Source organism: Flavobacterium longum, assembly GCF_965137575.1.
In the GTDB taxonomy this organism is placed as follows: domain Bacteria; phylum Bacteroidota; class Bacteroidia; order Flavobacteriales; family Flavobacteriaceae; genus Flavobacterium; species Flavobacterium longum.
Genome location: NZ_CBCRZJ010000002.1, coordinates 425,282 through 482,952, shown reverse-complemented (window position 1 = coordinate 482,952; position 57,671 = coordinate 425,282). Strand labels below are relative to the sequence as shown.

The 57,671-nt window shown below is 49.5% G+C and carries 45 protein-coding genes and 1 tRNA gene (2 of these 46 running past the window's edge); 29 read left to right on the top strand and 17 right to left on the bottom strand.

Going from position 1 to position 57,671, the window contains the following annotated elements; genetic code table 11:
* The 5 genes from ACM9J1_RS05110 to ACM9J1_RS05090 form a co-directional block, all read left to right on the top strand.
* On the top strand, window positions 1–1,575 hold the 3' portion of the coding sequence (locus tag ACM9J1_RS05110; protein WP_415580874.1) for a DUF6029 family protein. Its footprint begins 117 nt before the window's first position; 1,575 of the gene's 1,692 nt are visible here — the last part of the coding sequence; the start codon falls outside the window, past its left edge; its stop codon occupies window positions 1,573–1,575.
* 118 nt (window positions 1,576–1,693) lie between these two features.
* Window positions 1,694–3,136, top strand: a complete 1,443-nt coding sequence (locus ACM9J1_RS05105) for a T9SS type A sorting domain-containing protein (RefSeq protein ID WP_415580873.1) — start codon at window positions 1,694–1,696, stop codon at window positions 3,134–3,136.
* A gap of 61 nt (window positions 3,137–3,197) precedes the next feature.
* Entirely contained in the window at window positions 3,198–3,920 is a 723-nt protein-coding gene (locus tag ACM9J1_RS05100; protein WP_415580872.1) for a T9SS type A sorting domain-containing protein, read from the top strand.
* 3 nt (window positions 3,921–3,923) lie between these two features.
* Window positions 3,924–4,994, top strand: a complete 1,071-nt coding sequence (locus tag ACM9J1_RS05095) for an Omp28-related outer membrane protein (protein WP_415580871.1) — start codon at window positions 3,924–3,926, stop codon at window positions 4,992–4,994.
* A gap of 133 nt (window positions 4,995–5,127) precedes the next feature.
* Window positions 5,128–6,687: an AsmA family protein gene (locus ACM9J1_RS05090; RefSeq protein WP_415580870.1), complete on the top strand. Its 1,560-nt coding sequence runs from the start codon at window positions 5,128–5,130 to the stop codon at window positions 6,685–6,687.
* Here the strand turns inward: ACM9J1_RS05090 and ACM9J1_RS05085 are convergent.
* From ACM9J1_RS05085 to ACM9J1_RS05065, 5 genes are all read right to left on the bottom strand, one after another.
* Window positions 6,679–9,522 carry an AsmA family protein gene (locus ACM9J1_RS05085; RefSeq protein WP_415580869.1) on the bottom strand — a complete coding sequence of 948 codons (2,844 nt, stop codon included), beginning with the start codon at window positions 9,520–9,522 and terminating at the stop codon, window positions 6,679–6,681. The genes ACM9J1_RS05090 and ACM9J1_RS05085 overlap by 9 nt on opposite strands.
* 105 nt (window positions 9,523–9,627) lie before the next feature.
* Window positions 9,628–12,468, bottom strand: a complete 2,841-nt coding sequence (locus tag ACM9J1_RS05080) for an alpha-amylase family glycosyl hydrolase (protein ID WP_415580868.1) — start codon at window positions 12,466–12,468, stop codon at window positions 9,628–9,630.
* 62 nt (window positions 12,469–12,530) lie between these two features.
* Window positions 12,531–13,607: a SusE domain-containing protein gene (locus ACM9J1_RS05075; RefSeq protein WP_415580867.1), complete on the bottom strand. Its 1,077-nt coding sequence runs from the start codon at window positions 13,605–13,607 to the stop codon at window positions 12,531–12,533.
* Window positions 13,608–13,634: 27 nt separating this feature from the next.
* Entirely contained in the window at window positions 13,635–15,233 is a 1,599-nt protein-coding gene (locus tag ACM9J1_RS05070; protein ID WP_415580865.1) for a RagB/SusD family nutrient uptake outer membrane protein, read from the bottom strand.
* Between the two features lie 11 nt (window positions 15,234–15,244).
* Window positions 15,245–18,193 (bottom strand): SusC/RagA family TonB-linked outer membrane protein, encoded by a 2,949-nt coding sequence (locus tag ACM9J1_RS05065; RefSeq protein ID WP_415580864.1) that lies wholly within the window; start codon window positions 18,191–18,193, stop codon window positions 15,245–15,247.
* Between the two features lie 214 nt (window positions 18,194–18,407).
* Here ACM9J1_RS05065 and ACM9J1_RS05060 point away from each other — a divergent pair, with 214 nt between their 5' ends.
* The 11 genes from ACM9J1_RS05060 (at window position 18,408) to ACM9J1_RS05010 (ending at window position 33,587) form a co-directional block, all read left to right on the top strand.
* Window positions 18,408–19,442 carry a LacI family DNA-binding transcriptional regulator gene (locus ACM9J1_RS05060; RefSeq protein ID WP_415580863.1) on the top strand — a complete coding sequence of 345 codons (1,035 nt, stop codon included), beginning with the start codon at window positions 18,408–18,410 and terminating at the stop codon, window positions 19,440–19,442.
* 319 nt (window positions 19,443–19,761) lie between these two features.
* Complete coding sequence (locus ACM9J1_RS05055) at window positions 19,762–21,315, top strand: MFS transporter (protein ID WP_415580862.1); 1,554 nt, start codon at window positions 19,762–19,764, stop codon at window positions 21,313–21,315.
* Entirely contained in the window at window positions 21,308–21,964 is a 657-nt protein-coding gene (pgmB, locus tag ACM9J1_RS05050; protein ID WP_415580861.1) for a beta-phosphoglucomutase, read from the top strand. The genes ACM9J1_RS05055 and pgmB overlap by 8 nt, the downstream gene beginning before the upstream one ends.
* Before the next feature lie 155 nt (window positions 21,965–22,119).
* Entirely contained in the window at window positions 22,120–24,423 is a 2,304-nt protein-coding gene (locus ACM9J1_RS05045) for a glycoside hydrolase family 65 protein (RefSeq protein ID WP_415580860.1), read from the top strand.
* 55 nt (window positions 24,424–24,478) lie between these two features.
* Window positions 24,479–24,826 carry a hypothetical protein gene (locus ACM9J1_RS05040; RefSeq protein WP_415580859.1) on the top strand — a complete coding sequence of 116 codons (348 nt, stop codon included), beginning with the start codon at window positions 24,479–24,481 and terminating at the stop codon, window positions 24,824–24,826.
* Between the two features lie 22 nt (window positions 24,827–24,848).
* Window positions 24,849–26,735 carry a glycoside hydrolase family 13 protein gene (locus tag ACM9J1_RS05035; protein WP_415580858.1) on the top strand — a complete coding sequence of 629 codons (1,887 nt, stop codon included), beginning with the start codon at window positions 24,849–24,851 and terminating at the stop codon, window positions 26,733–26,735.
* A gap of 104 nt (window positions 26,736–26,839) precedes the next feature.
* The gene (locus ACM9J1_RS05030) at window positions 26,840–29,218 is read left to right on the top strand and encodes a glycoside hydrolase family 31 protein (RefSeq protein ID WP_415580857.1); all 2,379 of its coding nucleotides are present in this window, start codon (window positions 26,840–26,842) and stop codon (window positions 29,216–29,218) included.
* A complete protein-coding gene (locus ACM9J1_RS05025) occupies window positions 29,215–30,861 on the top strand; it encodes an alpha-amylase family glycosyl hydrolase (protein ID WP_415580856.1) in 1,647 nt (548 codons plus the stop codon). Before ACM9J1_RS05030 ends, ACM9J1_RS05025 begins: the two co-directional genes overlap by 4 nt.
* Window positions 30,862–31,545, top strand: coding sequence for a glycerophosphodiester phosphodiesterase (locus ACM9J1_RS05020; protein WP_415580855.1), 684 nt, complete (start codon window positions 30,862–30,864; stop codon window positions 31,543–31,545).
* The gene (locus tag ACM9J1_RS05015; RefSeq protein ID WP_415580854.1) at window positions 31,542–32,747 is read left to right on the top strand and encodes a BaiN/RdsA family NAD(P)/FAD-dependent oxidoreductase; all 1,206 of its coding nucleotides are present in this window, start codon (window positions 31,542–31,544) and stop codon (window positions 32,745–32,747) included. Before ACM9J1_RS05020 ends, ACM9J1_RS05015 begins: the two co-directional genes overlap by 4 nt.
* 39 nt (window positions 32,748–32,786) lie before the next feature.
* Complete coding sequence (locus tag ACM9J1_RS05010) at window positions 32,787–33,587, top strand: alpha/beta hydrolase (protein ID WP_415580853.1); 801 nt, start codon at window positions 32,787–32,789, stop codon at window positions 33,585–33,587.
* On the opposite strand, the gene ACM9J1_RS05005 is transcribed toward ACM9J1_RS05010, so the two are convergent.
* On the bottom strand, window positions 33,588–34,064 hold the full coding sequence (locus ACM9J1_RS05005; protein WP_415580851.1) for a TspO/MBR family protein: 477 nt from the start codon (window positions 34,062–34,064) through the stop codon (window positions 33,588–33,590).
* A gap of 84 nt (window positions 34,065–34,148) precedes the next feature.
* On the opposite strand from ACM9J1_RS05005, the gene ACM9J1_RS05000 reads away from it, so the two are divergent.
* The 3 genes from ACM9J1_RS05000 to ACM9J1_RS04990 all read left to right on the top strand — a co-directional run bounded on the left by ACM9J1_RS05000 (window position 34,149) and on the right by ACM9J1_RS04990 (window position 37,289).
* Window positions 34,149–35,228: a diphosphomevalonate decarboxylase gene (locus ACM9J1_RS05000; RefSeq protein ID WP_415580850.1), complete on the top strand. Its 1,080-nt coding sequence runs from the start codon at window positions 34,149–34,151 to the stop codon at window positions 35,226–35,228.
* Between the two features lie 59 nt (window positions 35,229–35,287).
* Window positions 35,288–36,226, top strand: a complete 939-nt coding sequence (locus ACM9J1_RS04995) for a mevalonate kinase family protein (protein WP_415580849.1) — start codon at window positions 35,288–35,290, stop codon at window positions 36,224–36,226.
* Window positions 36,227–36,356: 130 nt separating this feature from the next.
* Window positions 36,357–37,289, top strand: coding sequence for a geranylgeranylglycerol-phosphate geranylgeranyltransferase (locus ACM9J1_RS04990; RefSeq protein ID WP_415580848.1), 933 nt, complete (start codon window positions 36,357–36,359; stop codon window positions 37,287–37,289).
* A gap of 20 nt (window positions 37,290–37,309) precedes the next feature.
* Here the strand turns inward: ACM9J1_RS04990 and chrA are convergent, their stop codons facing one another.
* Together chrA and ACM9J1_RS04980 are read right to left on the bottom strand one after the other, a co-directional pair.
* On the bottom strand, window positions 37,310–38,428 hold the full coding sequence (gene chrA, locus ACM9J1_RS04985; RefSeq protein WP_415580846.1) for a chromate efflux transporter: 1,119 nt from the start codon (window positions 38,426–38,428) through the stop codon (window positions 37,310–37,312).
* Window positions 38,429–38,449: 21 nt separating this feature from the next.
* Window positions 38,450–39,778, bottom strand: coding sequence for a T9SS type A sorting domain-containing protein (locus ACM9J1_RS04980; RefSeq protein ID WP_415580845.1), 1,329 nt, complete (start codon window positions 39,776–39,778; stop codon window positions 38,450–38,452).
* A gap of 107 nt (window positions 39,779–39,885) precedes the next feature.
* Between ACM9J1_RS04980 and ACM9J1_RS04975 the strand changes: the two genes are divergently transcribed.
* The 3 genes from ACM9J1_RS04975 (at window position 39,886) to ACM9J1_RS04965 (ending at window position 43,129) form a co-directional block, all read left to right on the top strand.
* Window positions 39,886–40,722: a pseudouridine synthase gene (locus ACM9J1_RS04975; RefSeq protein ID WP_415580844.1), complete on the top strand. Its 837-nt coding sequence runs from the start codon at window positions 39,886–39,888 to the stop codon at window positions 40,720–40,722.
* Complete coding sequence (locus ACM9J1_RS04970) at window positions 40,722–41,078, top strand: nuclear transport factor 2 family protein (RefSeq protein ID WP_415580843.1); 357 nt, start codon at window positions 40,722–40,724, stop codon at window positions 41,076–41,078. Before ACM9J1_RS04975 ends, ACM9J1_RS04970 begins: the two co-directional genes overlap by 1 nt.
* Before the next feature lie 164 nt (window positions 41,079–41,242).
* Window positions 41,243–43,129, top strand: coding sequence for a T9SS type A sorting domain-containing protein (locus ACM9J1_RS04965; RefSeq protein ID WP_415580842.1), 1,887 nt, complete (start codon window positions 41,243–41,245; stop codon window positions 43,127–43,129).
* A gap of 108 nt (window positions 43,130–43,237) precedes the next feature.
* Here the strand turns inward: ACM9J1_RS04965 and ACM9J1_RS04960 are convergent.
* Window positions 43,238–43,319, bottom strand: a tRNA-Leu gene (locus ACM9J1_RS04960).
* A gap of 167 nt (window positions 43,320–43,486) precedes the next feature.
* Between ACM9J1_RS04960 and ACM9J1_RS04955 the strand changes: the two genes are divergently transcribed.
* From ACM9J1_RS04955 to ACM9J1_RS04940, 4 genes are all read left to right on the top strand, one after another.
* Entirely contained in the window at window positions 43,487–44,875 is a 1,389-nt protein-coding gene (locus ACM9J1_RS04955) for a dipeptidase (protein ID WP_415580841.1), read from the top strand.
* A gap of 29 nt (window positions 44,876–44,904) precedes the next feature.
* Complete coding sequence (locus tag ACM9J1_RS04950) at window positions 44,905–45,339, top strand: energy transducer TonB (RefSeq protein ID WP_415580840.1); 435 nt, start codon at window positions 44,905–44,907, stop codon at window positions 45,337–45,339.
* On the top strand, window positions 45,336–45,752 hold the full coding sequence (locus ACM9J1_RS04945; protein WP_415580839.1) for a hypothetical protein: 417 nt from the start codon (window positions 45,336–45,338) through the stop codon (window positions 45,750–45,752). Before ACM9J1_RS04950 ends, ACM9J1_RS04945 begins: the two co-directional genes overlap by 4 nt.
* Window positions 45,753–45,980: 228 nt before the next feature.
* Window positions 45,981–47,081 (top strand): DUF4407 domain-containing protein, encoded by a 1,101-nt coding sequence (locus tag ACM9J1_RS04940; RefSeq protein WP_415580838.1) that lies wholly within the window; start codon window positions 45,981–45,983, stop codon window positions 47,079–47,081.
* Window positions 47,082–47,274: 193 nt separating this feature from the next.
* Here ACM9J1_RS04940 and ACM9J1_RS04935 read toward each other — a convergent pair whose 3' ends face one another.
* The 6 genes from ACM9J1_RS04935 to ruvC all read right to left on the bottom strand — a co-directional run bounded on the left by ACM9J1_RS04935 (window position 47,275) and on the right by ruvC (window position 51,494).
* Window positions 47,275–47,994 carry a PH domain-containing protein gene (locus ACM9J1_RS04935; protein WP_415580837.1) on the bottom strand — a complete coding sequence of 240 codons (720 nt, stop codon included), beginning with the start codon at window positions 47,992–47,994 and terminating at the stop codon, window positions 47,275–47,277.
* A 35-nt stretch (window positions 47,995–48,029) separates the two neighbouring features.
* Window positions 48,030–48,398, bottom strand: a complete 369-nt coding sequence (locus ACM9J1_RS04930) for an MmcQ/YjbR family DNA-binding protein (protein WP_415581000.1) — start codon at window positions 48,396–48,398, stop codon at window positions 48,030–48,032.
* Window positions 48,399–48,455: 57 nt separating this feature from the next.
* The gene (locus tag ACM9J1_RS04925) at window positions 48,456–48,863 is read right to left on the bottom strand and encodes a GNAT family N-acetyltransferase (RefSeq protein ID WP_415580836.1); all 408 of its coding nucleotides are present in this window, start codon (window positions 48,861–48,863) and stop codon (window positions 48,456–48,458) included.
* A 3-nt stretch (window positions 48,864–48,866) separates the two neighbouring features.
* Window positions 48,867–49,634, bottom strand: coding sequence for a cyclase family protein (locus ACM9J1_RS04920; protein ID WP_415580834.1), 768 nt, complete (start codon window positions 49,632–49,634; stop codon window positions 48,867–48,869).
* A gap of 18 nt (window positions 49,635–49,652) precedes the next feature.
* Window positions 49,653–50,786, bottom strand: coding sequence for a radical SAM family heme chaperone HemW (gene hemW, locus ACM9J1_RS04915; RefSeq protein WP_415580833.1), 1,134 nt, complete (start codon window positions 50,784–50,786; stop codon window positions 49,653–49,655).
* Between the two features lie 138 nt (window positions 50,787–50,924).
* A complete protein-coding gene (gene ruvC, locus ACM9J1_RS04910) occupies window positions 50,925–51,494 on the bottom strand; it encodes a crossover junction endodeoxyribonuclease RuvC (protein ID WP_415580832.1) in 570 nt (189 codons plus the stop codon).
* A 59-nt stretch (window positions 51,495–51,553) separates the two neighbouring features.
* Here ruvC and ACM9J1_RS04905 point away from each other — a divergent pair, with 59 nt between their 5' ends.
* Window positions 51,554–52,489, top strand: a complete 936-nt coding sequence (locus ACM9J1_RS04905) for a hypothetical protein (protein WP_415580831.1) — start codon at window positions 51,554–51,556, stop codon at window positions 52,487–52,489.
* The gene (locus ACM9J1_RS04900; protein WP_415580830.1) at window positions 52,477–53,607 is read left to right on the top strand and encodes a glycosyltransferase family 2 protein; all 1,131 of its coding nucleotides are present in this window, start codon (window positions 52,477–52,479) and stop codon (window positions 53,605–53,607) included. The genes ACM9J1_RS04905 and ACM9J1_RS04900 overlap by 13 nt, the downstream gene beginning before the upstream one ends.
* Here ACM9J1_RS04900 and ACM9J1_RS04895 read toward each other — a convergent pair whose 3' ends face one another.
* Window positions 53,608–54,075, bottom strand: a complete 468-nt coding sequence (locus ACM9J1_RS04895; protein WP_415580829.1) for a hypothetical protein — start codon at window positions 54,073–54,075, stop codon at window positions 53,608–53,610.
* Between the two features lie 52 nt (window positions 54,076–54,127).
* Between ACM9J1_RS04895 and ACM9J1_RS04890 the strand changes: the two genes are divergently transcribed.
* Window positions 54,128–54,628, top strand: coding sequence for a DUF456 domain-containing protein (locus tag ACM9J1_RS04890; RefSeq protein WP_415580828.1), 501 nt, complete (start codon window positions 54,128–54,130; stop codon window positions 54,626–54,628).
* Window positions 54,629–54,683: 55 nt separating this feature from the next.
* Here the strand turns inward: ACM9J1_RS04890 and ACM9J1_RS04885 are convergent, their stop codons facing one another.
* A protein-coding gene (locus ACM9J1_RS04885) for a T9SS type A sorting domain-containing protein (RefSeq protein ID WP_415580827.1) crosses the window boundary here: on the bottom strand, window positions 54,684–57,671 show its 3' portion. The gene runs 345 nt beyond the window's last position; the window shows 2,988 of its 3,333 coding nt (coding positions 346–3,333); the start codon falls outside the window, past its right edge — the gene reads right to left on this strand; its stop codon occupies window positions 54,684–54,686.

The following is a 57,671-nucleotide window of genomic DNA, read 5'->3' as shown; positions in this document are numbered from 1 at the left end:
TGGTATCTCAACGACAGCGAGCGCAACATCGCACATCCGGAAGATCCGCTGCGGTCCAACAGCTATTTGCTGGTCAACTACAACTACAAACAATTTACGGCGGGTATTCAAGTGGAAGCCTACGAACAACAAGCCTTGCTGAACTACAATCCTGGTTTCGACGGCGTTGACGTGGGCACTTGGTTCCTCGATTACAAAAACGACAAAGTCCAACTGACCGCGGGCTATTTCTATGAGCAGTTTGGCAGCGGCATCATCCTGCGCGCTTGGGAAGACCGCGCGCTGGGCATCAACACGGCGCTTCGTGGCGGACGCATCATCTGGACGCCGTCCGACGCGTTGAAATTCACCGCACTTTACGGCCGCCAACGCAGCGGTTTCAACGTCGCTCGCGGAGACATCGCAGGTTTCAACGCAGAAGTGTCGCTCAAGAAAGCACTTGGTCTTGCCGATGCAGACCTGTCTATCGGCGGCAGTTTCGTGGCGCGGAACGAGAAACTGGATTTGCCCGATCCGGTCTATGACGAACTGACCAGCGCCTATTCTGGGCGCATCAATTATTCCTTCAAATCGTTTTATGCGTCGGCAGAGTTTGACTACAAATCCAAGGACGGCGTTCTGGACCAGCAAAACCACGTGAGCGCAGACTATGCGAAACCGGGCAACGCACTCCTGTTGAATTTTGGATATTCCGGCAACGGATTGGGCGTGGACGCGAGTTTACGCCGTATCGAAAACATGCTGTTCCTTTCTGAGCGCGAACCGACTCCGGCCGGCGATGGCGTATCGACGAGCTTGAACTTCAATGACAAAGTCATCGGATATATTCCTGCGCTCACCAAGCAACATCACGGGACTTTGGCCAATATCTACGTATTCCAGGCGCAAGCCCGCGTGGACTACATCGACCCAACAAGGATGAAAGCAGGCGAAACCGGCGGCCAAATTGATTTCTATTACAATTTCGCGAAAGGCACGCCTATCGGTGGAAAATATGGTACAGACGTAGCCGTGAATCTTTCATCCTGGTACAATTTGCCGGGCGACTATCGTTATGTTCCGGCAGATTACAAAGCCAATTTCTTTGGCGTAGGCGAAACCTATTTTACCGACTACAACATCGAAATCAAGAAACAGCTGGCCGAAAAATGGCATTCCACGTTTTACTACATTACGCAGTATTACAACAAAGAATGGCTGGAAGGCGGCGACAAAGTACGAACACACATCATCGACGCCGAAGCGACTTACAATTTCTCGGCTTCGCGCGCCATCCGCGTGGAAGGTGAGCACATGTGGGCCGACGCCGACATGCGAAACTGGGCCAGCGCCACGGTCGAATTTAATTTCAACGACCGGTGGTCTGCGTACGTTTGGGATATGTACAATTATGGCAACAAGGTCGAGTCAAAACAAACACATTATTACAATCTGGGCGGTACGTTCAGGACCGGCGCAACCAGAATTGCACTGAACTATGGGCGTCAGCGCGGCGGCTTGGTTTGCGTGGGCGGCGTGTGTCGTTTCGTACCAGAAAGTACTGGCATTAGCCTGTCGGTGAGTACGGCATTTTAGAAATTTTACACCTATCTGAAAATAAGTTGCGTTAACTTTTTATTAAGTTGAAACTATTTCCTATTTTCGCCACTTTCATATTAACAACCAACACTTTACAACCCTTTAAACTAAGACAATGAAAAAAACTTTACTCTCGCTTGTTTTGCTTTTTTCAGGTGCTGCGGCCTTCGCACAACTCCCTAACGGAAGTGTCGCACCTGACTTTACAGCCACAGACATCAACGGCCAGACACATACGCTGTCTGAATACCTTGCCGCTGGTAAAACGGTTATCATCGACATTTCGGCGACTTGGTGCGGCCCATGCTGGAACTACCACAATTCACATTACCTCGACGACGTGGCTACCGCCTATGGCCCTGAAGGATCTGACGAAGTCGTGGTGCTTTTTGTGGAAGGCGACGGCGCTACAACGTTGGCTGACCTTTACGGAACAGGCACCAACACCCGTGGCAACTGGGTGGAAGGGTCAAATTACCCAATCATCAACAGCGCCACCATCGCAAACCTTTACGAGATTTCTTATTTCCCAACCGTTTATCGGATCTGCCCTGACGGTATCGTCACTGAAATCGGTGCGGCTAGCGCCTCGACCATCAGGACCGGGATCAACAGCAACTGCGGGCCGTTGACAGGTGTCCAAAACCTGGTGAAAGCCGATGCGGCTGAGCAGCGTTTCTGCACTGTAACCAGCAACGTCGTCAAAGCCAAAGTACGCAATTTCGGAAGCGCTAACATCACCAGCGGAACGTTGCTATTGAAAGAAAATGGCCAAGTGGTCGCGACCAAGAATTTCTCAGGCAACGTGGCCGTGTTCGGTACCAGCACACAAAGTTTTTCGGCCATTAACATCGATCCCACTGCTGTTTACACTGCGGAAATCACCACAGTAAACGGTGCAACTCCTTACGATGCCGACTTGGCAGTGAAAGATGTTCCAATCTTAATCGCTTCAGAATCAAGCACGTCTGTTGACCTGCATATCAATACCGATAACTATCCTGGAGAAATGTCTTGGGAAGTTCGCAACGGCGCCAACGTAGTAGTTGCCAGCGGCGGACCATACCAAGAAGGCCCAGCGGCCGATGGCGCCGGCGGACCTGATGCCAACACCACGATCATCGAAAGCATTACCGTTGACACCAACGACTGCTATTCGCTCGTGATGAAAGATTCTTACGGCGATGGCTGGACTTTGGGTTCAACGCCACACGGTGTCGATATTTACAGCGACGGCAATATGATATTCACCGTAGGTGGCGATTTCACCACGTCTTTGACGAGTGCAGCTGTGATGAGAACTTTCGCTCTGGGAGTCGACGACCAAGAAAGAGCTGTTTTCAGCATCTCGCCAAACCCGTCAACAGGTTTGTTTAACGTGCGTACCACAGAAACGGCATCGGTAGCGGTTTTCGATTTGACCGGTAAAAAAGTGTTCGCTGCGGAAGCTATTGAAGATAACGGTGTCATCAACTTAACCGGATTGCAACGCGGGATGTACTTCGCAAAAGTCAACACGGCTTCAGGTGAACAAGTCGTAAAATTGATGCTCCAATAAATAAAAATTAAATGGCTGTCGGGAAACCGGCAGCCGTCTTTATAACCCTAAAATGCACCCAATGAAAAAGATGATGCTCGCGGCTTGCCTTGCTTTTGGCTTCGCACAGGCGCAAATTACCGTTACAACCAACGGCGGTGAAATCACCAACAATCAAGTATTCGAATACAACACCTTGACTATTGCCTCTGAGTTGCCGTTTATTGTGACGAACAATTCTGAAGATGACCCAATCAACATCAAGATCCGCGTGGACCAAGTGCAGTTTTCGGACGGCACGAACTTACAGTTATGCTTCGGCGGATTGTGTTTTTTTGCCATTAACCAAGGCATGATTTACCCAACGAATTTTGCGGTAACGCTTGAGCCGGGACAATCTACCATGGCGGGCGACCACTTCTGGAATTCCAATTCTGGCGACGGCGTAAATTATCCGATGACGTATCGCTTTACATTCGTCCAAGTGAATGACGCTGGCGCTTATATGGGCGACCTTTTGACCTTTACGTACCGCTACGGCCCGAACCTCGGCACTTCAGATTTGTCGATGGCCGCCGTCGGGATGGCGAAAATCAACACCCAGATTTCACAAGATATCCAAGTTGAGACTACCGAAAACGGCAGGCTTGACATCATGGATCTTTCAGGAAAAACAGTCGTGAGCCGTCATTTACAAGCGGCCACACAAACCATTGAATTCGCCAGCATGCCTTCGGGCGTTTACGTGGCGCGTTTCACGAACGGCCAAAACCAATCGGCGCAGGTAAAAATCGTAAAACAGTAATCCATGTTGGTTCTTTCGCGTATCGCTAACATCAAGGTAGGAATTCTCGCGGTGATTGCCCTGTTCATGGTATCGTGTCATCAAGACTACGACATACAGCGTTCTACCGAGAACATCATCCTGACCGCCGACGGTTCCACGAAACTTATCGGGGAAACCATCACTTTTTCGGTGACCAGCAATAATGGCGACGACCTGACGCAAGATTCACAGATTTTTGTGGACGGCGAGGCCATCGATGGAAACACGTATACCAACAATCAAATAGGTTCGCATACCATCACTGCGAAATATTTCACGGTGACTTCTGATCCGGTTACGGTGAACTTCCATGACGGTTCAGAAATCAACTTCGTGAAGCGTTTGCTGATTGAAGATTACACGGGCACTTGGTGTGGCTATTGCCCGCGGGTGGCGCGTGCCATTGAATTGGTGCACAACCTGACCGACGCCTACGTGCCGGTTGCCATCCACCGTGCAAGTTCAAGCCCGGAGAATGCTACATACGATCCGTATAATTTTGATACGACCGTTCTCGAAAACCAAATCAATGTTCCTGGTTATCCGAAAGGCATGCTCAACCGCACGACGCAGTGGAGTTATCCTGAACCGAACAACGTCAACCAAGCCATCGGTTTTACCCAAGGCGACAACCCGAAAATGGGGTTGGCCATGCAAGCCAGCATTTCCGGCGGGCAAATTTCCCTCACGGTAAAAGCCAAATGCGCCAAAGATTTCACTGGAACGAAACTGGTGGTTTATGTGCTCGAAAACGGACTGATCCACGACCAATACAACTATACTACGTATTACGGCGCGCAGAACCCAATCCCGAATTACGAACACAACCACGTGCTGCGCGGCTGCCTGACGTCACTGTTGGGCGATGCCGTGAGCGACAGCGAAGTGGAAGTAGGAGAAACCTATTCCCGCTCGTTCAATGTACCACTTCCGGCGAATGTCGCGAATGCGGCCAATGTAGAGTTCGTGGCGTTCATGCTCGATGCCAACAACGCGGCGATCAACGTGAGGAAAGCAGCGCCCGGAGACAATCAGGATTTCGAAGAATTGTAACAAAACAATACTCATAAAACAACGCCTTAGCCTTCGGTTAGGGCGTTTTTTGTTTCCGGGGAAGCGCTAAATTAATCTTAACGTGCTCGGGCGTCGGTTCATAAATGGGTAAATTTAATAGAAACCGTTGCTCATGAAATGGATTAAAAGAATCGCGATTGTCGTATTGTCATGCCTCGCATTGGCCTTCGTTGTCGACTTCGCGTTGAACTGGTGGATTGCCGCCAAGCTGCCCCGGATCATCAACCGCGAAAACGACACGCCCTATCAAATTACCTATAAAGACCTCGACATTTCCCTGCTGGGCCGGAACTTGACCGCAACGGAGGTTGTCGTTGTCCCGAAGGCATCGCTCCACAGCACCAAAACCAAAGCAGGTTTGTACGCCAACATCGGTCGGCTCGAAATCAACGGTTTCGGGATGTGGTCTATCTTGTTCGGCGACCGTATCAAAGCCCGAAATCTTATCGTCGAAAAACCGGAAGTCACGCTCTTTAAAAAGAATGACCGTGCGCTGGACAACGCCAAAAGTATTTCCTCTGAAGTCGTAAAACCCTTCAGCAAAATCATTACGGTGAGTGACGTGTTCCTCAACCACGGCAGCATCCAGATTATCGGGTTGGACAACCGCCGGATCTTGGCCGTGGCGAACATAAATATCAAACTCGAAGGCATCGCCGTAACCGAGGAAACACTATCGCAGAAAATCCCGTTCACGTTCCGGACCTACGCGGTAGATTGTGACAGCCTGTTTTATCAAAGCAACAGTTTCTACCACATGGTCACGCGAAAAATAGCGACTACGGAAAGCGGTCTGTCGGTGAAGGATTTCAAGATGATCCCCGAATTTCCACGGCGCGAATTCGTCAACCGTCTAAAGCAGGAACGCGACATCTATGCGATAGCCGCCGCGAACATCAACCTCAATAACATGGATTGGCGGTTCAATGGGAACGATTTTGCTTTCCATGCCCAGTCGCTCGTGTTGGACGACGTCAACGCCGATATCTTCCGGAGCAAGATTCCGAAAGACGACCCAAAGAAGAAAAAACTGTACAGCGAAATGCTCCGCAACGTACCGTTCGCGCTCAAGATCGATACGGTATTGCTGCGCCGATCGAAAATTGTCTATGAAGAAGAACTCGACGCGGGCCGAGGACCGGGCGCACTCACGTTCAGTCAATTCAATATGCGCGTGACCGGTTTGCAAAGCGGCTTTCGCCAGACCAAAATGGAAGATGTCAACATCAAGATTGATTGTCGCTTTATGGAAACCTCCTTACTCGAAGTCGATTGGACGTTCAACGTGCTCGACAAGGCCGATAGTTTCAACATCCGCGGACGGTTCTTCGATTTCCCGGCGGAAAGGATTTCCCCGTTCACCAAGCCGTACCTCAACGCTACATTCAAGGGAAGCCTCGATGAAGTCTATTTTAATTTCAGCGGAAACGACAACGGCTCGAAAGGTGATTTCGCTATCAATTATGATGACTTGAAAGTGTCCATCTACAAAAAGAAGCAGCCAAAGAAAAAGAACAAGATTGTGTCGGCGATTGCAAACTTGTTCGTAAAAGACGATACGAAAGACAAAGTGACCACGGCCAAAGTCTCGGTGCCGCGCGCGCAGGACCGGTCGTTTTTCAACCTGCTCTGGAAAAGCATGGAAGAAGGCCTGAAAAAAGTCTTATTGTGATGGTGTTCCAGCAGGCGCGGTTTCTGGCGTGGCCGGAGCCAGCTCTTGCGGTGCTACTTCCGGCGTTGTGGTTTTGACCTGAGGCGCAGGCGCGTTCGGGTCGTAAATGGTTTCTTCCAAATCTTCGGTCTTGCGGCCCAGTTTTACTTTCGGGTCATCTTTGGTACCGGTAATGGTGAGCGGAATGCCGATGATGCCGAGTGGCGGCAAGCCCAATCGCATTTTAAGGTTGAGTTGCCCATCTAGACTGGTCGTGCCTTCAATACGCGGGCGAAAACCGGCCACTTTGAATTTGAACCGCTCAATGGTCATGATGTTGTTCTTGATCTTGGTCTTGATGTCAACCTTGGAAACATCCGGGTCGCGCACCGATTCCTTTCCGGTTTCGCGGCTCACGACATTCATCATCTTAAAGCCTTTCATCTTCACCTTTTTCACCGACAACACACCGCCGCCTTCGAGCGAAGGATAAATTGGGGCCATGCTGCCGTCGAGTTTTCCGCCGACCTGATAATCGAGTGACACGATGCCTTCCGCGCTTTCTGCCGCCGAGGCCATTTCACGGAACATCGGGATTTCATTGTAGGCGCGCTTGATGTCGAAATCCTTCGCGTTCACCTTGAAATCAAAAAACGCCCGCGTCGGGGTTTCGCTACCATACGCCGCGTCCATGTTGACGTTGCAACCAATCAGGTCAAAGCCGGTATTGTTGAGTTGCAGTTTCCCGCCATTAATCACCAGATTGCCTTTCGCATTCTCAAGGTTCAATCCGTTGAAAGCGATTTTCCCCGCATTGGCCGTCAGGTTTAAGTCAAGGTTGGATGGCACGACAATCACACCTGTGGCCGGCGCATCTGTTTTTGGCTTGGCGATGGAGTCGTTTGCGGCTGCCGGTTCTGATAGGCCCGACATGAATTCGTCTGCGTTGATGAACCTCGAATCAAAACTGAACTTGCCCTTCAGGACTTCGCGGTCGGACAGCGCAAAGTTGATGACATTGGCCATCTGGCCGTTCATCGTAAAATCTGACTGGCCGTAGTTGGCAATGAAATTCGAGAAATCCATCTTATCTTGATGGAACTTAAACAAGCCTTCGCGGATGATGAATTGCTGCGGAAAGTATTCGGACCGCATGCCGATGTCACGCAATTGCAAGGTACCGCTGTTCTGCAATTTGTTGTAGTTGCCATTCGTGGCGTCGGACTGTTTGCCCTTGAACGCCACATCGGCCTTGATGTAGCCGTTCAAATCGAGCCCTTTCTGCGAGAACACTTTATAGACTTTGGCCACATCGATTTCGCCTTTCGCCTTAATGTCGTAGGCCACATCCTCGAAATTCATGAAACTGGCGTTGAGCGAAAAGGGCTTGCCCTCAAAGACAAACGACGCGGGCGTGATGGAAAACTTCGTGTCGCTGAACGCACCGTTACCATTGGTAAGCTGCGCCGCCACATTGATGTTTTGGATCGGGTTCGGGTAATATATTGTCTTGACGTAACCGTTCTTGAGGCTGACGTTGCCCTTGGTGACCGGGAAGATATTTTTGTCTTTATCGTACACGCCTTTGGAGACGATGTCCATGTTCAAGATACCGCTCAAATCTGCATTCCCGATGCCGAAAGCCTGGTCCATTTTCTTGAGATCCATCGATGCCTTAATCTTCGCTTCCACGATGGGTTTCTTGAGCCCGGTGGATTTGACGATGGCTTTCAGATAATCTTTGCCGACGTTGAAATACAGCGAATCTAGATTGACTTTCAGATTGTCAGGGTTCAGGCCAGGAACCTGTGTGTCGAAATTCAGGAAAATGTCGGTCACCGGAAACGGCGCGCCTTTGTATTCGATTTCGCCATCGCGGATTTTCATGTTGAACGCCAGGTTCGGCGCCTTGTTCTCAGAGGCGATGTATTGGCCTTTCAACGTGAGCGACAACGAGGTTTCGCCCTTCACTTTGGTCTTGTCAAGCCACGTGACATAAGCCGGCGGCAACGCGGTAAAGAAATCGTTGAGTTTGGATTCTTCAGACTTGATCGCAAAATCCATGTCGTAGCCGTTCTTCAAAAAGTCAAACTTTCCGATGAAATTCACCGGAAGCTTGTTGATCTTCAAATCGTTTTTCTGGAAGACGAACGCAAGTGAATTTGTGTTGATCTGCGTGATGAGTTTGGCGTGGACTTTCTTGTTCTTGAGATACGGTTCGCCCTCGAAAGCGAAGTCAAGCGACTCGATGTCGGCCTCGGTTTTTAGATCGAAAATGGCTTGGTCCAGGTCGCCTTTACCCAAGTAATTGAAGCCTTTCGCATCGAGAAACACGCCGACCGATTTGTCGTCGTACACCAAATGACAATCTTCTATCGCGATGCGGTCCAGCTTGAGCGCGGTACCTGCTTCGTCCTCGGTGGTTTCTTCGGCGTCGGAAATGTAAACGTTGTAATTGGCCTCGCCTTTTTGATTGACTTTGACGTTCACCAAGGCGTCGGACACATAAATCTCATCGATTTTTACCGCGCTGTCAAACACGAGACTTTTCAGGTTGATGCCGAAGGCGACTTCCTTGGCCGAGACCAACGTTTCCTTCTGGTACGGCGCAGAACCTTTCAACGAAAAATCTTCGAGGGTCAAGGTCAGCGAAGGGAAATGGTTGAAGAAAGACAGTTTGGCTTCGGTGAAATTGAGTTCGCCATTGAGTTTGCGGTTGGCGAATGCCTTGACTTCTTCGGCGATTTTCCCAGGGAATAAAATCGGGAGCAGGAACATCAGCAGTAGCAATACGGCAAATGTAATCCCGGTAATCTTCAACACCTTGAAAATCTTCGCTTTGATGGTTTTCTTCATGCCGCAAAATTAGCATTTACACCCAATACAACAATGTTTTTCCTACAAAAAGAAAAGCCCTTCTCTTCAGAAAGGCTTTCCTACTCAACTATAACTAACCCGAAATTATTCTTTGATGAGTTTCAAGGTCTTTTCGCGACGGTTTTCGTCGGTGATCTTGACCAAGTAAAGGCCGCTTTTGAGGTCGGACACATTGTATTGTCCGCCATCGATCTGGCCTTGGAAACGCTTTACCATTTGCCCCGTGATGGAATAAACCGCCACTTCTGCTGTCGTGATGTTCACGGTAAAGAATCCGTTGGACGGGTTTGGCGACAAGTTCACATTTTCCATGACGTCAAACTGGTCGTTGCTCAGCGAAGGCAGTGCGTTTCCGTAGATACGGTACGTGCCCGGCGCCAATGAAATCGTAGATTGCGTATTGGTCACGTTGATGGAGGTGTTGTCCATGAGGTTGTACCAAGTTCCCGTATACGGGAAACTCGGATTCACCGACTGTGTGCCCACGGAGAAGTTCGAGATCACCACGACGTTTTTCAGCGTGTTGGCCGGAAGCGCGTCGTCCCACACATAAATACGTTGCTTGACGTCGTTGCCATCTGTGCTGATGGCGTAGTTGCCTTCAAAAACCGGTTCATTTACCTTCAGGGCAATCATCTTGGCCATGTCGTTATAGATTTGCGCGCGTTGCGGCACGCCCAACCAGTTTTGTGTCCATTGCGGCTGTGGCTTGGTAGCGAGTTTACAGTCGCCGGCCAACGTGCCCGATTCATCGTTTACAGTGCCGTTTTCGCAGGTGTAAATCGAGAGTTGCATGCCCAGATCGGCAAAGTGCCAAAGCATTTTCGGACCCGGGACGAGCAATGAAGTAGCCTGGATGGCCGGCATCCTGGCCAGCGCGTTGTTCAGGTTGCCCAAAGGCGATGTCCCGGCACCGTTGCCATAAGTCATGGCGCTGTACATCAGTCGCTCTTTGTCATGGCTTTCCGGATAGCCCATGACACGTTTTGCGGTAAACCCGTGTGCCGTGTGCCCGATGCGTGAAATGTTTCCGCCCGTGAAGCCCATGATGAGTTGGCCATAGGCGTACGTCATTTCGCTCCACATCATCACCCCTTTTGAAGGCGTTTCACCAATGCGGTAGTTGGCCCATTGTTGTTCTTCGTTGTCGGCACCGAGGTGTTCAAAGATCACATAATGCGTCGGGTCAAGACTCCAAGAATAATCGGCATATTCCTTCAGGACATCAACGCGATCTTGCTGGTATGAATTCGTACAGGCATCGCTACCGGTACAATTTTGCGTGAATCCTTTGGTCAAATCCCAACGGAAACCGTCTATCTTAAATTCCTCAATCCAATGCTTGACAACGCGTTTCACATACGCCCTGGTCAGCGGCTGAGCATGGTTGAAATCGCTGCCCACGCTGTAGCTGTGCGTTGCAGTTTCATTGAAATACGGGCTGTCAGACGCCGGGCCATTGTCCCAACCGTCGCCGTTGGTGTCTTTCATCCACATGCGTACCATCGGGTTGCGTCCGAAAGCGTGGTTGAGTGCTACGTCGAGAATCACTGCAATGCCATTTTGGTGGCACAGGTCAACGAATTCCTTCATTTTGTTGGACGTTCCGTAATATTTGTCGAGCGCCATATGGAACGCCGTGTTGTAACCCCAGCTTTCGTTGCCTTCGAACTCCATAACCGGCATAAGTTGGATGGCATTCACTTTAAGGTTCTTAAAGTAATCGATCCGGTTGATCAAGTCCTGAAAATTGCGGTTGGCGTCAAAATCGCGGATGAGCACCTCGTACACGACCAAGTCTTCTTTCTTCGGTTTGTTGAAATTGGTGACTTGCCAGTTGTAAGGTGTTTGTCCGGTTTGCAACACGGTGACTTCGCGCTCTTGTCCTTCCGGATACGCCGACAAATTCGGATAGCTGGCCGCAGGAATGTACGGATCATCGAACGGCGATAGCACCAATGTAGAATATGGATCTGCCGTTTTCACGAGCGCAGGCGAATTCGCGATTGGCGTGGTATCGACGACCCAATATTGATAGGTGTAATTTTGCCCCGGCGTAAGCCCTGTGAGCTCCAGCCAGAATTTTCCGGTGCTGCCGTCTTTGCGCATCGCGTAGCTTGCATCGGGTTGCCAGTTGTTGAAACTTCCGGCTACATAAACGAAATCCTTGCCCGGCGCACTCAGCACCAATGTGGCGCGTGTGGCATCTGACGGGTTGTAATTAATGCCGTCGTCTACACCTGAAGGTAAAGTCTGGGTTACCGTTCCCGGATTGATCATTACCGCAAATTTCTTGGTGAAAGACGTTGCGCCCTGAACCACTTGCAATTCGTAGTTCTTGTTGGTGGTGATGTTGGTATCGGTAAAACTGTAGGACGCCGCGGTCTGGGTGTTGATGTTCACGCCGTTGGCGAACAAGTTGTACGTGGCCGAACCATTGGTATTATTGGCTGAAATCGAAAGGTTTTGACCCGAATTCAGGATAGTGGTTGTATTCTCGTTCGGTGTAACCAACGTGGACTGGAATGCGCCGACATTGAGAAAAATGTCTGACGACTGTGCGTTACCGGCTGCATTGCGGAATACGATGCATATTTTGGTAACGGCACCACTCGATACCCCGTAAAATTGTAAAATGCTTGGCGTAATATCAAGCTTGTAAATGTTGCCCGACACCAATGTCAGTGCAGGCTGTGTGGTATTGTTGCCCCAACTTCCAATGACGTTCTGCCAGTTGTTTCCGTTGAGGGTAACGCCTGTGTGGGCGTAAATTGTCCCGCTGTAGCTGGCCAGTGGCGTCGTACTCTTATCAAAAAGAATCGTCGCCGTCTGATTGGCCTCAGGGTTGGTACCGCCTTGCCATGACGCTTGCGAAATCGCTTGCATGGAAACCATTGCGGTGATTAATAATAGTAGCTTTTTCATAGTTTAATTATGGGAAAAAAAGGGCTTCCCTAAAGAAGCCCTTTGGTAAAACATGAAATGAATTAATTCAATTGCAGTGAGAAAGTGTACGCTCTTGGTGTGCTCAGATCCAAAGTAACGGTGTAGTTACCTGAAGCGGGTACATCGATATCGGCACCACCTTCTTCTAGCGAACCGTCAGCACCATTGTCACCATAGTTCAAATCCCAAGTGTCGTTGGCCCTGAACTTAATTTTCTGACCACCCACCAAATTCATGGTAATGGTCCATTTCTTAGACGTGGCGTCGTAGGTCATGTTGGTATCGGAATCCCAGCCGGTTGGCGTGGCAGAACCGATGATGCCCCACGCTGCTGGTTGTGCAGAATAAGTACCACCGCCAGAGCCGTTGGTGGTTGCTTTGATCCTGAAATAGCCCGGGCCACTCATGGTGATGTTTGATTCGCCTTCTTGAATCAGCGTGCCAGTAAACGAACCGTCATCGCCGTAATCGCCGTCCCAACCTTCATTTGTAGGCAAGATTTTGTACTCGATAGAAGACATGTTCATGTAGACATAGCCTTCGAAATCTGTTTGACCAAAACCAGAAGCCGAAATTGGCACTGCGTTGCTTGGCGTCCAATCATTACCGTAACCTGAAGCATTAAGGAAGTTGCCTACCACATACATTTTAGGCGTTTCGGTAGTATATGGCGTCACCACGTAGGTAACCACATCTGAATACACCGCTTCTGCGCCGTTACCAATAGTTGCTTTAACCCTCAAGTCAAGATTACCTGCTTCAAAAGGAACCAATTCCGAGGCCAGCGCGATGCCGTTCAAGTCAGAAGAGTTTACGGAAGCAAACGTGTTTGTTGTTTGAGCTACAACTTGCGGCGTATCGAAATTGTCTCCAGAACGGTCTGCCTCAACGGTGTACGTGATTTCAGTTTGAACGCCGAAATCCATGGTTTCCCAACTGAGGGAAACGCCTGGGTTATTGGGTGTCTCCGGCGCCAAAACCACAGTTTCTCCCGAGGTTGGCGTCAACAACCTAAACTCTCCTTGTGGAGATGCAATGATAAGATCTTTCTCTTCCTCGCATGATGCAAGTCCTGCCAGGATTGATAGAACCAAAACTGATTTAAATATTTTTTTCATTTCTATTATGCTTATTATGTTATGTAATTAATAGCCTTCGTTTTGAACAAGGTTGCCATTGGCGGCCAATGAAGCAGCCGGAATCGGATATACTTTCATGAATGCCGGAATTGCTATACCGTTTGCGCTATTGCCTTTCCAAGCCCAGTTGTATGATCCACCGGTATATTTCCCGAAGCGGATCAAATCTTGCCTACGGTGACCTTCCCAATGGAGTTCACGGGAACGTTCGTTAAGGATAAAGTCCAGCGTCAAATCTCCCGAATCAATATTTGCAACCGTTGAACCTCCATTTGCCCTTTCACGCAGTGCGTTGACATAGTTTACAGCTTGAGCCGTAGTTGCGCCAGAAGCTCCACGAACAGCGCACTCCGCATACATGAGGTACGCATCCGCCAAGCGGAACAATGGAAAATCTGTGTTGACAAAGGTGGTGTTTGGACCGGCAATTCCGTCAGAACCAATGTTAGAGTACTTTTGGAGGATAAACCCTTGGCCTTGCGCCGTTGGACTGGCAATATCGATTGGCCTGCCGTTCTCGATAATCGTGTTGCGTTGGTCGGTTGCGAATTCCGCGCTTTGGAACTTTTGCACAAACTGCTTACGAAGGCGAAGCGCACCACCCCAACCGCCGGAGCCTACGCCAATAGCAGCGCCGTTCTGTTCAAGAGAGCCAACTTGACCATTGACCATTACCGTGGTCGGACCATAATTTTGGGTTGCGTTACCGTCAGATTCCAAAGTGAAAATCATCTCTGGTGACGTGTGGTTATCGGCTTTGAAGTTGTTCAGATAATTGGTATTGAGGGAATAACCGCCCGCAATTACCTGATTTAATTCCGCGACACAATCAGTATACATCGGCGTACCAATATAGACTTCTGCATTGAGATACATTTTAGCCAAAATCATATGCGCAACTGCCTGATCAACACGCCCATACTCATTCGTCCTCGCTGGTTTTAAACTTGGCAAGACGGCCGTCAACTCTGTTTTAATGTGCTCAAACAGTTCTGGGCGGTCCATTTGCGGTCCTTGTGAGTTCAACGGACTGTTTTCATCATACAATGGCGCTTTTCCGAAGAGGTCGAGCATATTGTAATAATACATCGCTCGGATGACGCGTGTTTCATTTCTGAAATCGGCGATATCGGCGAGCAATGCAGCGTCGGTGACACCACGGGCCGAAAGTTTCTCATCCGTGGTCTGCCGCAGGAATTCATTACAAATCGCGACACCCACCATTGCACGGGAAAACATCCCTAGGATGATTGGATTACTGGAGTTCCAGGTGTTACGCTGCAAGTCCCTCGAGCCCGGGTCATTTTCGTAGCTCCAAATCACTTCGTCTGTGGTAAGGTTTTGCAAATACCATAGGCAACGGCCATATTGGCTGGTACCGGCATCGACACCGCTTAACGATGATGACGTCGCGCCGTTTACGCCTGGCATGGATAAGTTTCCATATACGCCAGCGACTGCCATTCGATAGGCGTTCGGTTGTGCATAAAATTCCTCAGCGGTAAACGTATTGTCGTCTTCAGGAGTGATATCGAGATCGCTCGTACAAGCACTAAATACGCCAATAGAGAGGAAAATCATGGAATAAAACTTAAGTTTTTTCATAGTTTTTCTTTTTAAAATTTAACATTTGCTCCAAAAAGGAACGTGCGTTGTCTTGGATAGATCGTATTATCGATTCCGCTGTTATTGATTTCAGGATCAAGACCAGAATACTTCGTAAACAAGAACGCGTTCTGCACGCCAAAAGAAAGGCGCAATGAACTGCCCTCGCTTACAAACTTCTTGAAAGTATACCCTAACGTGATGTTATCTACGCGAAGGAATGAACCGTCTTCAATATAGTTGTCTGAGAAAATCGTTTCCGTTTGGTTGTATTCAGAGAAGTTGGTATCTACAACTGATGTCGGGATGTTAGACGGGAAACCGTTGAAATTCAAGTAGCCGTATACAGAGCGCGTGGCGTTAACAGCATTGAAAACGTGGTTGCCCAAGCTTGCCCTGAGGTTGAACGAGAAATCAAAGTTCCAGACATTCAAACTAGATGCAAAACCAAAAACCGCATCCGGGTCTGGGTTGTATGCGATGTAACGGTCTTTGTCTGTGATGATGCCGTCACCGTTCAAGTCAGCGAACGCGCTTTCGATTGGGTCGCCAGCTGTATCATACAATTGTTTGTAAACATAGAATGAATTGGGTGTGTAGCCTTCTCTGTGGATGCCCAAGGTAGCGCCGGTTCCGCCAAACTCACTGGCAATAAAAATGTCGTTGTCCAATGCTAGTTCTTCAATCCTGCGTTCGAACTTGGTGAAAGTGAAGTTGACGTTCCAATTAAGATTTTCTTTCTTGATTATGTCAGCATTGATGCCAACTTCGACGCCTTTTGTAGACATATCGCCAATATTCTGGTAGCCGGCGTTCGAGAAGTTCGATCCGTCCGGAATGGCCGCCGGGATCAACATATCCTGTGTCAACTTGTAAAATACGTCAACCGAACCATTGATCCTGTTGAAGAATCCGAAGTCGATACCGGCATTATAGGTGGTTGTTTCCTCCCACTTAATGTCAGGGTTGTAATATTGTGAAACAGCCAATGGATATGGCGTTGGCCCGAAGTAATATTGTGACTCCGCAGTACCTGTCTGTATAACTTGCAACCAGTCATCTGCGTTATTCTCACCAATATCCTGTACACCTGTGACACCCCAACCAAGACGAAGCTTTAAGTCGGAAAGAGTTTTAGAATCCTTAAAGAATTGATTGTTCATTTTCCACGCGAAGGCTGCGGCCGGGAAGTTACCCCAACGATTGTCTTCGCTGAAACGGGACGTACCGTCTCGCCTGTAACTCAAGGTCAAGAGATATTTGTCGTCATAGTTAAAATTGGCACGGCCAAAAAGACCTAGCAAAACGATTGGCGTTTTAATGTCCACCACCGGCCCACCATAGGTTGGGTTGTTGACGTTGTTGGTCTTGTACTCTTTTGACTCAAACTTTTGGTAAGAATAACCTGCCTGGAATTCTGTAGATAGTTTGCTAAACGTTTTGTTGTATACCAAGTATCCGTCAAAAAGGCGGTTAATCAGCAAGCGCTCACTCGTTTCGTCTGTTCCATAAAAAAGATCACCATTACTTGGTGAAGACGCAACAGTATTGCCTCCATTGACGTAGCGGGTACGCTTACCGCGTTGTTGGTCATATCCAAGGTTAACTACTGCGCGAAGCTCCGGGAGGAAGTGAAACTTATAATCGGTTTCCACATTGCCGTAGATACGATCGTTAAAGCCACTGTCATTAGTCTGCATCAATTGCGCTACCGGGTTACGTGGGGCAAGTGCGGTAGGAACCGGCAAATTGCCAACTAGTCCGTAATACTCAAAGAACCCTCCGAAAGGAGATTGCGCGTCATATACCGGCTGAGTTGGGTCAAACAACAAAGCCGTGCCTTCTACCGCATCAGCAAAACGGCTTTGCTCATTGGTAAAAGTCGCATTGACCCTGAACTTCAAATGATCGTTCAAGAAACTTGGATTCAATGACGTCGAGACCGTGTTTCGCGTATAGTCGTTGGTCAAGCGAAGACCTTCCTGATAGGTATTACCGATTGTCAAACGACCGGGAATCACGCCGAAGAGGTTGCCACGAAGTGATACGTTATTGTCTACGAAGTCTGTCCTGCGGTAAATTTCATCCTGCCAGTTTGTATCGTGTGTGCCCAGTCGCGGCAAAAAGCCTGGCTGATACGTTTGGATGAGTTCGCGGAAATCGTTAGCACCGAATACATTGACATTGGAAATCTTATGGCCCGAACCATATTGGAAGTTATAGTCCACCGAGAGTTTCTTGGAACCACGCTTGGTTGTAATTAAGATTACGCCGTTGGCTGCGCGCGACCCGTAGATAGCAGTAGCCGAGGCATCTTTCAGGACACTGAAACTCTCAATATCAGCAGGGTTAATGCCGCCCAAGTAAGACGTTGACCCGGTATTGGTCCGGTCATCGAGTGGAAGACCGTCAATTACGATCAGTGGATTATTGTTGGCATACAGCGAAGAACCCCCGCGAACCCGGATGGTCGTGCCGGTTCCCGGCGCACCGCCGCCCGCGTTGATGGTAACGCCTGCAATACGTCCGCTAAGCAAATTCTCCACGGTCACATTGTTGCCTTGGTTAAAATCTTTGGTCCCGATAACTGCTACGGCACCTGTCGCATCTTTCTTTTTGACCGTACCGTAACCCACTTGAACCACCACTTCCTGCAATTGGTTTGCATCTTCCTGAAGCGATACGTTTTCGGTGGCCTGACCGGTGAATTTTACCGACACAGAACTATAGCCGACGTAGGAAAAAACCACTGTTTCGCCCACTTTGAGGTTGGCCAGCTGGTACTTCCCGTCGAAATCGGTGGAAACACCATTGTTGCTGCCTTCAACCACAACGTTGACGCCCGGAAGCGGCTGCCCGGATGCTTTATCGGTGACCGTTCCACTCAACGTGCTCTGTGACAGTGCGCTAAGCGGTAAAATCAGCAATAAAAATAACAACTTTTTGTAAATTGCTTTCATACATTTTGTTTAGGTTAAAAATTGAATTTGTTGTGCTTATACTTTACTTCGAAAGTTAAATTTATGTAAAAATTTGAGGTTTAAAGGTGAACACTCGTTAAATGTCCGCCGAAAACGTTTTCGTGTTGAAAACTTTTGCAAAATCCCAGATTTTAACGGTAAAATTGGGATAAACCAAAAATAGATTTACCTTTATTTCGAAAATCACAATTTGATGAAAAGAAAGGTTACCCTTAAGCAAATCGCCAAGGAGTTGGATGTGTCTATCTCGACGGTATCAAAGTCATTGCGAAACAGCCCCGAAATCAGCGAAGACACGCGCCAGAAAGTGCAGGCGTTCGCCAAGCTTTACAACTACAAGCCCAACAACATCGCACTCAGCCTTAAGAACCGGAAAACCAAGACAATAGGCATCATCATCCCCGAAATCGTGCACCACTTTTTCGCGACGGTCATCAGCGGGATCGAACAAGTCGCGAACGAGCAAGGTTACAACGTCATCGTATGTTTGTCCAACGAATCTTTTGACCGCGAAGTCATCAATATGGAAATGCTCGCCAACGGGTCAACGGACGGCTTCATCATGTCGCTTTCGAAAGAAACTCAATTCAAGGCCGATTATCACCACATCACCGAAATCATCAACCAAGGCATGCCGGTCGTGATGTTTGACCGCGTCACCAGCGACATTCTCTGCGACAAAGTCATCATAGACGACAAAGCCGCCGCTTATGATGCCGTGCAAAGCCTCATCCAATCGGGCCACAAACGCATTGCGCTGGTCACCACCGTAGATTATGTGAGCGTCGGGAAATTGCGCACAGACGGTTATACCAAAGCCTTGTTGGACAACGATTTACCGTTCGATGAAAACCTGATCCTTAAAGTAGAAGACATTGAAAACTGCGAACCCAAAATCAGCAAATTCATCGAAAAATTCAAGCCCGACGCCGTGTTTGCCGTGAACGAATTGTTCGCCGTGATTTCCATCAAAGCCGCCAACAAACTGGGCTTCCGCGTGCCCGAAGACATCTCGGTCATCGCCTTTACGGACGGCATCATTTCCATGTATTCCACGCCAACCATTACCACCGTGAGCCAAGACGGCATCAAAATGGGCCGCAAAGCCGCCATGATGCTCATCGACAGGCTCGAATCTGACGACGAAGACGACGAACATTACCGCACAGAAGTCATTGAAACCCATTTGATTGAGCGCGAATCGACGAAGGCAATTGGCAATGCATAATTGACCATGTACAATTTGGGCGTTACCTGCGGCCCGCGCTTTACGCACTCGCTTTGCGCTCGTAACCTCGCACAAGAGCTCAGACAATGCTTCAATCGCTAACGCGGGCTACACCAAACATCGACGCGTCGCCAATTCTTTTCAACACGCAAACGTTGTAAACGCCTTTTAACACACCGTTTCCCTCAATTGTCAATGATCGTTTGTCAATTATCAATTAAAAAATTTATCTTTACCCGCAATTATCAAAGCTTATACTTTACTTCGACCCTTTAAGTTTTGATAAGCCACGCGCTTATCGTCAATTTTAACGTACGATATGGAAAAGCGTAAATTAGGTTTCTGGGAGATTTGGAACATGAGTTTCGGGTTTCTCGGCATACAGTTCGGTTTTGCCCTGCAGAACGCAAACACTTCACGGATTTTTGACACTTTAGGCGCCGATGTAGACAAAATTGGCCTTTACTGGCTTGCCGCACCGTTAACCGGATTGATTGTCCAGCCGATTGTGGGCTATTTTTCGGACCGCACCTGGACAAGGCTCGGGCGAAGAAGGCCCTATTTTTTGGTTGGCGCAATTTTGTCTGCCCTGGCATTGCTCGTCATGCCGAATTCACCGACTTTATGGATTGCCATCGGAACGCTCTGGATCATGGATTCATCCATCAACATCTCGATGGAGCCGTTTCGCGCTTTTGTGGGCGATAACCTTCCGGAACAACAACGGACGCTCGGTTTCGCTATGCAGAGTTTCTTTATCGGATTGGGCGCCGTGGTCGGTTCTGCGCTGCCGTACATTTTCACGAATTGGGTTGGACTCGAAAATACCGCGCCCGACGGCATCGTTCCGCCATCGGTAAAATGGTCTTTTTACGTGGGCGGTGTTTGCTTCCTGGCTGCCGTTTTGTGGACTGTAATCAAATCCAAGGAATATTCCCCAGAAGAACTCGAAGCGTTCGAGGAAGCCAAAAAAGAAACTGCCAGCAAAGGCCATCACCAGCGCATGGAAACCCAAAGCGGCGTGACGGTCAAAAGGCAATTCCTGATCGGGTTGGCATTGCTGGTTGTCGGCATATCGGCGTCAATGTATGTGCATCACATCAACATCACACCAAACGACGAAGGCAAAACCGATGCGCACAAAGAATTGTATATCCTATCAATCGGATTGCTCGTCGTCGGTTTCTTGTTTGCAATGGTGTCACAACTCCGCAAAAATAACGTACGCAACGGGTTCACGGTCATCGTCACCGATTTGCTGAACATGCCCAAGACGATGAAACAATTGGCCTGGGTGCAGTTTTTCTCATGGTTTGCACTATTCGCAATGTGGATTTACACCACCAACGTAGTCACCGGACACGTCTTTGGCGCATCAGACCCGAAAACCAAGGCCTATAACGATGCGGCCGATTGGGTTCCGGTCATGTTTGCCGTGTACAACGGTGTGGCGGCGGCCGTAGCATTTTTGCTTCCGGTCTTGGCCAAGCGCACCAGCAACAAATTCACGCACATGCTCGCACTTATTGCCGGTGGCATGGGGTTGATTTCGATTTATTTCCTGTCGGACAAAGTCGGTTTGTTGTTGGCCATGGTTGGCGTCGGGATTGCTTGGGCCAGTATTTTATCGATTCCTTATGCGATGCTTTCCGGTGCGTTACCAGCGGGCAAAATGGGCTATTACATGGGCGTTTTCAATTTCTTCGTCGTCATCCCGCAAATCGTCGCCGGAACAATCCTTGGATTTCTTGTGAAGGAATTTTTCAATAGCGAGCCGGTTTATGCCCTGATCGTCGGCGGCTGTTCCATGATCTTGGCGGGCATGCTGACTTTGGCGGTTTCCACAAACAAAAAGATTGACATTAATGAGTAAAAAAGCATTCATCTTCGACCTTGACGGCGTGATCGTAGATACGGCCAAGTACCATTTTTTGGCTTGGCAGAAAATCTCCGATTCGCTCGGGATCGAATTTACCCCAGAACACAACGAACATTTAAAAGGCGTGAGCCGCGTGCGAAGCCTGGACATCATCCTCGACCTCGGAAAAATCAACGCCACACAGCAGGACAAAGACCAATGGCTCAAACAAAAGAATGAAGATTATCTGGCCTATATCGATGCCATGGACGAATCTGAAATCCTGTCGGGCGTGCTCAACATCCTGCAGTTCTTAAAAGAAAAAGAACAACCTATTGCACTGGGTTCGGCGAGTAAAAATGCACGCCCAATCCTCGAAAAAGTAAAACTCATCCAGTTTTTCGACGCCATTGTAGACGGCAACGACGTGACCAACGCCAAGCCTGATCCGGAAGTATTCCTGCAATGCGCCCGAAAACTGAATGTCAAGCCCGAAGATTCAATTGTTTTTGAAGATTCGGTGGCCGGCGTACAGGCCGCAAACATCGCAAACATGACCAGCGTAGGCATTGGCGATGCAAAGATTTTACACGAAGCACAATACTGTTTCCCGGATTTCGTTCACATCGATTCGAGTTTTCTGGAAACGTTGATGAAAAAATAAGTCGAAATGTCCAATGTCGAACGTCGAACGATCAAGACAAAAGGCTGCGGACAATTACTGAATAAAGAAAACGAAGCCGGTTATCGGCCATGAAAATGAATAATAACTAAACAACGTCGTTTGAATTTCGACGTTTGACATTTGACAACAATAAAATGCACCAAGATTATATCAAACCAGACAACTGGTCTATCATTGAAGAAGGATTTGACCGCGACAGCGTAAAGTCGTCTGAGAGCCTGTTCAGCCTCGGCAACGGACGCATGGGCCAACGCGCCAACTTTGAAGAAAGTTATTCAGGGGAAACGTTCCAAGGCAGTTACATCGCCGGGATTTATTACCCGGACAAGACCAAAGTGGGTTGGTGGAAAAATGGTTATCCGGAATATTTCGCCAAGGTGTTGAACGCCCCGAACTGGATTGGCATCGACATCGAAATCAATGGCGAAAACCTCGATTTGAACACCTGTGTTTCGGTGGACAATTTCCGCCGTGAACTCAATATGAAAGAAGGTTGGTACCATCGTTCTTTCGAGGCGAAATTGCAAAACGGCACAGAAATCTCGGTGAATGTATGCCGCTTTTTGTCGATGGAACTCGACGAATCCGGTTGCATCCACTACGAAATCACCCCGAAAAATACCGACGCCAAAATCGTCTTCAAACCCTATCTGGACGCCGGCGTACACAACGAAGATGCGAACTGGGAAGAGAAATTCTGGGAACCGCTCGGCGCCAGTCATTCGGGGAATGAAGCCTTCGTGACTGCACGAACCTTCAAGACGCATTTTACCGTGACCACGTTCATGCACAACGCGATTTTGCTGGACGGAAATGCGCAGGCCATCGACGCCGAAAGGAGTTCGATCAACAATGAAAAGATCGTTTTCGGTTACGCGGTTGCTGCCGCAAAAGGACAAACTGCCAGCATCCAGAAAATTGGCGGCTACACGGCATCGCTCAACCACACCGATACGGTTTTGGCTGCGAAAGACGTCATTAAATCGGCTCGCGCGAAAGGCTATGAAACGCTTTTGGAGGAACAGGCCGAGGCTTGGGCGCACATTTGGGAAATGAGCGACATCACTATCGATGGCGACGTGAAAGCCCAACAAGGCATCCGTTTCAATATTTTCCAATTGAACCAGACGTATTCAGGAAAAGATTCCAGGTTGAACATCGGGCCAAAAGGTTTTACAGGAGAAAAATACGGCGGCTCAACCTATTGGGACACCGAAGCGTATTGCATCCCGTTCTACATGGCGACCAAAGACCAGCACGTGGCGCGAAACCTATTGACGTATCGTTACAATCAATTGGACAAAGCCATTGAAAATGCAGCGAAACTCGGTTTTACCAACGGCGCGGCGCTTTACCCAATGGTGACGATGAACGGCGAAGAATGCCACAACGAATGGGAAATCACCTTTGAGGAAATCCACCGCAACGGCGCGATTGCTTTTGCCATCTACAATTACCACCGCTTCACCGGAGATTATTCATACATCCCTGAAAAAGGACTGGAAGTGCTCATCGGAATTGCCCGTTTCTGGCACCAACGTGCCACGTTTTCGGCAGATAAAAACCAATACGTCATCCTTGGCGTGACTGGGCCGAACGAGTATGAGAACAACGTCAACAACAACTGGTACACCAATTACCTTGCGAAATGGTGCATTGATTACGCGTCGCAGCAAATCGAAAAAGTAAAAGCCGACTTCCCTGCGGACTTTGCGCGCATCATGGGCAAAACCAAGCTCGATGACGTGGAAATTTTACATTGGAGAAAAGTGGCCGACCATATGTATTTCCCGTTTTCGGAAAAATTCGGTGTATTCCTGCAACAAGACGGTTTTCTGGACAAGGAACTGGTAAAAGTGCACGACCTGGACAAGTCGCAGCGACCGATTAACCAGAAGTGGTCTTGGGACAGGATTCTGCGTTCGCCTTATATCAAACAAGCCGACGTGTTACAAGGGTTTTATTTCTTCGAAGATCATTTTTCGATGGAACAACTCGAAAAGCACTTTGATTTTTACGAGCCGTTTACGGTGCATGAAAGTTCGTTGTCGCCATGCGTGCATTCTATCCAGGCTGCGGTTTTGGGTAAAATGGACATGGCTTATACATTTTACCTCCGGACGTCGCGTCTTGATTTGGACGACTACAACAAGGAAGTAGAAGAAGGTTGCCACATCACGTCGATGGCCGGCACGTGGATGAGCATCGTGGAAGGTTTTGGCGGCATGCGCGTGAAAGACGATGTGTTGCATTTTACGCCGCGCATCCCGAAGGAATGGAAAGGATATTCGTTTAAGATTAATTTCCGGAACCAGATTTTGAAGATTTCGGTGGGCGCAAACGAGACCAAATTTTCACTGGAAGGCGACCGGGAAGTGACCGTTGTCGTTAACGGGAAAGCGGTTTCCGTGGAGCCTAATAGTTTGGTGACGGTTTAAGAAAATGTGCGGGAAAACCCCAAAGGTTTCAAAAACCTTTGGGGTTTATTCGTACATGCAAAAACTTGAACCGATACAACCGGGTAAAACTTATCGAATCGTGCAATTGGGCAACGGCGATGAGCCTTTGTTCTTTGAACAGGCAAATAAGTTCTATTTTATGCAACTGCTTTTCAAACACCTCGATCCCGTATGCAAAATCGTAGATTTCGATCTGCAGGAACATCGAATAGCGCTGGTTTTGAAGTTCCGGGAAGCGAATGAAATTCCGGAAAAATATGGAGATAAGCTCTATCAGCCACTGTCAAATTTGCTGAATAGTTATGCGAAATCCATCAATAAACGGTATGACAGAAAAGGAAGTTTGTTTAGAAGGCGTTTCGACCGAATTGAAATTCTTTAACTTGATTAATTTTCAAATTATCATGACATCATTTATCAAAAATCTTAGCTACTCGTTTAAACCCCAAAGGTTTTTAAAACCTTTGGGGTTTATAGTAATTATATTACTCCACACCCAATCCGCCGTCGCCCAACTCCAAAAAACCGAACCGCCGTTCTGGTTTTCCGGCATGAAAAACCCCGAGTTGCAAATCATGTTCTACGGCAAGAACATCGCGCAGTACGACGTGTCGGTTTCCAACAACGTCGTCATCAGCAACGTCACCAAGACCGAAAATCCCAACTACGTTTTCGTGACCATCAACACGCAAAATGTAGCGCCAGGTGAACTCACATTCTCATTCAAATCCAAAAACAAAACGGCGTTTACCAAAAAGTACGAGCTCAAGCCACGCCGCAAAGACTCGGCCTTGCGCGAGGGTTTTGATTCGTCCGACATGATCTACCTGCTCATGCCCGACCGTTTCGCCAACGGCAACCCCAACAACGATTCCACGCCCGATACTGCCGAAAAAGCAGACCGCTCCAAACCTGGTTCGCGGCACGGCGGCGATATCGAAGGCATCATCCAACATCTCGATTACTTACATGAACTAGGCGCCACGGCGCTATGGTCAACGCCGCTTTGCGAAGACAACGACGAGCGCGGTTCGTATCACGGTTACGGACAGTCCGACGTGTACAAAATCGATTCGCGGTACGGCACCAACGACGATTATTTGAGGCTTTCGTCCGAACTCCATAAACGCGGCATGAAACTCATTCTGGACTACGTCACCAACCACTGGGGCAAACATTGGACGTTGCAGGACATGCCCACCTATGATTGGCTTCACCAATTTCCGGGGTATGCGCAAACCAACTACCGCATGACCACGCAGTTTGATCAGAACGCGTCGGCCATCGATGCCAAAATGTGCATGGACGGCTGGTTCGTCAAATCCATGCCCGATTTGAACCAGTCCAATGAATTGATGCTGAACTACCTCACGCAAAACGCCATCTGGTGGATTGAGTACGCCAACCTCGACGGCTTCCGCGTGGACACGTATTCGTATTGCGACAAGGCTGGGATCGCCAAATGGACCAAAGCCATCACCGACGAATATCCGTACTTCAATATCGTGGGCGAAGTCTGGATGCACGACCAGGCGCAAATGGCCTACTGGCAGAAAGACTCGAAAATCGGCGCCATCCAAAATTACAACTCCTACCTGCCGAGCGTCATGGATTTTACCCTGCACGACGCTTTCGGAAATGTATTCAACGAAGACAAACACGAATGGGACAAAGGCATCATCAAGGTGTACGAAAACTTCACCAACGACTTCCTCTACCCCGATATCAACAACATCCTGGTCTTTGCCGAAAATCATGATACGCAGCGGTTCAACCAGATTTACCCCGACATCCGTAAATACAAAATGGCCATGGCGCTCGTCGCTACGGTGCGCGGCATTCCGCAATTGTATACCGGTTCCGAAATCGGGATGAAAGGTGACAAAAACCAAGGCGATGCAGACATCCGCCGCGACTTCCCTGGCGGCTGGCCGGGCGATGCGAACAACGCCTTCACCAAAGCTGGGCGTACTGCCGAACAAAACGCCTATTTCGACTACACGGCCCAACTGTTCAACTGGCGCAAGAACAAAGCGGTGATCCACACGGGTAAGACCACGCAGTACGTTCCGGAAAACAACGTCTATGTGTATTTCCGCCACAACGACAAAGAAAGCGTGATGGTCGTCGTCAATAATTCCAACGAGAAACAAACGGTCAAAACCAATCGTTTCGCCGAAAACATCAGGAACGCCACACGCGGCAAAGACGTCATTTCCGGGCAAACCTTTGCACTCGAAAACGAGTTTTCCCTCGATGCAAAATCGGCGCTGATATTAGAACTGGAATAAAGAAACTTAGTATTTTTAGAAGCAATTTCCCGCTTTCCGCTGTATCTTTTGCTCCGCAAACTACGCAAAAGGATGCCGCTGCAATCGGGGCTAGGCATTATCCCATGAAACAACAATTCACCGGCTTCGCGCTGCTTTTCATTTCCATAGCAGCACTGGCACAAAACAATGTGCGCCAATTCATCGGTTACAAACAAAACGCCTTGAATCTGGAAGTCACGGTGTCCGACGGCACGTACCGCATCGTCTGCTACAACCAAAACATCGTCGAGACCACGTTCCTGCCCAAAGGCGAATCCTACAATCCTGAGTCGCACGCGGTCGTACTCGCGCCCAACGCCTTTACGCCGCAGTTAAAAGACGCACCGGCAAGTCTCAAATACATCACGCCCGGCATCACCGTCGAGATCAAAAAGGCACCGTTCCAGATTGTTTACCATTATAGAAACAAGCAACTGTTGTCCGAGAAAAACGGCTACACCAAAGCCGAACGCGAAACCCTCGACTTCAATCTTACCACCGACGAAGTGCTGTATGGCGGCGGCGCGCGCGTGCTCGGCATGAACCGACGCGGCAACCGTTTGCAGTTGTACAACCGTGCGCACTACGGCTACGAAACCAAAGCCGAACTCATGAACTTCTGTATCCCGATGGTCATGTCGTCAAAACTGTACGCCGTGCATTTTGACAATCCGGCCATCGGGTATCTCGATCTCGACAGCAAGAAAAACAATACGCTGGCCTACGAAACCATTTCCGGACGCAAAACCTATCAGGTCATCGCCGCAGATTCCTGGGACAAACTCGTAGAAAATTACACGTCGCTCACCGGACGCCAGCCCATGCCGCCACGCTGGTCGCTGGGCAATTTCGCCAGCCGGTTCGGGTATCGTGACCAGGAAATGGCCATGACCACGGCACGTCATTTCAACGAAAAGAAAATCCCGGTCGATGCCATGATCTTCGACTTGTACTGGTTCGGCAAAACCATCAAAGGCACGATGGGCAACTTGGAATTCGACAAAGAAAATTTTCCCGAACCTAAAAAAATGCTTGATGATTTGAACGGCAAAGGCATCAAACCCATCCTCATCACCGAGCCGTTCATCCTGACCACATCCAAGAAATGGCAGGAAGCGGTCGACAAAAAAGTCTTGGCGACCGACGCTGCCGGAAAACCGTTCACCTATGATTTTTATTTCGGCAACACGGGCATCATCGACATCTTCAAACCGCAGGCGCGCGACTGGTTCTGGAAAATTTATAAAGACCTCGCAAAGCAAGGCGTGTCAGGCGTTTGGGGTGATTTGGGCGAACCCGAAGTCTTCCCTTCAGAAGCTATCACTGTGAAAGGTATGGCGGACGAAGTGCACAATATTTACGGCCATGAATGGGCTAAAATGATTTTCGACGGCTACAAAAAAGATTTTCCAGATCAGCGTCCGTTCATCCTGATGCGTGCCGGCTATTCCGGATCGCAACGCTTTGGCATGATGCCTTGGAGCGGCGACGTGAGCCGTTCCTGGGGCGGGCTTTCGGGCCAACCCGAAATCGCGCTGGAAATGGGCATGCAAGGCTTGGCCTATATGCATTCCGATTTGGGCGGTTTTGCGGGCGAGTACAACGACAACGAACTGTATCTGCGCTGGTTGCAATACGGCGTGTTCCAACCGATTTTTCGCCCACATGCACAGGAATTGGTGGCCTCCGAACCGGTCTACAAAGATCTCCTGACGATGCAACAAGCCAAAAAGCAGGTCGAATTGCGCTACCAGATGTTGCCGTACAATTACACGCTCGCCTTCAAAAACCACCGCAACGGCACGCCGCTCATGCGCCCGTTGTTCTTTGACGAACCAGACAACACCAAACTCCTCGGCAGTAGCGACAGTTATTTCTGGGGCAGCGCCTTTTTGGTGACGCCCATCAAGAAACCGGGCGTCAATGCGGCATCGGTGTATTTCCCGAAAGGCAGCCATTGGTATGATTTCTATCAGGATTACCAGTACGACGGCGGTAGCACCGAAACCGTTCCGGCGCCGGCAGATCACATTCCGGTGTATGTGCGTGGCGGCGCATTTGTCCCGCTGACGAGAATCGTTTATCAAAACACCGAGAAATATTCGCAGACCGACCTCAACATCCATTTTTATTACGATCCGTCGGTCGCCACAAGCAGCGGCGAATTGTATATGGACGACGGCAAAACGCCCGATGCCTTTGAAAAAGATCAGTATGAATTGATGACCTTTACGTCTAAAGTCAATGACAAGACCATCATCATCACGATCAACGACAAACTCGGAAAAAACTACCCGAAAGCCACTAAAGACTACCAGTTTCACATCCACAACCTGAAAAAGGCGCCGCGTGCAGCCTTCATCGGAAAGGCAAAAGTTCCTACCTTTAGCGTCGGAAATGGTATGTACTATATTCCCGTTGCGGTCAATCCGGGCGAAACCACAATCACGATCGAATTATGACGAAAAAAATCATATTGCTGTTTGCGGCGCTGTTTGCCGCCCATGTATCGGCTCAAAAATCTAAGCAATCCGCACAAGCGCCGTTTGTCTGGGAAGGCACCAACCTTTATTTCCTGATGACCGATCGTTTCAACAACGGCGACAAATCCAACGACGTCGTGTTGAACCGCACGCGCGAAACGGCCAAACTCCGCGGCTTTGAAGGCGGCGATTTGCGTGGCATCATCCAGAAAATCGACGAAGGGTATTTCGACAAATTGGGCGTCAATGTCATTTGGTTTACGCCGGTGGTCGAACAAATCCATGACGGCACAGACGAAGGCACCGGCGTAACCTATGGTTTCCACGGCTATTGGGCGCACGACTGGACCAGGCTCGACCCGAATTTCGGCACCGAAGCAGATTTGGCCGAACTCGTCACGAAAGCACACGCGAAAGGCATTCGCATCATGCTCGATGGCGTCATCAACCACACCGGCCCGGAAACGCCAAATGATGCATCATGGCCGCAAGATTGGGTGCGCACCACGCCGCAGTGCGACTACAAAACCTATGATTCTACGACGGCTTGTACGCTGGTGAAAAACCTACCGGACATTCGCACGGAAAGCAATGCACTCGTGGAAATCCCGAAATTCTTGGCCGACAAGTGGAAAGCCGAAGGCCGTTACGAAAAGGAAATGAAGGAACTCGACGAATTCTTCACGCGTACCGGTTACCCGCGAGCGCCGAAATATTACATCATCAAATGGCTCACCGATTACATCCTTGATTTCGGGATCGACGGCTATCGCGCAGACACGGTGAAACATCTCGGCGAAGATGTCTGGGCCGATTTCAAGCGCCAATGTGAGTTTTCATTTGGCCGATGGAAGCGCAAAAATCCGGAGAAAGTACTGGACAGCAACCCGTTCTACACCATTGCGGAAGTATACAATTACGGCATCAACGCCGGCCGTGAATTTGACTTCGGCGACAAGAAGGTGAACTATTACAGCAACGGTTTCAACGCGCTGATCAACTTCGAATTCAAATGGAATGCGAAAGACAGTTACGAGGCTTTGTTCTCGATGTATTCGGATCGCTTGAACACGATTCTCGAAGGCAACAGCGTCCTGAATTATCTGTCTTCGCACGACGACGGACAGCCGTTCGATGCCAACCGCGAAAAGCCTTTTGAAAGCGCTACGAAATTGTTGCTGTCGCCGGGCATCGCGCAGATTTACTACGGCGACGAAAGCGCACGTTCGCTGGCCATTCCCGGTGCGGAAGGCGATGCTAAATTGCGTTCGTTCATGAACTGGTCCGACATCCAAAGCGATGCAAAAACCAAGAAAATCCTGGCGCATTGGCAGAAACTCGGGCAATTCCGGAAAAACCATCCGGCCATCGGGGCAGGCGTGCACCAGCAAATTTCTTCGGCACCATACGTATTCAGCCGCGGCTACAGAAACGGAAAATTCCTGGACCGCGTTGTCGTTGGGCTGGACTTGCCGAAAGGGAAAAAAGAGCTCAACGTGTCGTCGGTATTCAAGGAAGGCGCGCAATTGTACGATGCGTATTCCGGCCAGATGACGACTGTAATCAACGGGCGCGTTACCATCGATTCCGATTTCGATATCGTATTGCTCGAAAAAATATAAATGCCGAAAATCCTGAACATCGGGCACCGCGGCGCGAAAGGCCATGTCGCCGAAAACACGTTGGCATCGTTTGCCAAAGCCTTTGAACTGGGCGCAGACGGCATTGAACTCGATGTGCATTTGTCTGCGGACGGCGAAATCATCGTCATCCACGACCATTCGGTTACCCGAACGACCAGCCAGAAAGGAAATGTGGCAGACTTGTCTTTGTCGCAACTCAACCACTTGAAGATAGACGGCATCCACAACATCCCGACGCTGGCGCAAACCGTCGATGCCATACCGTCGAAACTCGTCAACATCGAACTCAAGGCGAAACAGGCGGCCAAACCCGTGATGCACCTGATTGAAAAATATGTTCAGGAAAACAGCCGTGATTACAGACAATTTCTCGTGTCTTCGTTTGACTGGGTTGCGCTCAAGGAAATTCGGGAATCGAATGCGAATGTCCCGCTCGGGGTTTTGACCGAAGCCGATCTGGAACTCGCCATCGGATTCGCAAAATCGATTCAGGCCGACACGATTCATCCGTATTTCCACTTGCTGACTTCAGAAAATACGGCCCGGATGCAATCACAAGGTTTCGGCGTTTTTGCCTGGACGGTGAATGAACCCGAAGATTTGGCGCGGATGAAATCCTTTGGCGTCGATGCCATCATCACAGATTTTCCAGACCGGTTATGAAACAGTTTGACATCATCATTGCAGGCGGCGGCGCAGCGGGTTTCTTTACGGCGATCAACATAGCCGAACGGCATCCGAAATTATCCATCGCCATCCTGGAACGCGGCAAAAATGTCCTGGAGAAAGTGCGCATTTCCGGCGGCGGACGCTGCAATGTGACGCACGCGTGTTTCGTCCCGAATGAACTGGCCAAATTTTATCCGCGCGGCGAAAAGGAATTGCGCGGGCCGTTCCATAGGTTTGCGTCGGGCGATACGATGGAATGGTTTGAAAAGCACGGCGTCGCGTTGAAGATCGAAGACGACGGCCGGATGTTCCCGACCACAAATTCCTCGCAAACCATCATCGATTGCTTTCTGGGTGCGACACAAAAACTCGGCGTCCAAATCCTTACCGGACAGAGCATCCAGTCTATTTTCAAATCTGAAAAAGGCTGGAAGATCGATACACAGAACGAAAACTACCGCTGCGAAAAACTCGTCATGGCCACCGGAAGCAACCCGAAAATCTGGGAGTTGCTGGAAAGTCTCGGCCACAGCATCGTGCCGCCGGTGCCATCGCTTTTCACCTTCAACATCAAAGACGCCCGCATCAAAGACCTTCCGGGCATTTCGGCCACCGCCAGCGTAAGAATCAACGGCACCAAGTTGAAAGCTTCAGGACCGCTGCTCATTACGCATTGGGGCATGAGCGGGCCGGCCATTTTGAAACTCTCGGCTTGGGGCGCACGCGATTTGTTCGACAGGAATTACCGCTTCACGATTTCGGTGAACTGGCTCAACACAGATTTAGACGATGCGCTCGAACAGCTAAAGGAATTGAAGCTGGAACACACCAAAAAAACCGTCGCAAAAAAGTCCCCGTTTGACCTGCCGAACCGCTTGTGGGAAAGCCTTACGTGGGCTTCGGGCATCGGCCCGGAAATGCAATGGGCCAACCTGAGCAACAGCCAACTGCAACAACTGGCCGAGCAACTCACGCGTGGGCAATTCGAGGTCAACGGGAAAAGCACGTTCAAGGAAGAATTCGTGACGGCGGGCGGGATTGATCTCAAGGAAATCGAATTCAAGACGATGCAGAGCAAGTTGCTCGAAAACCTATACTTCGCGGGCGAAATCCTAAACATCGACGCGATTACCGGTGGGTTTAATTTCCAGAATGCGTGGACGGGCGGGTTTATTTTGGCGGATGCCATCGGCTAAAACAAAGAAAGTACTTACATTAGCAAGAAACCCGCGGAAATGAAATCATCTTCGTTTTTCTTGTTGTTGCTTTTTTCCTTGAACTCCTACTCCAACTGGGCGCAAACCCACGACCCGATTCCGGCGCACGACACGTTCAACATAGCTTCAAAAATGGTGGGCGAAATGCGCGTCATCAATGTCTGGAAACCGCCACAATATGCCACCGATACGGTTGCCTTGCCGGTGATGTATATGGCCGATGGCGGCATCAAGGAAGACTTCCCGCACATCGCCAATACGATGGCCGAATTGATTGCCGAGAAGAAAATCCCGCCGTTCATACTGATCGGGATTGAGAATACGCAGCGCAGACGCGATTTGACTGGCCCGACGACGGTTAAAAGCGACAAAAAAGTGGCACCGGTTGTGGGCAAATCGGCTGAATTCAGGGCGTTTATCTCGGACGAATTGTTCCCGGAAATCGCAAAACGTTATCGTGTTTCTGGCAAGCGCGGCATCTTGGGCGAATCTTTGTCTGGCCTTTTTGTGGTGGAAACGTTTTTCCTCAAGCCGGAGTTGTTCGACTACTACATCGCCTTCGACCCGTCGCTTTGGTGGAACGACCACGAGTTGGTGAAAAAAGCCCCGGAACGACTGGCCGACTTTCCAAGTGGGAAATATTTGTGGTTCGCCTCGTCAAGCGCTGAGGACATTGCGCCGTTTACCCGCGAACTGTCGGATATCGTCAAAAAAGCGGGAAAGGTGACTTGGGCCTATTCGCACGAACCCAAAGAAGAACACCATACCATTTTCAGGGCAACCAAAGAAAAAGCATTGATCTGGACGCTGAACCGATAGTTACTTGTTGAGCCACCAAATGCTGAAGTTCAGCACCGCCGCAAAACTGACCCAAGCCAAATAGGGAACAAAAAGCCAGCCTGCCACACGGTCAATCTTGCGGAATTTTGCCCACGTTTCGTAAATCATCAGCCAGAGTAATGCAATCTCAATCAAGGCCAACAGCGGATTGCGCAACCCGAAGAACAGCAACGACCACAACCCGTTAAGGGCGAGTTGCACGGCGAAGAAAAACAATGCGGTGCGCACGGCTTCGCGCTGGAAATCCATCCTGGCCCAAACAAGCCCGCCGGCCACGCCCATTAAAATGTACAGGAAACTCCACACCGGCGCAAACACCCAATTCGGCGGATTGAACGATGGTTTTTCAACGTAGGCGTACCAATCGGTGATGCCCGAACGCGTGGCGATGGAAGAAAAATATCCGACGGCCAAACACGTGGCCACAAGGACGAGAATCTTTAAAATCTTGTGCATCTTTTTCTTTACAAGGTAAGGATTTTGGGTTTTTGCGGCAACCGCTCGCGCAAAAAAAGTATCTTTGCGCAACCCGACACCAATATGATTACGGAAAAAGATTTCATCCCTGCGCAGTATGGCGCCAGCTTAGCGCGCGGCACATTTACCTGGAGCGCGCCCAGCAACATTGCCCTGGTGAAATACTGGGGCAAGAAACCGGGCCAGATTCCGGCCAACCCGTCGGTAAGTTTTACGCTGAACCACTGCAAAACCATTACGTCGCTGGCGTTTGAGAAAAAGACTTCGGGCGGGCATTCCTTCGATTTGCTTTTTGAAGGGCAACCCAAGGAAGATTTCAAGCCTAAAATCCAGAAATTCTTCGCGCGCATCGACGCCTATCTGCCTTTTTTGAAAGATTACCATTTCACGATAGACACACGCAATACGTTTCCACATTCGTCCGGGATTGCGTCATCGGCTTCCGGCATGGCGGCCTTGGCGATGAACCTCATGCAATTGGAACGCGCGCTCAACCCGGAAATGACCGACGATTATTTCTATCGGAAAGCATCGTTCCTGGCCAGATTGGGTTCGGGAAGCGCGTGCCGCAGCATCCGGGGCGAAGTCGTGGTTTGGGGAAATCATGCCGATACGGACGGAAGTTCAGACCTTTTTGGCGTGCCGTTTCCGGGAACATTACACGAGAATTTCCGAAATTATCAAGACACGATTTTGCTCGTCGATAAGGGCGAAAAGCAAGTATCGAGCACCGTTGGGCACGAACTCATGCACGGCCATCCGTACGCGACGCAACGGTTTGCACAGGCGCATGAAAACCTCACCCATATGTCCCGCGTACTGGAAAGCGGCAACCTGGATGAATTCATCAAGATCGCAGAAAGTGAAGCCTTGACGCTACACGCCATGATGATGACCTCGATGCCGTATTTCATCCTGATGAAACCCAATACATTGGAAATCATCAACCGCATCTGGAAATTCCGCCGCGAGACCAATATTCCCGTTTGTTTTACGTTAGATGCGGGAGCGAACGTGCATGTGTTGTATCCCGAAAACGATATCGCAGCCGTTTTGCAATTTATTAGGAACGAATTAGTTGGCTATTGTCAAAATGGTCAGTACATTTGCGATACTATTGGATTTGGTGCAGAAAAGTTGTAGCTTTAACCACCTGAGGCGCAGCCGAACTGTATGGAGCGTAGCCCAATAAAACGAAATTTATGAAAAGACCGCTATTTTATTCCAAGATTTTGCTCTTCGGAGAGTACGGCATCATCAAAGATTCCAAAGGTTTATCGATTCCTTATAATTTTTACAAAGGCGCGTTGCGGATGGACGACATGGATTCTGCCGAAGCAAAATCATCCAATGCCAGCCTGAAACGCTTCGTTTCGTACCTCGATAACCTGCAGAGCGAGCAGCCGGAGTTGGTTACTTTCGACATCGCACAACTCAAAAATGACGTTGAGGCCGGAATGTATTTCGATTCCAGCATCCCGCAAGGTTACGGCGTGGGTTCCAGCGGTGCGCTCGTGGCGGCGATTTACGACCAGTACGCCAACGACAAGATTACCGTGCTCGAAAATCTGACGCGCGAGAAATTGCTCAAGTTGAAAAAGATCTTTTCGCAGATGGAATCGTTTTTCCACGGCAAGAGTTCAGGGCTTGACCCGCTCAACAGCTATCTGAGCATTCCAATCCTGATCAATTCTCCAGAAAATATAGAAGCTACTGGAATTCCAGCGCAGCAAAAAGCCGGAAAAGGCGCCGTTTTTCTTTTGGATTCCGGCATCGTAGGCGAAACCGCGCCGATGGTGAACATCTTCATGGAAAAACTCAAAGACCAAGGTTTCCGGAAAATGCTCAAGAACGAATTCGTGAAATACACCGACGCCTGCGTGGACAACTTCCTCGGCGGCGACGTGAAATCGCTGTTTTCGAATACCAAAAAATTGTCTAAAGTCGTGCTGAACCATTTCAAGCCGATGATTCCGGAGCAATTCCACGGCATTTGGCAAAAAGGCATCGAGAGCAACGACTACTACCTGAAATTGTGCGGCTCCGGCGGCGGCGGCTACATCCTTGGGTTTACCGAAGATCTTGACAAAGCCAAAGCGTCGTTGAAAGACTACAAGCTGGAAGTCGTTTACCAGTTTTAGTCAATTAATAATGAACAATTAATAATTAATAGTGGGAAGCGCTTGCTGGTATACGGATTCCCATCAATTATTCATTATTAACTATTAATTATTCATTATGAGAATCAGCCGGAAAAACAAATTGCTCTTGATGAAGATCATCAGTTTGTTTTCGGTCGTCCGCGGGTATAATGTAGCGGTGATTGTGCTGGCGCAATACCTATCGGCAATCTTCATCCTTGCCCCGCAAAACATTCCTGCATTAAGCATTGTTCTCGATTGGCGCGTCTTCATCCTTGTTTTAGCGTCTGCGCTGTCTATCGCTTCTGGCTATATCATCAACAATTTTTACGACAGCCAAAAGGACTTGATCAACCGTCCAAACAAATCGATGCTCGACAGATTGGTCAGCCAGAAAACGAAGTTGTACGTGTATTTCACCCTCAATGCATTGGTGGCGCTGATTTCGGTTTTCCTTTCGTGGCGCGTGCTGCTGTTCTTCTCGGCGTACATTTTCCTGATTTGGTTCTATTCGCACAAGCTCAAAAAGTATCCGATCATCGGCAATATCACCGCGGCATTGCTGGCCGTATTGCCGTTTTTCGCGATATTGATCTACCTGTTCAAGAAAGACCATTTCCGCCATTTCGAAATCCAGCACGTCGAAATCATCTTCGCCCACGCCACGTTCCTGTACATCTTGATTTTGGTGCGCGAAATGATCAAGGATTTGGAAAACATCAAGGGCGATTTATTAGCCGATTACCGAACGATTCCGGTTTTGTACGGCGAGAAAGTATCGAAGACCATTATTTCCGTCCTGACGATCTTGACCGTTGTTCCCGTGTATTTGCTCATCGAAGTGTACGATGTTGGCTACATGGACATCTATTTTTACGGCTGCTTCATCCTGCTGCTGTTTTTCCTGGTCACGCTGTGGCCGTCCGCCGAAAGGAAAGACTTCCTGAAGTTACACAACCTATTGAAGTTCCTGATTGTTGCCGGGGTTTTCTGCATTGTTTTGATCGATCCGAAAGTACTCATCCACGGACGGCAATTGGTGGAAACCCAACTCACGCAGTAAAGGAATCTTCCTGTTTTTTGTCAGACCAACGTTAGCACGTAACCCAGGATTGCACCGCCTAATACGATAAAAGCGCTGTTTATTTTCTGGTATCCGAAAGTCAACACAATGGCCAATATTGCAATGGCTGCGGTGCGCCAATCGGTAACGGTTTCTTTGCCCATGGACAGGCAAACCGAAATGATAATGGCCACCGAAGCCACGTTCACCGCGTCCAGAAATAAGGAAAACAGCCTTGAGCTTCTCATTTTCCTGGCCAGCGGATTAAGCAAGGCCACAAACACGAACGACGGCAGAAAAATACCGATGGTTGCCACAACAGCTCCGGATAAACCGTTGATCTGGTAACCGATAAAGGTCACCGAGGAGAACACAGGGCCGGGCGTAAATTGCCCTACGGCGATGGCATCTATCAATTGCTGCCGGCTCAAAAGCCCTGTCGAAACCAACTCCGTGTCGAGAAAAGCAAACAACACGTAACCGCTGCCATAAAGGATTGCGCCTATCTTAAGGAAGACCAAAAATAAGTTTAGGTTGGTGGATGACAATCCTGCGCCCGCCATCTGCAGAAGCGGCAACGGATAAAAACCATGAATGTTTTTGTTGGGGAACGAAGCGAACAGCAACGCGACAATGCCCGCGCCAAACATCAGGTATATTTCATTGACATGCCCCATTGACAGTGCCAGCACGCCAATCCCGATGACGGCCAGTTGTGCAGATTTCAAGGACTTCTTGGCGAGCGGATAAACGGCTGAAAGGATTACAGCGATAATGGCAGGTGTAATCCCGTACACGAACGGCTGCACGTCTGGAAGTTGCCCGTATCGCTTGTAAAGCCAGGCGAGAATCCCGGTGATGATCACCGCAGGCAGGATGAAACAAATGCCAGCCACGAACAGGCCTTTCCAGCCCGCTTTTTCGCGCCCGATATGGATGGCCATTTCTGTGCTGTTCGGGCCAGGGATTAAATTCGTCACCCCGATCACGTCCAGAAAATGTTGTTCCGTGAGCCATTTACGCTTTGTGACGACTTCGTCCTGCATCATGGCGATGTGCGCCGCCGGACCGCCAAAACCAATGAAACCCAGCTTTAGAAAAAGCTTTGCAATATCTTTTAGGCTTGCGTTAGGTTCCATATGTTGCCAGCAGCCTAACCGTCATTCCTTGATGAACTTCACTTGCTGTCGTTTCCCGGATACCGTTAGTTGCAGCACGTAAAACCCAGGCGAAAGCGCGCTCACGATGACTGCGCCTGATGTGGTTTGTTGGATGATTTGCTTGCCGGACACATCAGACACCAAAACGTCACAAACCGCACCCGACGGATTGTCGAAATACAATACGTCGCGTACCGGATTTGGATACACGTTGAACGCAAAGGCTTCCGGTTGCGCGAGAGCAAGTGCGGGGCATGTCACCTTTTTCGGGAAACCCGTTCCCATCCCGACACCGAGTTGGTAGTATATATTGTTGCCCCAAGCCCAGACTTCGCCGTTGGCCTTGAGCGCTTTGTTGTGGTATTCGTCCACGATGATTTTTGTCCAGTCTGTATCTGTCCCGACTTGCACCGGGGCATATTGGTCTGTGGACGAGCCTTGCCCCAATTGGCCATAGCCGCCATCGCCCCAAGCCCATAATGTGCCGTCGCTCTTCAACCCTACCGAATGGTCAAAACCGGCACCTACTTCTACCCAATTCGTGTCGGTCCCGATTTGCACCGGCAAACCCAGGCTCGCCGTGGTACCGTTCCCGAATTGCCCGTAAGAATTGGAACCCCAAGCCCAAAGCGTACCGTCGCTTCTGACCGCCATGGTGTGGTTGGCACCCGCAGCCATACTGAGCCAAGTATCTGTACCGACCGGGTTTGGCCCGTAGTTATCTGGGTCGCCGGTATCATAAGTGGCACCCCAAGCCCACAGCGTACCATTGGTTTTTAACGCCAAGGTATGGTTAGGTCCGGCAGAGATGTGCGCCCAATCGGTGTCCGTGCCCACTTGTACGAAAGACGACCTGCCCGTAGTAGTGCCGTCGCCCAACTGTCCATAGAAATTCAAGCCCGTCGCCCATAATGTGCCGTCTTGTTTGATTGCGAATGTATTGAAACCGCCGCCATATACCTTCGCCCAATTGTTTTCGGTCCCGACCTGCGTAGGTGTATTGCGGTTGCCTCCGCCGCCCAAACCCAACTCGCCGGAAACGTTTCGACCCCAGGTCCAGAGTGTGCCATCGATTTTGACTGCTGCCGTGTGGTTGCCACCACCTGCCACCGTGGCCCAATCATATTGGTTGCCCACCTGCACCAACACAGAGGCGTCGAAGTTATTTCCTCGCCCCAACTGCCCAAAACCATTATATCCAACGGCATACATGGCACCGTTAGACATGATAAACATGGAATGTTGCCGGCCAATATCGAACGATGTAATGCATTGCGCGCCCGTGTACTGCGACCAGAAAACGACAAGCAAAAAAGCTAATTTTTTCATACTGCGTGATTTGGCTTCAAAATTAGCGTTTTCCTCATCATGTTCAAGTTAAATTTAAGCGATGGGCTTCGGTTTCAATTCTGTATCTTTGCCGATAAATTTCCAGTATGAAAGCGCCAAACCGCAACAATAGAAAACCGACGGCCGGCAACGCCAAGCCTGCTTTTTCAAAACCGTCGAAGCCGATGCCGAAGCGCGCGCAGAAACCAAAACCTGCCCCGAAGCCAAAAGGCGATCCCGATGAAATCCGGCTGAACAAATACATCGCGAATGCGGGTGTATGTTCGAGGCGCGATGCCGATTTGTACATCCAGTCGGGCAACGTGCGCGTGAATGGCGAAGTGATAACGGAAATGGGCCACAAAGTAAAACCTGGCGATGTCGTGAATTTCGACGGCACGGCCATTACGCCTGGAAAGAAAGAATACGTCCTGCTGAACAAACCCAAGAATTTCACGACCTCGAATGACGAAGGCAGCGAACGCAACGTGCTCGATCTGGTGCGCACCGCCACGAAAGCCAAATTGCAACCCGTTGGCCGGATGGACATGACCACCACCGGATTGCTCCTGCTCACCAACGACAACGACCTGATCGTGAAGTTCAGCAAACCCAACCAAAAATCACCTAAAATCTATCAGGTGTCGCTCGATAGAAACCTGAAATTTGAAGACCTTGAAAAAATAAAAGGCGGTGTCACGATTGACGAGCACCGTTTGTTCGTGGACGACGTGAGTTACGTGGAAGGCGAATCGAAAACCGAAATCGGCATCCAGTTGCGTACGGCCAACGTGAAAGTCGTCCGGACCATTTTCGAGAAATTCGGCTACAACGTCGTAAAGGTCGACCGCGTTTCATTTGCGGGCCTGACAAAGAAAAACCTGCCGCGCGGCAATTGGCGCTTTTTGACCGAGCAGGAAATCATCAACCTCAAGCATTTTTAATGCACGAAAACGAGTTCATCGCCACCCGATGGTTCGACGCCTTCAACGCGCACGACCTTGAAAAACTATTGTCGTTGTATGACGACAATGCACGTCATTTCAGCCCAAAGCTCAAAATCCGAAGGCCAGAGACGAACGGTTACGTCACCGGCAAAGCCGCGCTCCGCGACTGGTGGGCAGATGCGTTTGACCGCTTGCCGACGTTGCACTACAAAACAACTTCGCTCACGGCAAATGACAACCGTGTCTTTATGGAATACATCAGGCAAGTTGCAGGCGAAGACGACATGCTGGTAGCCGAAGTACTGGAAATCGCCGACGGGAAAATCGTCGCGTCTCGGGTGTATCATGGCTAATGGATGGCGAAATCCGCTACGTAAATCCTCAAAATCCCAACGTTCATTCATTGGTTGACGCAGATTCAACGTAATCTCCTATTTTTGCCGTCCAATCATTGGACTGCCATCGGAACGCCAAAGAATTGGAAATCACACCAAAAATTGAGAAATCTAGTATGTTTATGAAAACACCTTTACGCCATGCCTGGAAAGGCGCCATCACGGGACTTTTTTTATCACTCCATTTTGCCACGCTGGGCCAAGGGTTTCCTTTGAACGCCACCAACTGGCCGTTACCGCCGGGCGGCGAAAAATACAACGGCATCAATTACAGTTTCCATGAGATGGCGTATGAAACCGGGAGCGGCGACGATATGGGCAGCCAATCCTGGGGCATCATGGACATGAATGGCGACGACAAACCCGATATGGTCATTTACGAAGAGAAACAAACGGGCGGCGTCAGTGTGTTCAGCCCGACGTCAAACCCGTATTGGAAAGTGTATCTCGGCACCGCGTCCGGATTTTCGCAGACCGCCACTAACTGGGCGTTGCCTCCGGGCGGCGAAAAATACAATGGCGTAAATTACAGCTTCCATGCCCAGTCTTACGACGTATCGAGTGCCGATGACCTCGGCAGCCAGTCTTGGGTTGTCATGGACATGAATGCAGACGGCAGGCCAGACATTGTGGTTTACGAAGAGAAACAGACCGGCGGCATCGGCGTGTTCAGCCCGAACGCCAACCCGTACTGGAAAGTCTATTTGAATACCGGATCCGGATTCTCACAAACCGCCACGAACTGGGCGTTGCCTGCGGGCGGCGAAAAATACAACGGCGTCAACTATAGTTTCCATGCCATTTCATACGACGTATCGAGCGCTGACGACTTGGGTAGCCAATCGTGGGTCGTGATGGACATGAACGGAGACGCCAGGCCGGACATCGCGGTTTACGAAGAAAAACAGACCGGCGGCATCGGCGTATTCAGCCCGAATGCCAGCCCATATTGGAAAGTCTATTTGAATACCGGATCCGGATTCTCAACTTCGGCCACCAACTGGGCACTACCACCGGGCGGCGAAAAATACAATGGCGTCAACTACAGCTTCCACGCCATTTCCTACGACGTATCGAGCGCCGACGACCTGGGCAGCCAATCGTGGGTAGTGATGGACATGAACGGAGACGCAAAACCGGACATCGCGGTTTATGAGGAAAAACAATCCAGCGGCATCGGCGTATTCAGCCCGAATACAAACCCGTATTGGAAAGTATACTTAAATACCGGAACCGGATTTTCGCTCGGTGCTACAAACTGGTCTTTGCCGGCAGGCGGCGAGAAATACAACGGCATCAATTACAGTTTCCATGCCCTGGCGTATGAGACTGGGAGCGGCGACGATTTGGGCAGCCAATCGTGGGTCATCATGGACATGAATGGCGATGCGAAACTCGACATCGTCGTCTATGAGGAAAAACAAGCCAACGGCGTCTGGGTATTCAACCCAACATCAAACCCATACTGGAAGGTTTACGCCAACACCGGATCAGGATTCGCACTGGCCGCTACCAACTGGGCGTTGCCGGCAGGCGGCGAAAAATACAACGGCATCAATTACAGTTTCCATGCGATCGCGTATGAGACCGGGAGCGGCGACGATATGGGCAGCCAATCCTGGACGGTCATGGATATGAATGGCGACGCCAGATTAGACCTAGTGGTGTATGAGGAAAAACAAGCGATTGGTGTTAGGGTGTACAGCCCGGACGCAAACCCGTATTGGAGGGTGTTTTTGAACAATACGTCAACGCTGGCCGTTCCTGCCGAGACAACCGTTGGGTCGATGCTGGCTTACCCGAACCCAGTGAAAGACAACCTGTATCTGCAGATTGACGAAGCCGCCATTGGGCAAACCTATACGATATACGACATGCTCGGAAAAGCGATCAAAACCGGAAATCTTTCGGAAGCCATCAACACCATTGATTTCAGCACCGCAACAAGCGGCTTGTACATTTTAAAATTGGATGCAAACGGCCAAACGGTAAAAATTGCCAAGCAATAAATCCCGATGTACAATTACCCCAAACGCAAGCCATCAGGCTTGAGGCTTGCGTTTTTTATGCAAAACAAAAAAGCGACTTCCCTAAATATTGAGAAGTCGCTTTTTTCGTGCGGATAATAGGACTCGAACCTACACACCTTGCGGCACCAGATCCTAAGTCTGGCGTGTCTACCAATTTCACCATATCCGCGGTAGGCTGCAAATATAGTAACAATTGACGATTGCTACTGCCAATTCGTAAAAAAATTTGATCGGGTGACAATTAATTATTGACAATTATTTTGTGCAGCACATTCGGGCCAACTGCGCTGGTTTCATTCAATAGATTTCGCTATTTTTGGAATTCAAACAAAAATCATGGACAACATCAAACAATACGTTTCCCAAAACAAACAGCGCTTCATCGACGAACTCATCGACTTACTGAAAATCCCATCGGTTTCTGCCGATCCTGCCTATTCGCAAGACGTGGCCGACATGGCCGATGCCGTAAAATCATCGCTCGAAAAAGCGGGTTGCGACAAAGTAGAAATCTGCGACACGCCGGGTTACCCGATTGTGTATGGCGAGAAAATCATCGATCCGAACCTGCCAACGGTGCTGGTGTACGGGCATTACGACGTACAGCCGCCCGATCCGCTCGATTTGTGGACATCGCCGCCATTTGAGCCCGTCATCAAAACCACCGACATCCATCCTCAGGGCGCCATTTTCGCGCGCGGCGCTTGTGACGACAAAGGCCAGATGTACATGCACGTCAAGGCGCTCGAATACATGGTGCAAAACAACACTTTACCGTGCAACGTGAAATTCATGATTGAAGGCGAAGAAGAGGTCGGGTCAAAAAGTCTCGGCTGGTTCGTTTCCAGAAACCAGGAAAAATTGTCCTGCGATGTCATCCTGATTTCCGATACGGGCATGATTTCAAACCAACAACCCTCAATCACCACGGGTTTGCGCGGTTTGAGTTATGTTGAAGTGGAAGTCACCGGTCCGAACCGCGACCTGCATTCAGGTTTGTACGGCGGCGCGGTAGCCAACCCGATCAACGTTTTGGCTAAAATGATCGCCTCACTCCACGACGAAAACAACCACATCACCATTCCAGGATTTTACGACAAAGTCGAAGAGTTGTCAGCTGCTGAACGCGCCGAGATGGCCAAAGCGCCATTCAACCTCGACAATTATAAAAAAGCGCTTGACATTGAAGATGTGTACGGCGAAACCGGCTATGTCACCAACGAACGCAATTCCATCCGCCCGACGCTCGACGTCAATGGCATCTGGGGCGGCTACACCGGCGAAGGCGCGAAAACCGTCATTGCCTCGAAAGCCTACGCCAAGATTTCGATGCGACTGGTTCCACACCAAGATTGGGAGGAAATTACGCAATTGTTCACCAAGCATTTCGAAAGCATAGCCCCGAAAGCCGTCAAAGTAAAAGTGACGCCACACCACGGCGGGCAAGGTTATGTGACGCCAACCGACAGCATCGGCTACTTGGCGGCGAACAAAGCCTATTCGGAAACCTTTGGCGTGCCGGCCATTCCGGTGCGTTCGGGCGGATCGATCCCTATCGTGGCTTTGTTCGAAAAAGAACTCAAGAGCAAAACCATCATGATGGGCTTTGGTCTGGATAGCGACGCCATCCACTCGCCCAATGAACACTTCGGGATTTTCAACTACTTGAAAGGCATTGAAACGATTCCGTTGTTCTACAAATATTTTGTCGAGTTGTCCAAATAATTTATTGAAATACAAAGCGTTATGAGTAGATGAAAATAGCTTTTGTTTACGCGATAGCGTTGCTCACACTAACGGCTTCGGCGCAGCATAAAATTGCAAAGCCGAAGCCTATTGTTTGCCCTGAAGTCAGGACGGACGTTGTTTTGGCCCAATTCCCAGGCGGAAAAGATTCGCTCAAAGCTTTCGTCAACCGAAATTTTACACTTCCTGAATCCTACAAGAAGACAAAGCCTTTTTTCATCAAATCTTTGGTCGTGCGCTATACCATTGAACCTGATGGCCGTTTGAGCCACATCGATGCGTTGAAAAATGAATTCCCTGATTTAGCCGCCGAAGCCATCAGGGTTTTTAAGTTATCCCCGAAATGGACGCCCGGCAAAAAAGACGGGCGAACCGTCGCACAGCCCGGCGGTTACGTAATTTGCATCAATACTGCCAAGCCCGAAATATTAGATTGCGAATGAAAACCAGCTTCATCTTGTTGCTCTGCTTTACCATTATCGGTTGCCAAACCAACCGCACGGTCAATGGCGAGCGAGAAGGTTTGTGGATCGAGCAAAACAAAATCGGCGACAAAACCTACAAATCGCGTGGCCGCTACTACAAAGGCTTCGAACGCAAAACCTGGAAATACTACGAAAACGGCCAGCTCGTCAAAAAAGAAGTCTATAAAGACAGCGTTTGCTACGTCACGCACTTTAAGAACAAGAAGAAATCGCTCGAAGGAAAAACCAAAATGCGCTACGAAGGCAAAGACCTGCATTGGTTTTACACCGGCGACTGGATTGAATATGATTCTCTCGGCAAACCTGTTGTGCAACGCATTTACCACAACGGCGTGCTGATTGGCGAAAAATCACTTTCCGACGCACCATAATTTGGGCGTTGCGCCAAAACGGCCAAACACTTCACCAAAACACTCCGGTTGGCGCCGCGCTGTACGCTGCTATCTTTGAAAACCTCTGAGGTTTCAAAGGATATCCGCTGCCATCGCTAACGCGATCCGCACTTCCCGCAAAATCTTCCTCCGTTAGCAACATCAACGTAACTTTCACGTTTAGAACAAGACAAACCATCAAATCAATCATCATCAAAAATCAAAATCATGCTCAAAAAATTCTTCATCCTGTGCTCCGGCGCGGATAAAAACCTGCTTTCGGGTTGCTCCGAGGGCGAACAGACCAAATTCGTGGGCATTGGCGCCACGGTATTCTTCACCGCCGTCATGGCGTTTATCGCGGGCAGTTACGCGCTTTACACGGTGTTTGACAATGCATTTATAGCGGCCGCTTTTGGCTTCGTTTGGGGTTTGCTCATTTTCAACCTCGACCGTTTCATCGTGTCTACGATCCGGAAGCGCGAGAGCTTCACCAATGAATTCCTGCAAGCTACGCCGCGATTGGTCTTGGCGGTCATCATCGCCATCGTCATCTCAAAACCACTCGAGATCAAGATTTTCGAAAAGGAAATCAACACCGTTTTGCTGAAAGAAAAAAACGCCATGGCGCTCAACAACAAAAAGGAAGTGGCCAATTATTTCAAGACCGATCTGGACAAGAATAAAATGCAGACCGACAGCCTGAAGTCTGAAATGGCGCGCAAGGAAAAAGAAGTCGCGGCGCTTTACAACAGTTACATCACCGAAGCAGAAGGCACGGCCGGCACCAAGAAAATGGGCAAAGGCCCAATCTTCAAGGAAAAGTTCGCAGCGCACCGCGTGGCTAAAGCCGAACTGGAAACACTCAAGAAAAACAACGAAACCAAAATCGCCGACCTGGAAGCCAAAGCCAAAACCCTTCAGGCCGACCTCGACAAAAAAGTGTCCGATACGCAACCGGTCATTGACGGCTTTGACGGGCTGATGGCGCGCATCAACGCGCTGGGCAAACTCCCGCTGATTCCGTCACTATTCATCATGTTGCTGTTCTTCGCGGTAGAAACTGCGCCCATAATCGCAAAATTACTGTCGCCAAAAGGGGAATATGACTTCAAGCTCGAAGACCTGGAAACCGCATTGAAAACCACCATTTCCCAAGACGTTTACCAACGGCAATTGCTGGTGAAAACCACGGCCGAAATACACGATAAAGTCTATGCAGACATCGCCGACGACCGCGAAATATTCAACAAGCAGCGCATGACTGCCAAGACATTGATGGATTTGCAGGCCGACAGTTTCCTGGAGAAACAGAAGAAGACGTTGTGAGTAGACCGTCGAATGTCAAATGTCGAACAACGTTGACTCAAGACTATATAAAACTGGCGTGTCGGACGCTGCAGCACAAATAAAAAGCCGGATATTCCGGCTTTTTTAATATCTTGAATACTGATTTTTGAACCTTGAACCTTGAACCTTGAACCTTGAACCTTGAACCTTGAACCTTGAACCTTGAACCTCTTTACATCTTACTCAAAATCTCCTTTTTCAACGCATCGTATTCGCCTTGTAAAATCAAGCCATTGTCGAGGAGTTTTTTATAGTTCTGAAGCTTTTCAAACAGTTGTTCCGAGGTTTCGCCCGTCGGTTGCGGCGTGGTCTGCAACGGCGTGGGTTCTTCTTCCGGGTGTTGTTTTTCAAAACGATAGCCCGATTGCGCTACCGGAATAATCTCCGCAAAATCTGTCACTTCTTCGGCTTGGACTTCTTCAATTTCCGGTTCGGCCGGGGCGACGATTTCGGCTGCCGGGCCGGTCATGGTTTCTGGTGCTGGAGCAGCCACAGGCGATTTCAGTAATTCCAGCTGTTCTTTGGCAAAGGTGTAAATCTTGCGCGCCTGCGTTTTCGGGATGTAATCTATGGACACCTGAATGTCGGTCTTGGTGGAAAACGAAAATTCAGAGCCGAGGATGTTCTCCTTCACGAACGTACCAGCGATGTCTTCCCAAGCATAGTCGGTGAAATCCATGGACAGGCCGAGGTTTTTGGGCTCGCACAAAATGATGCGTTTGTTCGTGAGCACGATGCTGTCAGGGAAAACGGTAATGGCTGGCTTCTTCTGTACGCCGATGTAACCGATTTCTTCGCCCTTCATAAGCAAATCCTGCAATTTCGCAGTGATTTTCTCTACGGCTTTCGGGTCTTGTTCTTCGTTGAGGAAACTTTTGATGCTGTCTTTCATGGCCAATAAATTGTCTGCAAATTTACAACAAAACGTTACGCGCCGCCATTTATTTCGGCCTGAATTTTCTTCGTGAGGCTTTTGAAAACCAGCTGGTATGACGCGGCAATCAGCTCACGGATGAACTTGTCTGGCACGTCTTGGTTGACGGCAACCGTTACCCAATGTACTTTGTTCATGTGGTAACCGGGATTGATACCGTCATACGCCGCACACATTTCAGCATTGCGGTCGGGTTCGCCCTTGAGGTTGATGGACGGATTTCCGGCTTCCCATTCCTTGAGTGAGGAAAGCGCAAACATTTTCCCGCCAACCTTGAATACGAGCGTGTCTTCGTCAAACGGGAAATGCTCGGTGACGGCTTTTTGAGAAAGACAGAAATCGAAGTATTGTTGGATGTTCATGGGTTGGTGGCTGGTGGCTAGTGGCATAATTGTCAATTGTAAATTGTAAATTGTCATCTATCCATTGTTATTTACTTTTTCCATCATCTTCTCCGGGTGTGCCAGCGCCTTGAACCCGAATTTCTCGTACAGGAAATGGGCGTCTGAAGTGGCCAATCGCCAGATTTTTACCTGCTGCAACTGCGGTTCTTCCATCATGGCCTTGATGAGTAACGACGAGTAGCCTTTGCCGCGTTCTTGGGGTGTGATGAACACGTCCATGAGGTACGCGAATACGACATAGTCGGTCACGACGCGGGCGAACCCGATTTGCTGGCCGTGCAGGTAAATCCCGAAGCAGAACGAGGCGTCTATCGTGGTTTGGACTTCTTCCATGGTGCGGCCCGCCGCCCAGTAAATGTCTTTGAGAAAATGCTGGATGAACGGCACGTCGAGCTTTGATTTGTCGGTAGAAACTTCGATCATGGCTTACAAAATGGCGTACAAAATGGGTTTGCTTGGCGAAGCGTCATTCTCAAACGACGCGATTTGCAGGTTCAGCAGGTAACTGCCGTCTTCCACGTGGTCGGGCACATAAATCAATTCGGTGATCGTGGCATCGTGGCGCGTATCATCGTTGAGGTTGTTGACATCGGTAACCTTCCAGAAGGCTTTGTGCGCGAGCAGCTTGCCTTCGTCGTGTTCGCGGTCTACGCTGGGCAAATCAATGAGCAAATGCTTGACGCCAAGTTCGCGCAGGAATGCCGCGGCGGCATGGTCGAGATACGGCGGATTGGTGTTGGAATACTTTCGTGATTTTTTGGCGGTTTCGTTTGGCAACGTCCTGATGACGACGGCTTCGGGTGTTTTCCCTTCGAGTGCGGCGCGCATCTGGATGTTGGTGATGACATGGTCTTCGCCTTGTTCATACGGCTTCACGGAAATCAACTCGGCAGTGAAAAAGAACGTCTTGAGCGCTTGGTTGACGCTGTAAAAATCGCCCGTGATGTGACCCAAACATTCGGTGTGCGTACCGTGGCCGTGCGGGTTGAAAAAGATGTTGTTGAAATTCGTGGACGATTTCCCTTCCGATACTTTGCCTATCCAATCGACCATGCGCACCGGTGTGATTTCGGGTTTGTCCAGATACCACGCAATCGGGTTGTCGTCGGTATGGGTAAGCGGAATGGAAATATCTATGGGCTTTGACAAATCGACCTGGAAAGTCTTGCCGTCGTACTTGATGCTTGCGAACATAAATTCGTGAATTCGTGGCTAACCTTCCAAATTTACCAAAAACAAATCACTCGCCAGCCCATCGGAGAGGAACTTTCCTTTGGCCGTGGTTTTCAGTACGCGGTTTTCTATGACGAGCAATTCTTGTTGCAGGAAAATCTCAGACTGGGTTTCAAGATATTCGATTACATCTGCACCGAATTCCTGTTCAATCCGGTCGAGCGAAACGCCCCAAATCGTGCGCAAACCGGTCATGATGTATTCGTTGTAACGGTCTGTCATGGAAAGGATTTCGGTTTCAATCGGCAACCGATTTTCCGCGATGGCCTTGAGATACAAACTGTTGTTGGCCACGTTCCAACTGCGGGAATTGCCGTCATAACTGTGCGCCGACGGCCCAATGCCGAGGTATTTTTTGCCCAGCCAGTAGGCGGTGTTGTTGCGCGAAAAGTAACCGGGTTTGCCGAAATTGGACAATTCATAATGTACGAAACCTTCTCGGTCAAGCCTTTCATACAAAATCCTGAAATGCTCCGCGGCAGCTTCGTCTGACGGCGATGGGATTTCGCCCGTGGCCACCAGTTTGTGCAGGGTCGTTTTTGGCTCGACGGTGAGCGCATAACTGGAAATATGCGGTATGCCGAACGACAATGCGGTCTCGATATTCTGCCGCCATTTTTCGTCATCCATGCCGGGAATGCCGTATATCAAGTCGATGGAAATGTTGTCGAAATATTGCGCGGCCTCGCCTAGGGATTGCTTCGCTTCGGCGGCATTGTGCGCGCGGTTCATCAGCTTCAGATCTTCGTCGAAAAACGACTGGATGCCAATGCTCAAACGGTTGATGCGGCTGGCGGCCATTTGCGCAATACGTTCGTTGGACAAATCGTCGGGGTTGGCTTCGAGCGTGATTTCAGGATTGTCGGCCACGGTGAAATGGTAGTATACGGCGTTGATGATGTGGTTGATTTCGTCGGTCGACAACACACTGGGCGTGCCGCCGCCAAAGTAAATGGTTTCGATGGTTTCCGGCAGTTCGTCCTTGCGCAACTGGATTTCACGGATGAGCGCATCGACCATTTCCGTGCGCTTCTTCATCACCGTCGAAAAATGGAAATCGCAGTAGTGGCAGGCTTGCTTGCAGAAGGGGATGTGGATGTAGATGCCTGACATTTCAATTTGGGAATTTGAAAATTTGAACATTTGGAAGTGCGAATTCGCCTGAATCTACGACTGTGCCCAACCGGAAGAAAACTGCGTTCTTTAGTAAAATATTTCCCCTAGTCGCTGCCATCATCGCTACGTTTCAAATCATCGAACCCTATTCTCATTCTGCTTCACAAACGCATCCCAGCCCGAATAACTTTTCCCGCCGGTGACTTTGCCTGAGTTGAGAAAGTGACACACCGCAGCGGCCAAACCGTCGGTAGAATCGAGGTTTTTCGGGAGTGTTTTCAGCCCGAGCAATTGCTGCAGCATTTTCGCGACTTGTTCCTTGCTGGCGTTGCCGTTGCCCGTGATGGCCATCTTGATTTTCTTCGGCTCGTATTCCGTAATCGGGATTTGGCGAGACAGCCCGGCAGCCATCGCCACACCTTGCGCACGGCCAAGCTTGAGCATCGACTGGACATTTTTCCCGAAGAATGGCGCTTCAATCGCAATTTCGTCGGGGTGATGCGTCTCGATGAGTTCAATCGTGCGTTCGAAAATGACCTTGAGCTTCGTATAATGGTCGGCGTACTTCTCGAGGATAAGTTCGTTGAGCTGTATAAACTCCATCTGCTTTCCGACGACTTTAATTACGCCGAAACCCATGATGGTCGTGCCGGGATCGATACCGAGGATGATGCGTTCGTTGGCGGTCTTGTTGACGGAACTCATGGGCATATTTGATTGGGCATGACATCGGAAAAGTACAAATAAGTGCTTACTTTGCACCGATGTTTGCACTTCCCGACAAAACTAAGCAATTCCTGACAGCGGCCGTAAAACTTTTCATCATTGGGCTGGCGTTTTATTTCATTTGGTCGCGCTTGTCGGGCGGGCAATGGCAATTTTTCACCGAAACACTGCGGCAACATTTTTCCTGGCCGATTGTGTTCATGCTGGTTGTCCTTGCCTTCCTGAACCGCTTCCTGGAAATCCTCAAGTGGCAAAACTTGGTGTCTTGTTTCACATCGATCACGGTCGGCGAATCCACAAAACAAGTCTTGGGCGCGCTCACAGCATCGGTATTTACACCCAACGGCATCGGCGAATACGGTGCGAAAGCCTTGTATTTTGAACCGAAACGGGCCAGGAAAATCGTATTCCTGAACTTGCTGTGCAACGGCGCACAAATGCTCATCACGGTGGTTTTGGGCGTGGCCGGATTGCTCTATTTCAACTTCCGTTTCGGGATTCTCGGGACGCGCGTCATCTTTACGATTTTGGTTGGGGTCGGCGTCATTGCGGTTTTGGCGTATGCGTTCCGAAGCTTCACCGTGAAAGGTTATTCGTTCGAAAAAGCCTTGCAGAAAATGCATGACATCCCGAAAAAAATCCACCGCAAAAACCTCTTGTTGGCGTTGTGCCGTTATGCGTGTTTTTCGCACCAATATTTCCTGATTCTTTTGATGTTCGATACGGGATTGTCCTACCCGATTGCGATGGCCACGATTTGCAGCGTGTATTTCCTGTCGTCGTCGTTGCCCACGTTCCAATTTTTGGATTTTGCCGTAAAAGGCGGCGTGGCCGTGTATTTCTTCGGACTGCTGGGCGTAAACGATTTCATCCCGCTGTTCGCCACGACGCTCATTTGGCTGCTCAATGTGGTCTTGCCGGTATCCGTCGGAAGCTATTATGTCATTACCTTTAAACCCGTATGGAAACAGTAATCCTTTTGCTGCCGATGTACATGTTGCTGTACGTCGTGTATATCGTCCGGCTGATTTATGGTTTTTCGAAAGTGAAAACCGTACCTTTTGAAAACCTGACGCCGAAGACGACATTTTCGATTGTCGTGCCGTTCCGTAATGAATCGGGCAACCTTCCGGCGCTTCTGGACAGCATCAAGAAGCTCGATTATCCGGAAACGATGTTCGAAGTGATTTTCATCGACGATTTTTCCAAGGACGATTCAGAGCGGAAAATCTACAACTGGCGGATGGAAAATGGCCACTATCACGTGACGCTCATCGAAAGCGTGCGCCGCAGCAAATCCCCAAAAAAAGACGCCATCATGCGCGCCATCCCGATTGCCCAGCACGACTGGATTTTGACCACCGACGCCGATTGTATCCTTCCGGAAAACTGGCTACGCGCCTACAACGACTACATCCAGAAAACCAGTGCGGAGATGCTCGCCGGACCAGTGATTTACAAAGGAAAGACGCGTTTGAGCCACCATTTCCAGCAACTCGATTTCCTGAGTTTACAAGGCGCGACCATCGGCGGATTCGGGCTCGGAAAAGCTTTTATGTGCAATGGCGCAAATTTCGGCTACGCAAAAAAACTTTTCCACGACATCAAAGGCTTTTCAGGCAACGACCACACAGCCAGCGGCGACGACGTTTTCCTGTTGCAAAAGGCGATGACGGCGGCTCCGGAGAAAGTGCATTATCTCAAATCACGGGAAGCGATGGTCACGACCAAGCCCGCTGACGGATGGGTGTCGTTGTTTTTTCAGCGTGTGCGTTGGGCTTCGAAAGCCGTACAATACGAACATGAATTTGCCGAAACGCTTACTTGGGCGGTGTTTCTAGGAAATGTATCGCTATTGATTTTCGCGGCGATGGCTTTCATGGGCCAATTGCCTTGGCTGGTTCCGGCGGTTGTGTTCGCGGTTAAATTCGCGGTCGACGTTGTTTTGATGATCCAGGCCAATCGGTTTCTGCGCCGGGGCCGGTTTTTCTTCCCGATTTTGGGCAGTGTGATTTATCCTATTTTCAGCACACTCGTGGCGCTGTATTCCATCGTTGGGATTTACAAATGGAAAGGCCGCACGCTGCGCTGACTATTCCGATTTCAGGATAACTGGTAGGATGAATTGACTTTTCACGGGAACGCCGCGTTTCAAGGCAGGATTGATTTTAGGGAAATCGGCCAATCGCGTGCGCAGGATGCTGTCAATCTTCGCGGTATCGTAGGCTGTGGAATCTTTCGCGAATTGCGGTTCGAACGATAAGTGCGAATCCGGGAAAACGGTGACTTTCACTTCGATGGTATCGCGCTCCGGATACAGCTCGGCCAGGCTTTCCGGATCGAGCCGCATTTGCACTTGGCGCGACAAATATTCGAAGAAACAATTTTTCTGCACCGCCAAATCCTTGATGGTGTCGCATCCGGCCACCGACGGCAGCGCATCCACCTGATCCCAATCAATGGATTTCATCTCTTCTTGGAGCAACTGCTCTTTAGAAGGCACGCGCTCGATGTATTGGCACGAAGCGAACAGCAAAAAAAGTAACGAAATTTTTCTCATTTTTGGCATTGCGGATTTAAAAGTACGGTAATTTTTTAAAACTCCTATACAAATGGACATATTGCTGGTGTTGCTCGGATTGGTGTGTATGGTTTTGGGCCTGATTGGAAGTTTCCTGCCCGTTCTCCCCGGACCGCCGGTGTCGTGGCTCGGATTGCTGTTGCTTTATTTCACCGAAGCCGTTCCGATGAACTACTGGATTCTCGGAATCAGTCTGGTCGTAACCATTTTGATAACGGTGCTGGATTATGTCATTCCGGCCCAAGGCACCAAGAAATTCGGCGGAAGCAAATACGGCATTTGGGGAACATACATCGGTTTGATTGCTGGCATTTTCGTCCCCGTTCCTTTCGGCGCGGTCATCGGGCCGTTCCTGGGCGCGTTCATCGGTGAGTTGATTTACGATTCCAAAGACCACAAGCGCGCACTGAAGGCCGCGACCGGATCGTTCGTTGGGTTTCTGGCTTCTTCTTTCCTACAATTCGTGGTGTGCGCCACATTCTTTGGGTTGTTTCTTTACACGCTATTCGCCAACTTTGGCGCGTTCTTTTGACAAAAAAAGCCTCCCGATATCGAGAGGCTTTCTGTTATTTATCGGTGAACCGATATTATTTGATTACGAGTTTCTTCGTCGCTTTTTCCTGGGTTGATGTCGTGATTTCCAAGAAATACAGACCACTGCCCAAGCCGGAAACGTCGATCGTGTCGGCAGCGCCCGAAGCTTGTTTCGACAAGACTTTCTTGCCCAGTACGTCATAAACGGTAATGTCCGAAATGGTTTGCGTACCACTCAGGGAAACCGTTACGAGGTTGTCGGCCGGGTTCGGATACATCGCAAAGTTCGAGGCATCGTTGCGCGGCACGCCCAATGACTGGACGAAATGCGTCTCAAACGTATTGGTGATGATCGCAGGGTTGAAATCGAAATAAATCGACGCCGTGTTCTGGATGACATCGCCAACAGCATAACCCGCTTTTGGCTTCACCTTAAATTGTACGAAACCTTTTGCACCTTCCGGATTCGCGGTCGATGCCGGAAGCAGGATGTTATCGAAATTCCAAGTAAGCACATTGTCGGTGCGGTCCATCACATAATTGTGGCTGGCGGCTACCATTCTTACGGAAGTTTCATCGAGTTGTTCTTCGAGTACATCCGAAATCCTTACATTGAGCGCCGGAGCGGTTCCTGTATTTTCAAAACGGATCGTGTAATACAGGAAATCTTCCGAACCAAAATCGCTGAACAGGACATACTTGCCGCGCAATTCAGTCTTGTCGTTCGGGTCATAAGAACCGATGATGATTTGGCTACAGGTTGTCGAGTTGTTTTCTGGCGCGACATCTCCGGCCAACGGCGCTACGTCTGCGGAAGCGGTCAGGATTTGACCCAGCGCGACTGTCGGGATGGTTGGTACTTGCATCGTCGCCAAAACAGTACGCGATTCAAATGGCAGCAAATCGGTGAAATTCAGTGTAAACCCAGTGGTATTGGTTACTGCGTTTGGATCTGAAACGTTCAAGATGGACACTTCGGCCGGCTTGGTATAGGTTACGGTGCCCGATGTGGTCTGGCTTCCCAAATTCGTGTAACGAACCGTATGAGAATAATTGAATCCCGGATTTGGCTGCGCGCCCGGAATAATCGTCACCACCAAATCATTGTAAGCATTCGTGATGGTAACCGGGAAATAATATTCGGTCATGCCGCTGCCCGGAACAATTGGTACGTTGGCGTATGTGGCAGGCGATACGGCGTAATTCCCAGCATAAGTCGGGTCAACGTCAAAGCCAATGTCATAGGTGTTGGCCGCGTTCAAATCATAAATGCTGTATGTGCCCAGCGGCGAAGCAATGTGGTGCACGTCGCCGTTGTTATTCTTCTCGAAATGGAACTGGCCTAGGCTGAAGTTTGACTCACTGGAATCTTTCGTGCCATTGGCGTTACTGTCAAGGAATGCCGTCATCCGGATACCTGTGCAATCAATGTCGCCTGAGTTTGGCGCGCCGGCATTGGTCTGATTGATCGTGATGTAACCTGCTTGGTTCGAGAAATTCGTCACCATCAGCACATAATACTGTCCTGGTTGGGCATTCGGAATCGTAAAGTTCTCCGTAAACGCAGCCGAATAGCTGCAAGCCACTTGGTTGTTAACGTTAAGGAACGCGGCATTACACAAGTTTGTCTGCGTCGCAAATGGTCCCCAACAAATAAAATCGACATCGAGACCAGTGCCCAATGGTGATTGTTGTGAAATCTGGAAACTCAGGTTGCCCGCCACACTTACCGGCAAGTAGAACCAAGTTGGGTTTGGCTGTGTCGCAAGACAATCGTACGTCAAACTAGGATCTGCAGATCCGCTATTGGTCGTGTTCGCGAATGGAACGCCCAATGATCCGCAAAGGGAATTGGCCGATACGCATAAAGACGCCGCATTACAGTTTGAATTGGCGAACAACTGCAAGCTGTAAATGTTGTCGCAGTTTCCTGCAATACTTTCCCGGATGAAAATCGTAGTCTGTTGTGTGCCGTTTGTAACCGACATATTGAAAGCCGCCGGGTCTGGCAACGCGTTGGTCCCGGTTACCGATGTCGCATCAAGCGAATTGGTATAGAACGACAGCGGATTGGTCGTGTTGAGTTGTGCTGATATGGTCGTCAAATCAAAGGTCACGATACCATTGCCGTCGGTATCGCACTGGTACATCGGCGCAGGGGTAAATGCGCCTGGCACCACTTGACGCACGGTCAGGGCAAATTCAAAAGTCTGGAAGTCCGAGAATCCGATATGATTCAAACGGGCATAGACAATTGTGCTGGCCAAACCATTTTGTGTCACGCAATAGTTTGAAGGAGATGCGATGGCATTGGTCTGGTTGTTGGCATCGGCTAGCGTCGGATAATACGTAACGGTATAATCTGACGGACTGAGCGTGCCCAGAATATTTTGTGTATTGGACGTCAAATCAAAACACGCCGAAGCAGTGTCTGAACACATTTCCATATTGCCCGGGAAACCAGGTTGCGGTGTACACGGCATGGTCATAAAAGTGAATGGTCCGGTCCATTCAGACGAGTTTACTTCGCAATAGGACCGTATGTAAAATTGGTACTGCGTATCACAACTCAGTCCGGTGATGACGTAAGGGTTCGATGTACTCCAAATGGCTTGCGAAGTTGGCGTTGGTCCCGGAGCGCCAATCGGGACAACATATACTCCCCAAGAAGTAGCCGTACCGTTTTCAATCCAAGAAAGGACAGCACTATTTTCAGTAATGTTGGTAACGGTCAGCATCGACGGCGCCTCACATGGCCCGCCACAATCATTTACCAGAATGTTCACCATGCCTACGGATGTACAACCAAATGGGATACTTTGCGCCACATAATACAGCACTTGAGCAGCCGGCGTAATGTTTACATAATTGGTCCAAGACAACGGATTTACCTGTGCAAAAGCGTCGGTTTGGGTTTCGTAGAAAGCAATGGCAACGTTGTTAGGCGAGGTTTGCGTCAGGCCCCAAATCTGTTCGGCGATAGACCCCAAATCAATGTTCGAAAAGCCGTCGGAAATCCCGTCAAAATCACATTGCGTAAA

What these genes read in the sequence shown, in the direction of transcription:
- ACM9J1_RS05105 (WP_415580873.1), top strand. Translation starts at nt 1,694, where the DNA reads ATGAAAAAAACTTTACTCTCGCTTGTTTTGCTTTTTTCAGGTGCTGCG.
- ACM9J1_RS05100 (WP_415580872.1), top strand. Translation starts at nt 3,198, where the DNA reads ATGAAAAAGATGATGCTCGCGGCTTGCCTTGCTTTTGGCTTCGCACAG.
- ACM9J1_RS05095 (WP_415580871.1), top strand. Translation starts at nt 3,924, where the DNA reads ATGTTGGTTCTTTCGCGTATCGCTAACATCAAGGTAGGAATTCTCGCG.
- ACM9J1_RS05090 (WP_415580870.1), top strand. Translation starts at nt 5,128, where the DNA reads ATGAAATGGATTAAAAGAATCGCGATTGTCGTATTGTCATGCCTCGCA.
- ACM9J1_RS05085 (WP_415580869.1), bottom strand. Translation starts at nt 9,522, where the DNA reads ATGAAGAAAACCATCAAAGCGAAGATTTTCAAGGTGTTGAAGATTACC.
- ACM9J1_RS05080 (WP_415580868.1), bottom strand. Translation starts at nt 12,468, where the DNA reads ATGAAAAAGCTACTATTATTAATCACCGCAATGGTTTCCATGCAAGCG.
- ACM9J1_RS05075 (WP_415580867.1), bottom strand. Translation starts at nt 13,607, where the DNA reads ATGAAAAAAATATTTAAATCAGTTTTGGTTCTATCAATCCTGGCAGGA.
- ACM9J1_RS05070 (WP_415580865.1), bottom strand. Translation starts at nt 15,233, where the DNA reads ATGAAAAAACTTAAGTTTTATTCCATGATTTTCCTCTCTATTGGCGTA.
- ACM9J1_RS05065 (WP_415580864.1), bottom strand. Translation starts at nt 18,193, where the DNA reads ATGAAAGCAATTTACAAAAAGTTGTTATTTTTATTGCTGATTTTACCG.
- ACM9J1_RS05060 (WP_415580863.1), top strand. Translation starts at nt 18,408, where the DNA reads ATGAAAAGAAAGGTTACCCTTAAGCAAATCGCCAAGGAGTTGGATGTG.
- ACM9J1_RS05055 (WP_415580862.1), top strand. Translation starts at nt 19,762, where the DNA reads ATGGAAAAGCGTAAATTAGGTTTCTGGGAGATTTGGAACATGAGTTTC.
- pgmB (WP_415580861.1), top strand. Translation starts at nt 21,308, where the DNA reads ATGAGTAAAAAAGCATTCATCTTCGACCTTGACGGCGTGATCGTAGAT.
- ACM9J1_RS05045 (WP_415580860.1), top strand. Translation starts at nt 22,120, where the DNA reads ATGCACCAAGATTATATCAAACCAGACAACTGGTCTATCATTGAAGAA.
- ACM9J1_RS05040 (WP_415580859.1), top strand. Translation starts at nt 24,479, where the DNA reads ATGCAAAAACTTGAACCGATACAACCGGGTAAAACTTATCGAATCGTG.
- ACM9J1_RS05035 (WP_415580858.1), top strand. Translation starts at nt 24,849, where the DNA reads ATGACATCATTTATCAAAAATCTTAGCTACTCGTTTAAACCCCAAAGG.
- ACM9J1_RS05030 (WP_415580857.1), top strand. Translation starts at nt 26,840, where the DNA reads ATGAAACAACAATTCACCGGCTTCGCGCTGCTTTTCATTTCCATAGCA.
- ACM9J1_RS05025 (WP_415580856.1), top strand. Translation starts at nt 29,215, where the DNA reads ATGACGAAAAAAATCATATTGCTGTTTGCGGCGCTGTTTGCCGCCCAT.
- ACM9J1_RS05020 (WP_415580855.1), top strand. Translation starts at nt 30,862, where the DNA reads ATGCCGAAAATCCTGAACATCGGGCACCGCGGCGCGAAAGGCCATGTC.
- ACM9J1_RS05015 (WP_415580854.1), top strand. Translation starts at nt 31,542, where the DNA reads ATGAAACAGTTTGACATCATCATTGCAGGCGGCGGCGCAGCGGGTTTC.
- ACM9J1_RS05010 (WP_415580853.1), top strand. Translation starts at nt 32,787, where the DNA reads ATGAAATCATCTTCGTTTTTCTTGTTGTTGCTTTTTTCCTTGAACTCC.
- ACM9J1_RS05005 (WP_415580851.1), bottom strand. Translation starts at nt 34,064, where the DNA reads ATGCACAAGATTTTAAAGATTCTCGTCCTTGTGGCCACGTGTTTGGCC.
- ACM9J1_RS05000 (WP_415580850.1), top strand. Translation starts at nt 34,149, where the DNA reads ATGATTACGGAAAAAGATTTCATCCCTGCGCAGTATGGCGCCAGCTTA.
- ACM9J1_RS04995 (WP_415580849.1), top strand. Translation starts at nt 35,288, where the DNA reads ATGAAAAGACCGCTATTTTATTCCAAGATTTTGCTCTTCGGAGAGTAC.
- ACM9J1_RS04990 (WP_415580848.1), top strand. Translation starts at nt 36,357, where the DNA reads ATGAAGATCATCAGTTTGTTTTCGGTCGTCCGCGGGTATAATGTAGCG.
- chrA (WP_415580846.1), bottom strand. Translation starts at nt 38,428, where the DNA reads ATGGAACCTAACGCAAGCCTAAAAGATATTGCAAAGCTTTTTCTAAAG.
- ACM9J1_RS04980 (WP_415580845.1), bottom strand. Translation starts at nt 39,778, where the DNA reads ATGAAAAAATTAGCTTTTTTGCTTGTCGTTTTCTGGTCGCAGTACACG.
- ACM9J1_RS04975 (WP_415580844.1), top strand. Translation starts at nt 39,886, where the DNA reads ATGAAAGCGCCAAACCGCAACAATAGAAAACCGACGGCCGGCAACGCC.
- ACM9J1_RS04970 (WP_415580843.1), top strand. Translation starts at nt 40,722, where the DNA reads ATGCACGAAAACGAGTTCATCGCCACCCGATGGTTCGACGCCTTCAAC.
- ACM9J1_RS04965 (WP_415580842.1), top strand. Translation starts at nt 41,243, where the DNA reads ATGAAAACACCTTTACGCCATGCCTGGAAAGGCGCCATCACGGGACTT.
- ACM9J1_RS04955 (WP_415580841.1), top strand. Translation starts at nt 43,487, where the DNA reads ATGGACAACATCAAACAATACGTTTCCCAAAACAAACAGCGCTTCATC.
- ACM9J1_RS04950 (WP_415580840.1), top strand. Translation starts at nt 44,905, where the DNA reads ATGAAAATAGCTTTTGTTTACGCGATAGCGTTGCTCACACTAACGGCT.
- ACM9J1_RS04945 (WP_415580839.1), top strand. Translation starts at nt 45,336, where the DNA reads ATGAAAACCAGCTTCATCTTGTTGCTCTGCTTTACCATTATCGGTTGC.
- ACM9J1_RS04940 (WP_415580838.1), top strand. Translation starts at nt 45,981, where the DNA reads ATGCTCAAAAAATTCTTCATCCTGTGCTCCGGCGCGGATAAAAACCTG.
- ACM9J1_RS04935 (WP_415580837.1), bottom strand. Translation starts at nt 47,994, where the DNA reads ATGAAAGACAGCATCAAAAGTTTCCTCAACGAAGAACAAGACCCGAAA.
- ACM9J1_RS04930 (WP_415581000.1), bottom strand. Translation starts at nt 48,398, where the DNA reads ATGAACATCCAACAATACTTCGATTTCTGTCTTTCTCAAAAAGCCGTC.
- ACM9J1_RS04925 (WP_415580836.1), bottom strand. Translation starts at nt 48,863, where the DNA reads ATGATCGAAGTTTCTACCGACAAATCAAAGCTCGACGTGCCGTTCATC.
- ACM9J1_RS04920 (WP_415580834.1), bottom strand. Translation starts at nt 49,634, where the DNA reads ATGTTCGCAAGCATCAAGTACGACGGCAAGACTTTCCAGGTCGATTTG.
- hemW (WP_415580833.1), bottom strand. Translation starts at nt 50,786, where the DNA reads ATGTCAGGCATCTACATCCACATCCCCTTCTGCAAGCAAGCCTGCCAC.
- ruvC (WP_415580832.1), bottom strand. Translation starts at nt 51,494, where the DNA reads ATGAGTTCCGTCAACAAGACCGCCAACGAACGCATCATCCTCGGTATC.
- ACM9J1_RS04905 (WP_415580831.1), top strand. Translation starts at nt 51,554, where the DNA reads ATGTTTGCACTTCCCGACAAAACTAAGCAATTCCTGACAGCGGCCGTA.
- ACM9J1_RS04900 (WP_415580830.1), top strand. Translation starts at nt 52,477, where the DNA reads ATGGAAACAGTAATCCTTTTGCTGCCGATGTACATGTTGCTGTACGTC.
- ACM9J1_RS04895 (WP_415580829.1), bottom strand. Translation starts at nt 54,075, where the DNA reads ATGAGAAAAATTTCGTTACTTTTTTTGCTGTTCGCTTCGTGCCAATAC.
- ACM9J1_RS04890 (WP_415580828.1), top strand. Translation starts at nt 54,128, where the DNA reads ATGGACATATTGCTGGTGTTGCTCGGATTGGTGTGTATGGTTTTGGGC.